Raw genomic sequence first — 55,191 nt, forward strand, 5'->3', positions numbered from 1 at the left:
TGAGATCGTACGCTCGCTTCCGGATAGCGCTCAATTAATAGTAGCGAATCCAGAGCCAAATTCAGATTTCATCGAAAGCCTTGGAGATCGCTCGGTAACTTATTGGAGGTCTTATAATTCCCCCTTGGACGAGTTTTCAAATGAACCAATGGTGCTTAACCTTCCAATTTCTGAGGTTGTTTAAGTTGTTTGTTTAGGGCTTGGTTGAACAAGGCTTGTGTGTCTCGTAGCCCATCGATTTAAGGCCCGTGGGTCTCAAGGCTGGGCAAAAACGAGTAGATTAAACGGTTCGGTATCCGATCACGTGATAAGTATGGGTGAGATTTTGAAAGAAATTAAAGTGTTTATGAATAAGGTTACATTGGTGGCGGTTGTCAACTTTGTGTTGTTCCTTGGCGGCGTTGTTTGCATCATTTTCGGATGTGTGGCTCTTGTCAGTGATGATTCAATGTCACGCGCTACTGCCGGCTTAGGAGCTGGACTGGTGTTAACGCTGGCAGCGACAATTGAACGATTTGAGTCTTTAAAGGGATTAGGTTTGGAAGCGAAAACCAGAGACTTGAAGCTGACCATCCAAGAGGCTAATGAGACGCTAATCCAGCTACGTCAACTAGCCGAAATTTCAGGAAAAACTTTGACGTCGCTTGTAGCAAAGATCGGTCGTGGAGGATCTGCGTTCTCGGTAAAGGAAAGCCATGAGCTTTCGCGGGAAATCCGGAGGAATCTGGCTGAATTGAAATCTGAAGAAAGCTCAATATTTCGAGCGTTGCGACCGTGGGTCCAAGGTCTTTGCAGTGAACTGGCCATTCGTTTAGCGATCGATTTTGCAAATGACTACCGTTCTGTCGAACAATCGGTAGCGGAGGAAATTGCCGGCATGCCCTTTACGCCAGATGTCCCTAATCCGGAACGCGATAAATTAATTGGGTTTCACGAATCCATCGAAAGGCATACCTATAACAGTTATGAGGCTGACAAGTGGCCAGCCGATAAAATTTTAACCAATCTACGGAATCATGTATCAAGGGCGCCGGGCGCAGACGACGAACTGAAGAAGAGGAATTTGACCTTGATTGATTCTTGGGCAGATGAGGTAGACTATTTATTAAAGTTTAGCGATTTGAAAACGCCGCAGTTGTGGGCAGAGAAGTTTTTGCAGTAATGCAGGCAACCTAGGTGGGGTAAATCCTCAAACACGATAATCAGTTCCGAGCTGGAATGAGCGTGCGCTTTGTCATCGTCTGTCATCGAACTCAGGCGGGGCAATTCCCAATGGTCAGTTGCGCAACGAGCCTGTCCTGGGCGACATGCATATCAACGAAAGCACAGCGTTGCGCTCGGCCGATTGACGACTCAAACGAGGGTCTTCAGCTCGGCTCCGCCGCGGTCGTGATGCCACCCTTACTGGATGCCTACGTCACTGGGGTGGTTCAGGATGGCAAGAACATCATTGGGGGTACCGGGTGCGCTCTTTGCGCAGTCGTGGTGGGGCAGGAGGGATGGCGACAAAGCGCCGCAAGGACGAAAAAACGATTCCAAAACTAAAACGGCGACCCTTGAAACGCGCGGCTCGTAGCCGTCTCATTTCTTGTTTGTTTTGGAATCGATTTTCACCTTAGCGCCGCATGAATTGGGCGCTTATGTTACGGTCTTGAAAACCGTCGATGGGCAACTATCCTAGAGTTCGAATCTCTACGCTTCCGCCATATTCAAAGCCCTGATTATTCAGGGCTTTTTGCGTTTCTGGGGCGTAGAAGCTACTGTGCAGGATTGGCCAGCAGCCGCTCGGTCGCCTCGTGTACACGGCGTCCAGCTTCAGCATTGACGCGTTCGGTCAGCACATTACTCACCTGTCGCAGCTGATTGACAGTGATGCCCACGTTCATGCTGATGCGAATATGTGCCTGTAGTTGCGGTTCGACACCCGTCAGCGCCGACAGCATCGCTACGGTAGCGAGTTCACGGCTTTGCCAGTCAAGATTGTCCCGCTCAAAGATGTCCCCGAAGAGGTGAGCGCGTAGATATTCATTGGCAACTGGCGCGAAATCGAACAGCGGCCCCTCGACAGGCTGGCCTGACAGCTTGGTTTGATTGGCTGTGCCGGCAGCGAGCAAAGCATCTCCCTTCGGGATGCTTTTCTCTGGCTCTTTACCGGGGGCATCCTGGATACCGCGCTCTTTCCGTGCCCCGACTACTTTCATCAACTCGCCCAGGGCATTCAGACTGCGCGGGAAGCCCGCATAGGCATAAAGTTGCAGCAGGATTTCCTTTGCGTCGCTGACGGTTATGCCGGTATCCAAACCCTGGTTCAGCGCACAGTTCAGCTGTGCGATGTCTCCGGCGGCAGCGAAAGCCGCGATCGGCAGAATGGCTTGCTGCCGCGCGTCCAGTATGTCCGAATGGCTGTGTGCGGCGGTTGACACCTGATTCACGTGTGAAGTCTCCTGCGCTGTTACGGTTTGGCTGCATGCAACGGCCAGACTCAAGACTGTAGCGATTGCGCTAGTACGCAAGCGGGCCGTCTGGCGCTCAACGACTGCTGTATTGCTTATCACTGACTTTCTCCATCCATGAGACATTCTTCCCGTTCAACGCGCCGGTCACCGCCAGGTGGGTCATCGCTGTACTCGGACTTGCACCGTGCCAGTGCTTGACGTCAGGAGGGCACCACACTACGTCGCCGGGCCGAATGACTTGCACTGGCTTTCCCCATTCCTGAGTGAGTCCAACCCCAGAAGTCACCATCAAACGCTGCCCTAGAGGGTGCGTATGCCACGCCGATCGAGCACCGGGTTCGAATGTCACCAGACCTCCGGACGCGTTTATGTCGTCATCCGTCGGCCATACCGTGCTCGATGCGAACCTGGCCCGTAAAAAAATCGGCTGAGCCGGTAGTGGAAGGTTGCTCCCCTGCACGGGTGATCTGCTGGGCGACAGCCATGTCGGCTTGCTGCTCTCCTGCCACGGCTCCGGCAGTTTGCAAGGCTGCGGCGCATACGGCGTACCTGAGTAATGAGGACATCGGGTTCCATCCTGTGGGTTCGAGGTTTCTGAAGGAGGGGTCAATCCCTCACGAGCGGGCCGGTCAGGTATTGCTCGTCGGTCACCGCTTCCATCCAATCGGTGTTCTTGCCATCGAGCGTCTCGGTAACCGCGAAGTGCGACATGGCGGTTTCCGCAGCGGCGCCATGCCAATGGCGCTTGCCGCATGCGCAAGTTACAACATCCCCAGCACGGATCTCGGTGCGGGGGCCGCCTTCACACTGCGTCCAACCTACACCGGTCAGTACGACCAACGTCTGACCCAGCGGGTGGGAGTGCCAATGCGTCCTTGCTGAAGGCTCGAAGGTCACGATCGCACCTGCTGCACGGCCAGGCGCGGCGGCTTGAAACATATAGTCGATGCGCACAGACCCGGTGAACCAGTTCTCTGGACCTTTGGCAGATGGCTTGCTGCCGCTTCGGATGATGGTTTGATCTGAGGTGCTCATGGAATCCGCTCTCGTTCGTTGGGACCTGGCCGAGAAATACTGGGCCATTGAAAAGCCGTGGAACCAATGTAGAGGCTTCATGGATACCCAACTAGGTGGCAAAATGTGAATACACTCATGCACTGGTGGATAAATGGCGGCTCCCGATCTCAACCATCTCGTCGCGCTGCTGACCGTGGCCCGCGAGCGGAGCTTTACAAAAGCAGCAGCGAAATTAGGCGTCTCTCAATCATCGCTCAGCAGAACCGTGGCCGCGTTGGAGACTCGACTGGGAATGTTGTTGCTGATGCGCACTACCAGGAGCGTTTCTCCCACTGAGGCGGGACAACGGCTTCTGGATTCGGTCGCGCCGAAGCTGGAGGAGATCGAAGCTGAGCTGATGGCTGTCGCCGAGCTGCGAGAGAAGGCAGTAGGAACGGTGCGCATATCTGCAACGGACTACGCAGTGAATCAGTACATTTGGCCAAAACTTCAAGGTGTCCTGGCCGAACATCCCGATCTGCAGATCGAGCTCATCAATGACTATGGGCTGTCGAACATTGTGGCGGAACGGTATGACATCGGTGTGCGCTTAGGCGATCAGGTTGAGAAAGACATGATCGCTGTGCGCGTCGCGCCCAATGAGACCCTCGCCGTTGTAGGTGCTCCGGCCTACTTGAAAACGAGGTCTGCTCCCAGGATACCGTCTGATCTCACTGCGCATAATTGCGTCAATCTACGGCTCCCCACCAAAGACGCGCTTATGTCCTGGGAACTTTGGAAGGGTAATGAGAGGCTCGAGGTGAAGGTGCGGGGTCAACTGGTATTCAACAACTCCTACCAGATGCTGGATGCAGCATTGAGGGGCTTCGGCCTGGCCTACCTTCCTCTCGCGCTCGTCCAGCCTCATGTAGACGCTGGCCGACTCAGCCTGGTGCTGGAGGATTGGTTCCCAACGGTGACCGGACACCATGCCTACTACGCCCATAGACGCCAGTCTTCGCTCGCGGTGCGCCTGGTTATTGAAGCGTTACGCGCGAGCTGATGTCAGCGCCGCGTACCACGGTGGGTACGTTCACTGCTTTCAGCGGAGAGTATTCAGCAGATCGCGCGCCCATCGAGCGCGCGGGCAAGCAGTCACTCACTCTCGCATCTTGCCATTGACCCGACTGGTTGCTGGCAAGGGGCAGGGCGCCGCCTTCTTCATTCCACAGTCTGTTCCGCAGCGGTGTCAACCGCGGGGGCCGGCACGCTCGGTTTTGCCTTCGCACGATTTCGTCGGTCCTGGCTGCGTTGCCGCGAAGCCTGCTGCTTCGCATGGATCGCCTGGGCGGCGGTCACAGTGCCAGCGGCTTGACCGTTCAAGTCCAGGCGCGGCGCGTTCTCCACCATGCTTGCCCAGTACCGAGCGCCCCGGCACCAGGTAGAGATGCCCAGCTTCAGCTGTTCGCGGGTTATGCCGAGCAGCTCCAGGTGTTGCTCGGCATCCTTGAAGATGCCCTCCTTGAGCGGAACCTTGGGGGCCGGATTGACAGGGAAGGCCAATGGAAAATGCTTCTGCAATGGCCAGATCGCTTCCACCGCCGGATCCTGCTCGCGAGGCTTCTTCTGGGGCGGGGACTTCCGCTTGGGGGGTACCGCGCGCTCGGTCTTTGTCTGCTCTTTTTCAGCCCGCAGGCGATCACGTAGTCCAGCTAGTTGTTCAAAACCCATCGTTCAATTCACTGCTTCGAGGTTGATTGCGTGGCACAAGGATATTCCATGTAGCGCCTGGAGGCAGCTTAAACAGGATGAATTGCCGATGGGGCGTGGATGCGCGATGGTCGCTTGTGCTTGAAAGCAGCGTGTCGCAGTCCCAAAGGGTTCCTGACATTTGCCGGAAGCATCGCTTGCCAGGCTTGCTGAAACGTTTCCCTGAGTCTATAAAAATGCAAAACTCCAAGAAAGGCTGTTGCCATGCTCCCCCTCAAACTCTTCGTTGCTCTCAGCGCCCTGTCCGCAGCCTCGCACGCCATGGCCTGGGATTACGTTCTGCTCGACACCCACAGAGCCGCCAAGGACTGGCAGATCACTAGCCAGCAACTCGGCGTAGAAACCGACAAGCCCTTCAGCGTCACCCTGCGCACCTTGCATGGAGGTCGGCAGGAGGGTGTCAGCATCATCGACATCGATAACGGGACGATGAAACTTTCGATAGTGCCGACTCGCGGAATGAACGTCTTGCAGGCCTCGGTCGGTAATGTGCGCATGGGCTGGGATTCTCCTGTCGAGGAAGTGGTCAATCCGTCCTTCATCGAACTCAATGGGCGCAATGGCCTGGGCTGGCTGGAAGGCTTCAACGAGCTGGTCGCCCGCTGCGGTTACGAATGGGTCGGCCACCCCGGCGTCGACAATGGCGAGCTGTTGACCCTGCACGGTCGGGCCGCCAATATCCCTGCGAGCAAAGTCACCCTGCACATCGATGAGAAACCACCGTACGCCATCACCTTGCGTGGCGAACTGAAAGAACAGGCGTTCAAGAAGGTCGACTTCTCTGTCGCGACCGAGGTTGTCACCGAACCCGGCAGCGTGGTGTTCGCCCTCAACGACACCCTCACCAACAACGGTGACGATCCGAAGGAATACCAGGCGCTGTATCACAGTAACTTCAGCACCCCGTTCCTGGAGCAGGGCGCTCGTTTCGCTGCGCCGGTGAAACAGGTGTCCCCATTCAATGACAAGGCCAGGGGCGATCTGCCCGATTGGCAAACCTACCGCGCACCCACCAAGGACTATGACGAAACGGTCTATAACGTGGTGCCGTATGCCGATGCCAAGGGCGATACGTTGACCGTATTGCATAACAAGGCTGGCAATCTGGGCGTTTCGGTCGGTTTCAATACTCACACACTGCCCGTGTTTTCCCTGTGGAAAAATACCGATACCCAGGGCCAGGGCTATGTCACGGGGCTGGAGCCAGGGACGAGTTTTTCCTACAACCGCCGTTACCAGCGGCCACTGAACCTGGTGCCCACAATCGGGCCGAAGGAACACAGGCAGTTCCACATCCGCTACAGCTTGTTGGCGGACAAGGTGGCTGTAGACAAGGCATTGACGCAGGTGAGCGAGATCCAGGGTGGGCGCGAAACCGAGGTGCGGCAGACGCCATTGGTTGATCTGACCAAGGGGTAAGACAGTTGCCCACTCTTTCTGCGATTAAAGATCAGTGACCAGCGTGCCCGCGATGCTTTCGGCAAATCCACTTCCGAAGACTTGGGCTGGTGTTGCAAAACCTGGGAGTCGCTCACCGTTCATTACCCGTCGCGCAGCTTCTACGGCTGCCGCGATGCAACCGGTATAGCCCGTAGCGCCATGAATCAGAAGTGTGCTCATTGCGCGTGCTGCCATTTCTTGTACACGAATTCGAGGCTGTAGCCGTCCGGATCCTGCACATTGGCGGCGTAATAATCGGGGTCATAGTGCAAACGGATGCCAGGTGGCCCATTGTCACTTCCACCGTTACTCATGGCAGCGGCATAGGCCGCGTCCACTGCAGCTTTGCTGTTCGCGACGAAACCTATGTGAGCGGCTCGCCGTTCGACGACGCCTTCACGCAGCCAGAAGAACATCCGACCGTTCGCACCAAAGCCCTTGAGATCCGGGTGGCCAGGGGGGCCATCCTTGCCGTCGTAGTTCAGGCGCGCAGTTATCCCAAGTGGCGTCAGGGCTGCGTCATAGAATTGGATTGAACGCTCGATATCGCTCACTGCAAGGAATATGTGGTCAAGCATGAGAAACTCTCCTTTGCTCAGATGTTGTAGCCGCCGGCGACTTCGATGTTCTGGGCGTTGATCCAGGCCGCTTCGTCAGACAACAGCATGCCGATGACGCGCGCCACATCCTCCGGCTCGCCCACCCGGCCCAACGCCGTTCGAGACGCCAGTAGCGCTTCGAGCTCATCGTTAAAACCACCCCGCCAGCTTGTTCAATGTGGGCTACCACCTGCCGTGCGGCATCCGGGTTGGTCTTGTAGGTAAGGATGACACCCATGCCGCGCCGGGCCAGATGCTGTGCAGTACTGGCGCCGATACCACGGCTGCCTCCGGTAATGACGATAACGCTCATGTCCTACTCCGCTTGCGATGAACCGAGTGCCCACAGTAATCAGGTCCCGGATCGCCGACGCTCCCATTGCTGCTTCAATCCTGCCTGTTTCTGCTTTTTGCTTGCACGGCATCGCTTGCAGCCCTCAGCATGCCTGCCATGAACAACCAACTTGATGAGCTACGCACTTTGGCCGCCAGAGCCGAAAACCGCCGCACCGAGACGGGAATTCCGCGTGTTGCCATGGTTCAGGGCAAAATTCCCGAGCATATGCTGGCTGCTGTCTATGACCCGATGATCAATTTGATCCTGCAAGGGAGTAAGTCGATGACCGTGGGGGATCGCACGCTTCGCTACGATCCCGCGACTTACTTTGTTATGTCCATCGACCTGCCTGCGGTAGGCACGGTGCACGCCGCTGAGTCAGGCGCCCCGTATCTGGCTGTGAGCCTGACCCTGGATCCGATGGTGTTGACGACCTTGCTCGCCGATCTGCCAAAACCGACCGGGCAATATGAACACTACCCAGGTTTTTCCGTGGCTGCCGTCACTTCAGAGCTGATGGACGCCTGGGTACGCATGCTGCGCCTGATGGACAAGCCAGAAGAGATAGCTGCCCTTGCCCCCGTCTATGAGCGCGAGATTCTGTACCGTGTGTTGCAAGGCCCGCACGGCTGGATGTTGCGGGAGATTGCCGCTCCGGATACTGCCTTGGCACGAGTGAGCCAGGCTATACAGTTCATTCGCCGCGACTTTGCAGAGTCCATCAGAGTGGAAGAGCTTGCGCAGCGAGCGGCCATGAGTGTTTCGGCGTTTCACCGGCATTTCAAGGCTGTCACCAACCTGAGCCCGTTGCAGTACCAAAAGCGCGTGCGTCTGCTCCAGGCCCGCACCCTGATGGTGGCCAATGCCAGAAGTGTGATGGCGGCTGCGCTCGGGGTTGGATATGAGAGCCCAACTCAGTTCAGCCGGGACTACGTGCGCCTGTTCGGCTTACCCCCGGCAAAGGACACAGCGCGAATCATAGGTGTGAACAGGGTCATTTGGAAAAATTCATGAAGCTTGCCGCCGCACAAATCTCGTCCTGCCAAGGGAAGGTTGAACAGAACATCGCCAAGCACATCACTGTCATTGAGCAGGCGGTAAGCTATGGAGCGGATGGTGTTTTCTTCCCTGAGCTGTCTCTGATCGCTTACGAGCCCTTGCTTGCTGATGGCCTGGCAATACTAATCGGCGATCCGAGGCTAGAGGTGTTTCAACAGCTGAGCGACCGCTTCGGGATATTGATTGCCGTAGGTGCTCCACTGCGAGTCGAGCAAGGCATCCAGATTGCCATGTTCGTGTTCCAGCCCGGATCGGAGCGGCTCGTCTATTCCAAGCAACTCCTGCACGCCGATGAGCTGCCCTTTTTCTCCCCAGGCAGTGACCAGCAAGTGTTCGCCTTCGCCAATGAAGTGCTGGTTCCGGCCATATGCTATGAGTCGTTGCAGGACAGTCACGCACAACAGGCGTCGGAAGTGGGGCCAACAATTTACTTTACCAGTGTTGCTAAATCTCCACGGGGAGTGGCAGCAGCGTACAGCCACTACCCGCAAATAGCCCGGCAATACTCAATGGCAGTCGTGATGGCAAACTGTGTGGGGCCAGCGGATGATTTCATCGGTGCTGGCCGTTCGGGGATCTGGAGCGCTGAAGGTAACCTGGTTGCCCAAGCTGGCGAATCCGAGGAAGCGCTGGTTATCTATGACTCGCTTACTGGCGAAGGTACGGTTTTACCCCTCTGATATCGAAATAGCGATGGCATGGGCCATGACCGTGTTCGCGGTAAAGTCGCTCCTGCAGGTGCCCCAGTGCATGTTGCTCCAGAGGAGCTGGATGAAGGCCTCAAGCGACTGGAGGACGTCCTTCGCCAAGCCCTGATCCCGACACTCAAACCTGCTCTCAGGCCCCATTGCGTGTCCGGGGCCGAGCGGCCAATTGCGAGCGGGGCGTCAAGCTGGCCAAGACAACCGCCACGATGAAGAGCGCCGGCACGTCACCTGCCAAGTGCCCCATTTGCCCCGGCTGGGTGACCGCCTGGACGGCCATGATCCCTCCGTGCACGGCGCTCGACCACACGGTGAACCAGATCAGGCTGAGGTTGGCCAATGGATCACGTGCGGCCAGGATCAAGAACACGCCAAGCGTGGCGTAGATGCCAACGATCATCATCGGGTAGTCCGAGTGACTGACGTGCCAGGCCCAGCCGGACGGCCAGAACAACATGAGTGGGTAGAGAGCGAGGCACGCGAGGCCAGCCAGAACCAGGACGACGCGCAAGTACCTGAGGCGATCGACTACGGTCATGGCGGACTCCTCTTTCAGACTTAACTCTAGATTGACCCCAGTGGGGGTGCTAACGCCTTTACGGACCTGGTGGATAAAATTCCTTGTTCAGTCATCTATTCCTGACCAGGCCGGGCTACAGTCGCGTGACCGCTGAGGGGGGGTTATACACCCTGGGCGGCCGAATGCGCTCAAGCTAGGTTATCGTGCATGTCTGGCCACTAGGTAGCTCGCAATGAAGACATCGATGGAGCGACTGGAAAGATGGTTGGAAGCCAATCTCCACATCGTCTGGTGGCGAGCCCCGAACCACACATGCCTCGAAGAGGCCAGGGCGCAACCCCGCTGCAGGCCGACGAACGCTGAGATTCTGTACAGTCCGAGCATCCAGGGAGAAGGACCCGGTGATGGCAAACTACGCAGCGATGGTCACGCTGGCTTGCTCCATGCTGTGTTTGGGACACTTCTTTTGGTACAGAGCCTAGACATCACCTGGATCTGCGGAGAGGTTCACTGAGTACTCCACGGCTTTATCAACGTAGCTCTGCGCATTGGCGCGCAGATTGGCCTGCTGTTCAGGCGTCAGGGTTCGAATCACTTTTGCGGGGGAACCCAAGACTAATGAGCCATCCGGGATTACCATTTTTTCAGTGACAAGCGCCTTTGCTCCGATCAAACAACCAGCACCAATCTGCGCACCGTTGAGGATGACGGCCTGGATACCGATCAATGTACCGTTCCCCACGTCGCAGCCATGAAGCATTGCCTGGTGGCCAATCGTGACCCCGCTTCCTACGGTGATCGGGAACCCTGGATCTGCGTGAAGCACCGCTCCGTCCTGGACGTTGGAGCCGTCTCCGATCGATATCAGCTCGTTATCCCCGCGAAGCACAGCGCTGAACCACACGCTTGAGTTTCGAGCCAGCTGTACATTGCCAATGACGGAGGCGTTCGGCGCCACCCAGCTCGATGGGTGAGCCTGGACGCAGCGGTCTCCTAGACGATATTTCATTGATCCTTCCTCTGTGCGGATAAGCACCTCGACGCAGCTTCTTTTCTGTCCAAGCCCCACGCCCGCAGCGCTTGATGCGCTGGTTCACTTCCGTGCAACGCCCGGATCACCGGGGAGGGGCAGGAGGTTCTAAAAGTTAGATGATATGTGATCACAAAATATTTCGACGCGCAATTCCTGCCGAGTGGCGTCAGGGAACTGGGATTTCTGACGGCTTCCTACGTCTTCCTGACCATCAAAAAAGAGTTGACATAGGTTATTTGTGATCACATATTTGGTCGACAAAAACGACAACCCAGGCCTCACTCCATGACTGATCGTCCTATCCCGTTGCCGACCCTTCGTCACGTTTCTCGAGACACTTTGCAGGATCAGGTCTACCGCCAGATTCGCGAAGCATTGATGAGCGGACGCTTCCAGCCTGGCCAGAAGCTGACCATCAGGGGTCTCGCCGAAGCGCTGGGTTCAAGTCCAATGCCAGTCCGCGAGGCGCTCCATCGACTGAGCGCTGAAAACGCGTTCGAAGTCACTGAAACCGCTCGACTCCGTGTTCCCATCATGACGCCCACGCGACTTCGGGAGATCCGTGATGCTCGCGTGGCGCTCGAAGGTTTGTTGGCCGAAAAAGCAGTGGTGCTACTCAAGGACGCTGACCTCGTAGACATCAATGACCTCTGCCGGCAAATGCAGCAGGCTGCCGACACCGTCGATGTGCCTCGATATCTGTGGACCAACTTCGCCTTCCACCGCCGTATTTACGCAGTCGCGCAAGCTGAGCTCACGGTCGCCGCCGTAGAAAACTTTTGGCTGCACATGGGGCCGTGCTTTGCCTTGGTCGCGCCTGACAAAGGGCACCTTCAGCGTTCAATGGAAGCGCATGACCGGATCGTTGCGTCTTTGACCGCCCGGGATGGAGCCGCCGCGCGGGCTGCGGTCACTGACGACATCATGCAGGCTGCTGATTCACTGATCCGCCTGCTCCTTGATAGCGGTCGTTCTCGGTCAACTTCGTCAGGAGTGAAGAAAGCATGAGTGTTCTCAATCGTTTGATACCCTACAGCGGTTTGCGTGTACTGATCTCGGGCGGTGCTGCCGGTATCGGTGAGGTACTTGCTGCGGCCTACATCGAGGCAGGAGCCAAGGTACATGTCTGTGACGTAAGCGAGTCTGCAATAGCGGCATTCCGTGATCGCTACCCAGGTAGCGTCGCCACCCTCGCCGATGTAGGTGATTCGGCGCAGATCGAAGCCGTCTTCAAGGTACAGCGCGAGCAGTTCGGCGGCCTTGATGTGCTTGTGAACAACGCAGGGATTGCCGGCCCGACGGCAGGTATCGATGCCATCACCGACGAGGACTGGCAACGGACGATCGACATCAACCTTACTGCCCAGTATCGCTTTGCGCACCACGCGGTGCCGTTCTTGAAAGAGTCACCCAATGCGCATCTGATCCACATCGCCTCCGTGGCTGGACGTCTGGGCTACGCCTGGCGCACACCTTACGCCGCGACCAAATGGGCCATCGTCGGGCTGATGAGGTCCCTGGCCTCGGAGCTCGGCGAAAGCGACATACGCGTCAACGCCTTGCTGCCAGGCATTGTTGAGGGCCCGCGCATGGATGGAGTGATTCGCGCCCGTGCCGAGCAGATGAACGTGCCAGAGTCCGAGATGCGTGAGGAGTACCTCAAGAAGATTTCGCTCAAACGAATGGTTACAGCAGAAGACGTCGCAGCGATGGCGCTTTTCCTGTGCTCACCGGCCGCACGCAATGTCACCGGGCAAGCCATCAGCGTCGATGGCAACGTCGAGTACCTCTAAGGCTCGCGGGTCGATTACAGACGCAGGCCGCAGGCATCTCCCGGGCCTGATTCTATCCAGAACTTTCTCACCAAGAACAAGAACGGAGAACACTCATGTCCAAGAAAAGACCAGTCATCATTACCTGTGCTGTCACCGGCGCAATTCACACACCATCGATGTCCCCACATTTGCCAATTACCCCCCAGGAAATCGCCGAAGCCGCGATTGGCGCTGCCGAAGCCGGCGCCGCTATCGTCCACCTGCATGCCCGTGATCCTATCGATGGGAGGCCGAGCCAAGATGTCGACCTGTTCCGTCAATTCCTGCCGCAGATCAAGGCTGAGAGTGATGTGGTCATCAACATCACTACCGGCGGTGCGCCAACAATGGGCGTTGAAGAGCGCCTGCAACCTGTGGCGCAGTTGCAGCCCGAGCTAGCCTCCCTGAACATGGGGTCAATGAATTTCGGGCTGTACGAAATGCTCGACCGGTTCACCGAGTTCAAGCACGACTGGGAGCGCCCGTATCTCGCAGAAAGCGATGACCGGATCTTCCGAAACACCTTCCGGGATATTGCTCACATCCTTAACGTCTGCGCTGAAAACCGTACCCGCTTCGAGATCGAATGTTACGACATTGGTCATCTCTATACCGCCGCCCACTTCCTGCAACGAGGCCTGCTCAAGGCACCGATTTTTATCCAGTCCGTGTTTGGCTTGCGCGGTGGTATTGGCGGTCATCCGGAAGACTTGGCACACATGCGTCGCACAGCTGATCGGTTGTTCGGCGATGCCTACGAATGGTCGATCCTCGGTGCTGGTCGTAATCAGATCCCGCTGGGGACGATGGGCTTGGCAATGGGCAGCAACGTCCGCGTTGGTCTTGAAGATTCACTGTGGGATGGGCCGGGCAAGCTTGCTGCGTCCAATGCCGATCAGGTCAAGAGAATCCGCACCGTCATTGAAGCCCTCGGCGGTCGCGTTGCGACACCGGATGAGGCTAGGGAAATGCTCAGCCTCAAGGGTAAAGACGAAGTCAATTTCTAAGTGATGCCAATCACTGCCAGTCAGCACAGGCCGTGCGTCTGTGCGCGACTCAGTCATCTCCCATAAGAACAAGATAGGGGTGAACTCATGCGTATCGAGATCGTCGTTGATGCAAAAACTACGCTGGGCGAAGGCCCTGTCTGGGATGAAGAGCAACAGCGTCTGTATTGGATAGACAGCTTCGACGGCCGAGTCTTTCGCTGCACCGAGGATGGACGCGAGCTACGCGCCTGGGACGTCGGCCAGAAAATCGGATCCATGGCCCTACGCCAAAGCGGCGACGCCGCGATAGTGGCCTTGGAAAACGGACTGCACAGCCTGGACCTTCCAACCGGCGAGATCGAATTCATCATCGATCCCGAACCAGGCTTGGCAAACAACCGCCTTAACGACGGTAAGGTCGACCGTCAGGGGCGGTTCGTCTTCGGCTCCATGGACACTCAAGAAGAGCAGGCAAGCGCGAAGCTTTATCGCCTGGACCCCGACATGAGCCTGCATACCTTGGACGAAGGCATCATCGTGTCCAACGGGCCGTGTTGGAGCCCAGATGGCGAAACATTGTACTTCGCCGACACCTGGGTTGGTGACATCTGGGCGTACGACTATGACAGCGCTACCGGTGCGGCAACAAACCGGCGTACGTTTGCCAGCGTCGATACCTCCGGTGGCGGAGCGGCAGATGGCTGCACCGTGGATGCAGAAGGCTGTCTATGGCAAGCGCTTGTGTATGCCGGAAAGCTCGTGCGGTACACGCCAGAGGGGCAGATCGATCGGGTGATCGATATGCCGGTGAAAAAGGTCACTAGCCTGGCCTTCGGTGGGCCTCGTCTTGACACACTATTCGTTACTTCCATGGCGAGACCTCCGCTGCCTCGTTTCCCCAGCGACGGACAGCAGCGCGGTGCGCTCTTTGCCGTCACCGGTCTGGGCGTGAAAGGCATAGGCGAGCGGCGCTTCGCTTCATAACGCTCCACTGGCCCGAACCGAGGGTTATGGACGATTGAATCCTTTCGTCAAGGCGTGTAACCCGCGCCTGGAGAATCCCATGCAAAATAATAAGAAAGCATCATTAGGCAAGATTCATCGCTATTCATGGGTGTCGTTGTTGGTGTGTTGGATGATCTGGATCCTCAATGCTTACGATCGCGAGATCGTCTTGCGGTTGGGGCCGACCATTTCCAAGCATTTCGATCTGTCGGCAGATCAGTGGGGCACGACTGCGACCGTTGTCATGCTCGCGCTGGCGGTGCTGGATATTCCTGGTTCGGTTTGGAGTGACCGCTACGGCGGGGGTTGGAAACGGGCCCGCTTCCAAGTCCCGCTAGTGCTCGGCTACACCTTCATTTCGTTCATGTCTGGCTTCAAGTTCCTGAGTGGGCATCTGGCGTCTTTCATCGCTTTGCGCGTGGGCGTCAACCTGGGAGCGGGCTGGGGTGAGCCGGTAGGGGTGAGTAATACAGCGGAATGGTGGCCAGTCGAACGTCGGGGGTTTGCCCTTGGCGCCCACCATACCGGTTACCCGATAGGCGCGCTGTTGAGCGGCATCGTTGCCAGCTTCGTGATCACCACTTTTGGTGAAGACAATTGGCGCTACGTGTTCTTCTTCGCGTTCGTGGTGGCGTTGCCGCTGATGATTTTCTGGTCGCGCTACTCGACGGCTGAGCGTATCACCGCGCTCTATGTTGACATCGCCGCTAAGGGAATGACTGCGCCCGACAGTACGCCATCGCCAAACATCAAGGGGCAAGCCTGGAAGATGTTCAAGGCCACGATCAGCGATCGCAATATTGCGCTGACTGCCGGCAACACCATGCTCACACAAGTGGTGTACATGGGCGTAAACATTGTCTTGCCTGCTTATCTCTACAACATTCTTCATCTCTCGCTGGCGGAGTCGGCAGCCATGAGTGTGGTGTTCGCCTTGACGGGCATCCTGGGTCAGTTGATCTGGCCGTCGCTGTCGGACATCATTGGTCGGCGCATCACACTGATCATCTGCGGGTTGTGGATGGCAGCCAGTGTTGGAGCCTTCTACTTCGCAAACACCATGATCATTATCGTGGTTGTGCAGTTGCTGTTCGGCCTCGTGGCCAATGCGGTCTGGCCAATCTACTATGCAGTCGCTTCCGATTCAGCTCAACCCGCAGCGACTTCAACTGCCAACGGCATCGTTACCACAGCGATGTTCATCGGCGGAGGCGTTGCCCCGGTGCTCATGGGGTTGATTATCAGCGCTGGCGGCGGCTGGGAAAGTCTGGGCGGATATACCGTGTGCTTCCTGGTCATGGCTGGCTGCGCACTCGGCGGAGCAATTCTCCAGCTGTTTTCCCATCGTCCGAAGACGTTCGTTGTTTTACCCCGAGTCTGACTGTTCTTGCCTCGGCGCTCACTGCGCCGACCTTACTCCTGACATGAGCAAGAGGTTCGTACCATGACAATTATAAAAACGCACGATCCGCATTCTGCACCCCGTGACGGGCAGACATTGAACAAGTTAATCTTCGCCAAACTTATGCCGTTGCTGATTGCTGCCTACATACTTAGTTTTCTCGACCGCACTAACATTGCTTTAGCCAAGCATCATCTTGATGTCGATCTGGGCATTTCGGCCGCTGCATATGGCTTGGGCGCAGGACTTTTCTTCCTGACGTATGCGCTGTCCGAGGTACCCAGCAATCTAATCATGCACAGGGTAGGTGCGCGATTCTGGATCGCTCGCATCATGGTCACTTGGGGCCTGCTTTCGGCGGCGATGGCTTTCGTCCAAGGCGAGACTTCGTTCTACGTGCTACGCCTGCTACTGGGCATTGCCGAGGCGGGTCTGTTCCCTGGCGTCATGCTTTACCTGACCTACTGGTTCGGACGGGAGCAACGCGCTCGTGCCACGGGTTATTTTCTACTGGGCGTGTGCCTTGCCAACATCATCGGCGGCCCATTGGGCGCGGCATTGATGCAACTGGATGGCGTGCTTGGCTGGCGCGGATGGCAGTGGATGTTCATGCTCGAGGGGTTGCCAGCGGTCTTCTTCGCCATTGTGGTCTGGAAGAAACTTCCGGATCGTCCAAGCAAGGCGCCTTGGTTGAGTGCGGCTGAAGCAGAGCAGATCGAACGCCAACTGGCGACCGAAGCAGAGGAAGGCGCTGGCCACGGTGGTCATGCGCTGAAGCAGTGCCTGACGCCTCAAATTCTACTGGCGATATTTGTTTACTTCTGCCACCAGATCACCGTTTATACAGTGATTTTTTTCCTCCCTGGGATCATTGGTAAATATGGGGAGATGAGTACTTTGCAGGTGGGACTACTGACATCCCTACCTTGGCTGGCTGCAGCGATTGGTGCAATTGCCTTGCCTCGTTTTGCCAGCACGCCTCAACGCTCAAGGCGAATCTTGGTGACCGGATTGCTAACGATGGCTGCTGGATTGACTATTGCATCGCTCGCCGGGCCTGCGATCAGCCTGCTGGGGTTCAGTATCGCGGCAGTAATGTTCTTCGTCGTACAGTCGATCATCTTTCTTTATCCCGCATCGCGTCTTAAAGGGGCGGCCTTGGCAGGCGGGCTAGGGTTCGTCAACAGTTGCGGACTTTTGGGTGGATTTGTTGGCCCTTCGGTCATGGGATTGATTGAGCAAAGCACGGGTAACGCTATGAACGGAATGAAAGTTATTGCCTGCGTGCTACTGGCTGCTGCGTTCGCGGCTACACGTTTGCGGCAGGGGCAAGAGGACAAAGCAGTGAAACCAAGCGTAAGTAGCGAACGTCAGCGAGCATAAGTTTGGCGTATCAGCTTAGCACTCCCACTGCATTGCATATGGAGCAATACAAGAAAGGGGGCAGGCCGTCATCGCTGAGAACCCGTGCAGTCCCAGCCATCCCAGGAGCAGGACCCGGTGACGGCAGGGAGGTACGCACTCAGCGATGCAGGTTGATGCTCGAGTTGTTCGGCTCCTTGGCTAACAAGGAACTAAACGGTTCTGACTGCCAACGCTTTTTGCCGCCGATACAGAATCGTCGTCGCTGTGAAGCCGCACACCGCAGCGAACATGAGCCAGTAGGCAGGTGATGCCTTGTCGCCCGTGGCCTGGACAAGCAACGTCGAGATTGCCGGGGTAAAACCTCCAAACACCGCGGTGGCCAAACTGAAGGCGAGTGAAAATCCGACTACCCGCACGTTCTGTGGCATGACTTCGGTCAGTGCTGCGACCATTGCGCCATTGTAAATGCCAAAGAAGAACGAGAAGTACAGCAGGACAGCGAGCAGTCGTTCGAAACTTGCCGCCTCTGCCAACCAGTGCATTGCGGGATAGGCAGTAAAGATGCACAGCAACGATATCGTGAGCAACAGTGGCCGACGGCCAATGCGGTCGGAGAGGGCGCCGCCGATAGGCAGCCAGATAAAGTTGCTGATGCCGACCAGCAGCGTGACCACCAGGCTGTCGGTGGCGCTCAGGTTCAGTACTGTCCTGCCAAACGTCGGGGTGTAGACCGTAATAAGATAGAACGTGGTGGTGGTCATGGACGCCAGCAAGCCGCCCGCCAGAACGGTGCGCCAGTTGTCACGCATCGAGCGAAAAACTTCGCGAGTTGTTGGACGATGGCTGCGCGCAGTGAAGGCAGCGGTTTCTTCCAGTGAGCGGCGAATAATGAAAATGAACGGGATGATCACGCAGCCAATGAAGAATGGAATACGCCATCCCCAATCGGCGATTTCAGCGGCTTGCATCGTGGCATTGATCGTGTAGCCCAACGCTGCCGCGACGACGATTGCCACCTGTTGGCTGGCCGATTGCCAACTGGTGTAGAAACCGGTGTGACCGGGGGTGGAAATTTCCGCCAGATACACGGAAACACCGCCCATTTCCGCGCCGGCGGAGAAGCCCTGTAGCAGCCTGCCCAACAACACCAGGATCGGTGCCGCCACGCCGATGGCGGCATAGCCCGGCACCAGGGCGATCAATACGGTACCGGCGGCCATGATCGACAGCGTCACGATCAGTCCCTTGCGACGGCCCACCTTGTCGATGTATGCCCCCAGCACAATGGCGCCTAACGGACGCATCAGGAATCCTGAGCCGAATACCGCGAAGGTCATCATCAGCGAGGCGAACTCACTGGTGGCTGGAAAGAAAGTCTGGGAGATGTAGGTCGCGTAGAACCCAAACAGGAAGAAGTCGAATTGCTCTAGAAAGTTACCGCTGGTGACCCGCAAGATGGCGCCAACTTTGGACCCCTTGGCTCGGGTTGTTGCCGTTGTCGTTTTCATCATGGCTACCGTTATGCTCACTATTGTTTTTGGAATGCGTGCTTGAACCGTCAGTCGCTGCCGGCGTTGATCGGGTTGGGTTGACGCTTCTCGATGGCGTGTTTGAGCAGCGCTGCGCTGCGGAATATTCCATGGGCAAATTTGCTGTAGGGCATGGTCAGGAAAAACGCCATGACCAGGCCGAGATGGATCGCCAACAACAAGCCCAAGGCGCTGGTTTCTCGGAATGCCAGTAGCGCCAGGCCGCTTGCGCTGACCAGAAACAGCAGCGCGATGAAGCCGCGATCCATGGGTTTCTGATGCTCATCGCCATGCGCAGGGCTGCGACGCAGGTTCAGCCAGAGAAGACCTGCCGGACCGATCAGCAGGCCAATGCCACCAGCAATACCCAACATCACCGGCAAGCTGAAGATCGGATAAGGCGCCGACCACTTCAGCAGATAGTGAAAGAGCGTGGCGACACTGGTTGCGGCGAAGCACAGCATGAAGCCGTAGAAGGTCAGGTGGTGGAATCGGCGTCGCCACAGGGTGAATCGATCGTCGGCATTGTTGCAGCCCTTGCCATGGCCGCCGTCCAGGTATTTGAGCTTCGCGACGTTGGCCGTCGCCTCCAATGCAGCGGACGTTTTCAATGGCAGTGGCGCGGCCACCGGTGAAACGTTGCGCCAGAAGCGCCGTACTCCCATGGTCAGGGCAAGGACCGCAAAGCCGAATACCGCGCCGAACATCAGCGCCAGGGTGTTATGCGGGAAAATCCTGTAGAAGTTGCCCCCAGGAATGGCCGTGAACAGGTTGCCCATGAGCATCAGGGTCAGGCATAAAAACAAGGCTAGTCCCGCGCCGGAAGCCAGCGCCAGGGTCAGGCCGTTGCGCTGGTACAACCTGCCCATCACTTGCGGCCAGGCATATTCGGCGTAAGTGTCCAAGCGCACTTTGGCCATGGCTTTGGGTATGTTGACGTCGAATTCGTGTGGGGCGGCGTACTGACAGGCGTGCAGGCACGCGCCGCAGTTATGGCACAAGTTCGCCAGGTAATGGATATCGGCTTGAGTGAATTCCAAGCGCCGGGTCATCGCCGGAAATACCGCGCAAAAGCCTTCGCAATAACGGCAGGCGTTGCAGATGGTCATCTGCCGCTGGACTTCACTTTCGACAAGATTCAGCACTGAGATCAACCCGCCCGACGCTTGGGGATCAAACATTTGCATGTCGAGACTCCGTGTTTGCAGATGAAGCGCCAAAGCCCACCGAAGCGGCCGCCTGCACACCGGCGATACGGCCAAACGCAGTACCGATGGCCATGCCGATGCCGGCGGTGTAGCCCTTGCCCAGAACATTGCCGGCCATCATTTCTCCAGCGACGAACAGGTTGGGGCTCGCTTTGCCGTTGAAATGCACGGCAGCGGTTTCGTCGGTGGCGAGGCCGAGGTAGGTGAACGTGACACCCGGTTTGAGCGGGTAGGCGTAGAAAGGTGGTTTTACCAATGGCCGCGCCCAATGGGTCTTGGCGGGCTGCAGTCCTTGGGTGTAACAGTCGTCCAACGCTGTGTGGTCGAACGTGCCGACGCGGCAGGCGCTGTTGTAGTCCTCGACAGTCTTGACGAATTTTTCTTGAGGCAGCTTCAACTGGCGGGCAAGGTCTTGCAGAGTATTGGCGGTGGTTCCGGGAAAGACCGGCGGCATGAAGCGGCCGATGGCTTGTTGGTCGATGATCGAATACGCCTGCTGACCGGGTTGTCCGGCTACCAGACGCCCCCAGATCGCATAACGTTTTGGCCAGAAATCCTCACCTTCGTCATAGAAACGTTCGCCATCACGATTGACCACCACACCAAGCGATACGCAGTCGATTCGGGTACAGATTCCGCCGTCGTAGAGCGGTGCGCGAGCATCAATCGCGACCATGTGTGCTTGCGTCGGATCGCCGATCGCATCTGCACCAAGGTCGAGCATGCGCCGTAGCAGAATGCCGGTGTTGAATCGGGTGCCCCGGATCAGGAAATTGTCCGATGGCCATTCGCCGCGTTCATTCTGACCCCAGGCTTCGCGCAGCCATTCACGGTTGGACTCGAAGCCCCCGGCCGCCAACACGCAGGCCCGTGCTTCAATACGTTCTGCGGGGAAACGTTGACCCTCTACCTCATGTTCGGCGACATGGGCGGCGACGAATTTCCCCTCGTCCAACTCGATGTCTGTTACTTGTGTGTTGTAACGAATTTTTACGCCCAGGCGCTCGGCGCTGCGAAAATATGCATTGACCAGCGCTTTGCCGCCGCCCATGAAAAATGCATTGGTCCGCGCCACGTGTAGCGCGCCGGACAGCGGTGGCTGGAAATGCACACCGTGTGAACGCATCCAATCGCGGCAAGAAGACGATGCCCGAATTGCAATGCGTGCAAGTTTCTCATCGGTGAGGCCACCGGTGACTTTCAACAGGTCTTGCCAGTATTCTTCTTCTGGATAGGCATCGATCAGCACGTCCTGCGGTTCGTCGTGCATGCACCGCAGGTTACGGGTGTGTTGGGAGTTGCCACCGCGCCAGATTTTCGGAGAGGCTTCCAGCAGCATCACGCTGGCGCCCGCTTCGCGCGCCATCAGAGCGGCGCACAAGGCAGCGTTGCCTCCCCCTATGATTAAGACATCGATCATCATCGCTCCTCGATTGGCAAGGAAGCGGGAACAAAGTGCTCCTTGCGGGTGGGGAGGACGATAGGGTGGCCAAGGAATGGCCGAAAGGCCGCATTTGACACGGGGTGTTTAGTTTTTCTAAAGGCTCTGCCTTCAGGAGAGAGTTTTGTGTCCGGGGTTGAAGGAGGATTACGCGTCTTCCCCCTCTATCCACGTCGCTCCAGGCCACTGTTTGTCGACGACCAACTGTCGCGCCACATCGACGATGACCAACCGCGTTGCCAGCGCCGCCGGAGAGAGTTCGTCGTCAGCCAGCGTCGCCAGGAGATTACGCCGTCCCACATGGGGATCGGCAATCCTGATCACTGTAAGTCCGGACCCGTCTTTCAATGCAGCGGCCGCCCCCGGTTGTATGGTTGCCGCATGACCCGCCCGAACGGCGTTCATCAAAACAGCGAGACCGTCGACTTCCATAATGACATTGGGTGTTAGCCCGACCCGTTCGAACGCGCTCATCAATGCCGAGCGCAATCCATGTTGCGCGCTGGGCATCACCAGCGGCAGGCCGCCGAGGTTGGCTAACTGCACATCGTCACCGGAAGGCGCTTGAGGCAGGCTGGGCGATGCAATGACAAACAGTTTTTCATCCAGCAGCGGAGTCACGCTCCAGCGTTTGCCCCCTTCGAGCTGGAACAGGACGGCCAAGTCAATTTGCCGTGCGTTGAGCTGCGCCGCCAAGTGGCCGGAAAGCATTTCGACCAGATGCAGTTGTATGTCCGGATAACGCGAACGCATGGCGTTGATCAACGGCAACGCGAGCACCGTTGCGGTAGTCGGTGGTAAGCCAACGCTGACATAACCGCTCATTCGCCCGCGATGGACGGCCATGATTGCGTTTTCGGCCTGGCGCAGCGTCAATTGGGCATGGTGTAAGAATGCAAATCCGGCGCTGGTCGGGGTGACTCCGGTGGAGGTTCGATTCAGGAGGCGAGTGCACAGTTCGCTTTCCAGCTTGGAGATTTGCTGACTGAGGGCTGACACACCAACTTCCAGTTCCAGTGCCGCACGTCCCAGGCTGCCAAGCTCAATGATTTTTACGAAATAGCGCAGTTGTCTCAGTTCCAATGTGACGGCTCCCCGCGAAGGTTATTCGCTACCTGAACGTCTGCCACGCAAGGTGCGAAGCCCGAAGAGGCAGCATTGTCGCAGGTTTGGATTGAGCGTTGAGCGCGTAGTGGGCCAATAGCCGTCGTTTGATCAATCCGGTCACTATGAAACAAAGAGGCTCGCCAATGTCGAGCCTCTTCATGCAGCTTATTTAGCTGGTGATAGCGGAGACTTGCGCCACACGACGGTTCTGTTTGCCCACCAGAAACACCAACAGCGAACCGGTAGCGGTCAACGCGCACAGCGGCATCAGCGCCATTGGAAAACTACCGGTCTGGTCACGCAGTACTCCGATGATGGAACTCATTGCGCCAGTGCCCAAGTGGGCAAAGGTGTTGATCGCTGCAATCCCGGTTGCCAAGGTCGCCGGCGGCAGGGTTTCGGAGCACAGTGCCCAGAACGGGCCCTTGATTGCGTAGTTACCCATCAATACGAGCGTCAGCAGTACCAGCGTGATGGTCAGTGAATCCGTGAACAACGTGGCTGCGAAACTCACCGCAGTAATGGCTAGCGGAATGGCGGTGGCCTTGATCCGTTCCCCGCTTTTGTCCGCACGCATTCCCCAGTAAATCATGAAGACTGCGGCGATGCCGAAAGGGATCATGTTCAACAGGCCGGTTTGCATGTTGGACAGGTGGAAGGATTTCAGAATCTGCGGCATCCACAATGAGAGGGTATTGCTGGTTGCCGAACTGCCCATGTAGATCACCGACAGCACCCAGATGTACTTATTGGTGAACACCGCCTTGAGCATGCCGCTCACGCTGTGAGGGTGTTTCTGCGCAGTGCTTTCGCGAGCAGCCCGTTCTTTGGTCAACTGTCCGCTCAGCCAATCCTGTTCCTGTTGAGTCAGCCATTTGGCTTCGCTCGGCCGATTAGGCAACACCTTCAAAGCCAGCAATCCCAGAATGATCGCAGGCAGTGCTTCAAGCATCAGCAGCCACTGCCAACCGGCGAAGTCTGCCACACCATCCATTTTCAACAGCAGAGCCGACAACGGCGAGCCGATGAAGTTGGACAGTGGAATAGCCACCATGAATATCGCAATGATTCGAGCCATGTACGCTTTGGGGATGCATTGCGAGAGGTAAAGGATGACGCCTGGAAAGAAGCCGGCTTCTGCCGCCCCGAGGAGGAAGCGGGAAACAGAATAGGAGATCGGGCCGACTGCAAATGACGAGCAGAAACCGACGATGCCCCACGTGATCATGATGCGCGCGATCCACCGGCGGGCACCGAAACGCTCCATGGCCATGTTGCTGGGCATTTCGCAAAGGACATAAGCAACGAAGAACAGCGTAGCGCCGAACCCGAAGGCACTGGCCGTCAGGCCGATGTCCTGGTTCATGGTCAGGGCGGCGAAACCAATATTGACTCGATCAATGTAGGCGATGAAATAACAGAGCACGAGAAAGGGAATCAGGCGAAACCCCAGTTTGCGCATTGTCGATTTTTCAATCTCATCATTTGATTGCTTGTTCATGGAAGCCGCTCTCTTGTAATTGGAATAGGCTGCTCTTCGGCAGAACCTCTCGATGCGGGGCGAGAGACATGACCGCAGATTTTCACCCCAAGCTTTCAGTAAGCTTTCGTTACAAATAAAGCGGATGAATGGTTCGGGTGCCTGGATAAATCCTGCCTACACGGTGCATAGGGAAAGGTGCATAGGGGGATGAGGAACCTGTGCCGAAGTCTTCCATGGCGAGCCGGACGCCAAGGTCCTTGAGTGCGCGCATGATGCAAGCGCACCCTCAGCGTCCTCAAGCATGACGCTTTCCGTGAGCTCAAGCTCCAGGCGCGCAGCCCGCAGGCCTGAGCGCGACTCGCAGAGCCAAGCGCTCATAGTGAGTAAGAGTCACGCTGAGGCTGAAGATGAGCTACGTGCCCAAGGAATGCCTGAGAGCGAGGTTCAGCGGCTTGTGCCGCACAAGGTGATTCCGGGTAATCGTCCCAGCAACACTTTGGTCATGGACGTGATCAACCCGAACCGACTGGGCGCCTTAGTCGCCCTCTATGAGCACAAGGTCTTCGTTCAAGGCGTCGTGTGGGGAATCGATTCGTTTGACCAGTGGGGCGTTGAGCTCGGCAAGGAGCTGGGGAAGAACGTCTATGAGCAATTGATGGGGCGGGAGTTGTCGTCAGCTGACGATGCTTCCACGGCAGGTTTGGTGGACTACTTCCGACGCCGTCATCGTGGCTGAAGTGAAGTAACGTTACGTGGCAGCTCGGCAAGTTGGTCTGGGCTGCTAACAGGCGTGCCCCTTTGAAGCAATGGACGCAGGGCCGGCCATTGTTCGTCGTAGCTCATGTGCTTAGGTTTCGGCTAATCCGCTGGATGTCCATCAGACCTGAGAGGGTCATTTCCCGCACATAAACCATCAGCTCTGAAGCCTGCTCACGAGCATGCTGGCAAGGAATGCCGGCTTCAACGCGAAACAGTGGGTGTGTCTGGTTTTCACCTTGCCTTTCTTGTAGGGCATTTCCCAAACATACTGCTGCCGCAGCGAGGGCGCAATTTTGGGGATCGACTTCCGACCGCAGCAACACTCCGCACATAACCTCAGCTCATCACTTCATCTCCCTAAATGTCGCTGTAGCCGAACTGGATGGCCCCGTAACCTTTTGCACAGAGCGGCACCGCTCGGTGCCTTCGACTGGAACGACCAGCCGATAACAAAAACAGGAGCCATCCAATGTCCGCATTCCAGTTCTCAGGTGTGAACCTGGCCATCACCACCCCGTTCGACGCGCAAGGCAAGATTGACTATGCACGGTGCGAAGCCTTGATCGAGCGTTATATCGCCGCCGGTGTGCATGGCTTCGTGCTCAGCTCTGGGACCGGGATGCATGTCTACCTCAGCAAGGAAGAGTCGAAGGAACTGGTGGCCTTCAGTGCCAAGGTCATCAACGGACGCGCCCGGGTCATTGCCCAGACGTCCGCGCTGATGGTGGAAGATGTTGTCGAGCGCACCCGTCATGCGAAAGAGTGTGGCGCCGATGGTGTGATGGTGCTCCCGCCGTTCTTCGAGGGGCCGACCGACGACCAGGGAATCCTTGATTTCTACGCGGCCGTGTCCGAAGCCGGACTGCCGATCATTGGCTACAACGTACCCCAGGCAGTGGGCGTCGAAGTCACGCCGGTGCTATTCAAGCGTCTCAGCGAGATCCCCAATTTCGTCTCGGTCAAGGACAGCAGCGGCGACCTTGCGGCCCAGGCATCGCTGATACGCACTGGCTTGCCCACTATGAACGGCGCCGATCCACTGGCTCCCTACGCGCTGTTCGCCGGTGCCGCCGGCCTGATCTGGGGCGGGGCAAACATGGCTCCGAAGACTTGCGTGGACTTGGTCAATGCCGCCGCCGAAGGTCAGTGGGATCAGGTTCGGCAGATCTGGACCGCATTGGCGCCAGTCATGTCGCTGATCTGGCAGGGCGACTACGTCCAGTCAGTCTACGCCGGTGCCGAGATCATGGGCTATTGCGCCGGCCATCCTCGACGTCCACTGGCGCGTTTGGCGGACGACAAGATCAGCCGCCTGCGCGAGGCGCTGGCGCCGCTGATCGAACGCGAATCCGTTCGCTAAGCAAGCGGGAGCATCGATCATGTTTGTCGCTTCGAAATTGCCCAGGAACAACGGCAGCTCCGGCTGGGTCGAGATGCTGCCGCGCCGCACGGGCCATCCAGCACTGGAGGCGGCGGTCACTGCCGATATCGTCATCATCGGCGGCGGCTTCGCCGGTTTGTCGGCGGCCTGGCAGCTCGTGCGCCTGGACCCGACCACCAAGGTTGTCATCCTCGAAGCCGGACTCGTCGGCGAGGGCGCTTCCGGACGCAACTCCGGTTTCATCATCGATCTGCCCCACGAAGTCTCGGCCGAGGGGCTGGGCGGCGGTTCGCTGGACCGGGCACGCCGCGATATCAAGCTGTACCGTACGGCGATCGACCTTGGCCGCGAGCTCGCCGAGCAGAATGGCTGGGGGCGGGAGGTCTTCGATCCCTGCGGGCGCTACAGCGTCGCTCGCGGCGTACAGGGTGATGAGCACATTCTGTCCTACGGCAAGCAACTGGATGCCCTGGGAGAGCCGTACACCCTGCTTGATACCCGGGAAATCGGCGAGGTCACCGGGAGTCCGGCCTACACCTCCGGAATGTTCATGCCGGGTACGGTGATGATCCAGCCAGCGGATTATGTGCGGCGCATGGCCGATGCTTTCAGCGAACCGGTGCGGATCCACGAGCGGACCCCCGCGCTGTCGTTCAAGAGTGTCGGCGGCTCCTGGGTAGTCAAGACGCCGAAGGGTTCGGTGACTGCGGGCAAGATCATTCTTGCCAATAATGGTCATGCGCAGAGCTTCGGCTTCTTCAAGCGGCAGCTCTTGCACGTGTTCACCTACGCCTCGCTGACCGAGCGGTTCGATCCGCGGCGCCTGCCCGGCAAGCGCACCTGGGCGGCAACTCCGGCGCTGCCTATGGGCACGACCGTTCGGCGTATCAGTGATGGTGACGCGGACCGCATCCTGGTGCGCTGGCGCTACACCTACAACCCAAGCCTGACCATCGGCGATGCCCAGGTGGACAGCGCCGGGCGGGTGCATGATGAGAAATTCATGACCCGTTTTCCAACCTTGAAGGGCCTGCGCATGGAGCACCGCTGGGGCGGGCCGATGGCCCTTACCTGGAACAGCGTGCCGCTGTTTGGCGAGATCGAGCCGGGGATCATCGCCGCCTGCGCCTGCAACGGGCTGGGCGCGTCCAAATCCAGCGCGGCGGGAATTGCCGCGGCAGATCTGGCGCTGGGAGTGTCCAGCGAACTGGTGAAGATCATGTCCGCTTACGACCAACCCAAGCAGCTGCCGCCACAGCCTTTCCTGACCATTGGCGCCAAGGCCAACATGAAGCTCAAGGAGATGCGCGCCGGAGACGAGTGACCCTCGCTGGACAATGAAAAAACCAAGGGCCTCTGCGAGGTCCTTGATTTTTGTATTTTCTGCAGGGCGGATGCTTCCGGATGACCCTGAATCTGCTGTACGTTGCCCATCGCACTGCCGCGTCATGATCTTTTGTTCAGGTATGGAAAAAGGAATTCATCCATGGTCAAGCATACGGAGCCCGATCAGTCGCTCCTGCAGATGCCCTCGTTGCGCGCCGTAAAGGCTTTCGTCGCCGCCGCGAAATATCAGAACTTCACCCGCGCCGCCGAATCGCTGTGTGTTACCCAGGCCGCGATCAGCCGGCAAATCCGCGAGCTGGAGGATTTTCTGGGTGCCGAACTGTTCGCTCGCAGCGGCCGTGCGGTGACCCTGACTGCGGCAGGCTCGATCTTCTTCGATGCGGTACACCTCTCGCTGTCGAACATATCCCAGGTGTCGGGGCGCATTCGTCGGCAGAAACACGGCAAGCGCGTGGTGACTATCTGCTGCACGCAGGCTTTCTCGGGCTTGTGGCTGACGCCGCGCCTGGGCGAGTTTTTTGCCAGTTACCCGGATATCGACCTCAACGTGGTTACAACCCAGAACTTCATGACCCTTGAGCCGGGGGTACAGCCCGACATCATCGTCAACAAGCTGTCGAAGATCCGCGAAGGCTACAGCTGTTTCCCGCTGACCTACGACGTGATCTATCCCGTGTGCAGTCCCGAGTATCTGCAGCGCCATCCCGAGGTGGCATCGCTGTCAGGCATCTGTAACACCGCGCTGCTCAATCTCAGTCCGTTCGGCCGCTCTCAGATTGCCGAGCATGTGGACTGGCACATGTGGTTCGAGTACCACGGCATCGACCTCAGCGCGCGGCCTTCGGGGGCCCAGTTGTTCAATTCCAACGACTATTGCTCACTGGTTCAACTGGCATTGAAGGGGCAGGGCGTCGGGCTGGGCTGGCACTACCTGGTCGACCCGCTGGTCAAGGAAGGGCTATTGGTGCGGCCGGTGAAAGAAGAGCTGGTGCACAAGGACAGCCAGCATTTCCTCAGCTTCAGCGAAGACAAGAAGAAAGACGACGCCTGCTGCCAGGTAAAGGACTGGATACTGGGGCAGTTCTGACGAAGTGACGATGAGGTCCGAGCCAAATCTCAAGTTGCGAGATCGATACGTTCAGTCCTCCTCGCCGGTGCCTAGAAGTGGCAACTTGGCGAGCATGCTCTTCAGTGCAAGTGCGTCCCAGGGCAAATGTTCTGCAATGCCGATGCCCACGACGTCGACTACCTTGACAACGTCTCCCAGCAGACGTACGACTTGCTCGATTGTCATCTTGCCTTGGGCGATCGAAGGATGGTGTGCCGTTGGAATTTTACCAAGTGACGCGTAAAACCCCTTCCTTCGAGGCGATTACCGTCGCTGCAGGTCGCTGTGGTTTTCAGCCCCAGGTCTTTCCGATTCGATACGTGTTGAGCCACTAGCCCAGCGAGGCTGCCTGCTGAAGGTTCAGCGAGCGTGTTTCCGGGGCCAGCATCCAGGAAAGCAGCAAGCCGAAGAAGGTGATGCCGGCTGCTATGTACATCGTCTGCGCGATGCCGATGGAGTCTAGCGAAATAGGCACGAGGTAGGTGCCCACCGCTGCGCCAATGCGAGAGATCGATGTGCCAACGCCGACCGCGAATGCGCGTATCTCTGTAGGGAAAATCTCGTTCGGATAGACCAGCGTCAGAACCTGAGCCCCGCCAATGAACAGCGCGTAGATGGCGAAGAACACCAGGATCCATATGCCTGCGCTGTTGTTGGCTGCCCCAAGGCACAGCAAGGACAGGCCTGAAACGGCAAAGCTGTAGAGCAGAAGGTTGCGGCGGCCGACGACATTGATCAGCCGGGTCGACACGATGCAGCCCGCAACGAAGAATAACGTGATCAGTATCGAGCCGATCGAGGCGCTGTCACCTCTCACGTCCATCGCCGCGAGCACTCTGGGCGCAAATGCATACACGGCGAACAGTGGGATGATGCAGCACGTCCAGAAGACGATGATGAACAGCATGCGCTTGGCGTAGCCCGAATACACGAGGCTCCAGATGTTGATCTTGTAGTTAGGGCTTTCTTCCGGGAGGTTGTTCAGGGAGAAGTCATTGCCGTAGACGCTCTTGATAACGTGTTCCGCTTCAGCATCACGGCCTTTGCTCAAAAGCCACCGTGGCGATTCCGGGGTGCCGATGCGGATGATGAACAGGGCCAGGCCAATGATGGCGGAGCTGGCCAGCACCCAACGCCAAGCCTCATCGCCGCCGTTGCGCAGTACGAGCTCACCTACGATGTAAGCCGCCGCAGCGCCTGCAAACCAGAGGATGGTTAACATCGCCAGGCGAGGACCGCGATACTTCCTGGGCATGAACTCCACGAGGAGCGAAGTGGCGACGGGGTACTCGATACCTACCGCGATGCCGATGACTAGCCGCAGAATAAAAATTGCTTCAGCGGATTCAGTCCAGAACTGAGCGATGGAGGCGAGAATAAAGAGGGTGGGGCCGACGAAGAATAGGCGCTTGCGGCCCAGGCGATCAGTCAGCAGGCCGCCGAGAAAACCGCCGAAGAAAATGCCGATCAACGCGGATGCGGCTATCAAGCCTTCCCAGAAGCTGCTCAATGAGAGCGATGCGGTGATGTGAGCCAACGCCACGCCGATGATACTGAGGACATAACCGTCTACGAAGGATCCTCCGCCTGAGCGGAGAGTCAGTAGCCTGTGAAACTTGCTTAGAGGTACATCTTCTACCGAGATATGAGGACTTGTCATTTTTGTCTCCTGATACGGGATTTTTGACTTTTGGCAGCGCGACGCCGCGACGCAGCGGATGCGTCGGGTTGAGACCCCTCCTGAAAATTCAGTGAGCGATGGTTGGTAATTGTTGTTGTTCTAAGGATCGGTGCGAGCACACGGCTGGTCAGATTTCATAGCGAAGCTCTTTCGAGGGTGGATGCCCGAAAAATGCGCTGTATGATTTGCTGAAATGGGTGCAGGAGACGAAGCCACAAGCGATGGAAACGTCAAATATCGAGGCGTTGGAGTTCTGTATGAGCCGGCGTGCTTCTGTGATCCTGAGCTGGAAATAGTACTTCTGTGGCGTCGTGTTCAATTGATCCCTGAAAAGTCTCTGGACCTGCCTTATCGACAGGTTGACGACTTGCGAAAGTTGATCCGGGCTCAGGGGCTCTTCAAGGTTTGACTCCATCAGGGATATCACCTCTCGCAGGGCTTTGCTCACGTTGGGCTGTTGCGGTTTTCGGAGCCTGCGGAACCTGCTTTGATCGGAGTCAAGAGTGTCCAGAACGGCGTCTGCAAGCTGGGGGCTGGCGCCGTAGCCAAGCCAACGGATCATCATCTCGAATGCGCCGTTCGGCGTAGCGGAAGTCATCCGGTTTCGATCACACACGAGAGATTCATGAGAGACGCTGGCATAGGGAGTGCGTTCAGCCAGTGCGGTGCGCTGCTCCGCATGAATGGCGCAGCGATAACCATCCAGCAGGCCCGCACCCGCGAGGTACCAGGCGCCATTCCAAAGGCCGCCCAGGGCGATGGGGAGCCTGGAGATGTTCTTGAGCAAGCTCGAAAGCCAATTCGGCATCGTCCTGGCCGTTCGCAAGCCGCCGCAGATGACCATCAGGTCAAGGTCGGACAGGCGAATATCGGTCAGTGGCGTATCGGGGCGGATGGGAAGGCCGAGGTCACTCATCACCTCGGCATGATCATGGCTGAACGTGTGGACCCGAACGGCGCCAGGGGAGATCAGGTTTGCAGTGACAAGGACATCCAGTGCTTGGGTAAAGCACGGCAACGAGAAGTTCTCGAGCAGGAGAAAACCTACACGTGACGTCTTTTGGGGGGAGCGCTCTTGAGTCATGAAACCCAGGTTGCGGTCGGCGAATGTGCGGCTAAATTCTCTTGTCATTGTTTTCATTGGGACACCCAGCAGCTCAAGCCCAATGCTTGACCAATTAATAATTAAGTAGCGGCGCTTTGGTAGTGACCGGTGGTTTGAATCATCAGGTTGAGCATCAATATATGACCGCCATGTGATCCCGGTCTAACGACATTTCCATCCCTGTTTGCATAACTTCGCGTTATCAGTTTGCCCAAAAAGGCGTGCGGGCATGGTGAAGCCTTGTCATAAAATAGGGTCTGAAGTAGAGAAATGTCTAGCAAAAATCACGGGGTCTCGTCCATAACCAAAAGTTATGCGCCAGGTAATTTTTGTACGAGGTAATTTTTTTGGGACTGAGTAGTATGAGGGTAGTCCTACGTAAAGCGTTCGGGGAGCTATTTTAAAAATGTTGCAGAGGCACGTTGATCCAGACACGCTATTGCTCAAGATGCCTTCGTTACGGGCGGTAAAAGCATTCGTGGTCGCTGCGAAATACGAGAGCTTTACCCGCGCTGCGGAGGCACTCTGCGTCTCGCAAGCGGCGATAAGCCGGCAGGTTCGCGAGCTGGAAACGTACTTGGATACTCCACTGTTCACCCGTGTGGGTCGCGCCGTTGAGTTGACCGCAGAAGGGACTGTGTTCTTCGATGCCGCGCAAATTTCGTTCGTGAACATAGCACAGGCTGCTGAGCGGTTTCGACATGCACCTTCCAGCAAGAATGTTCTTACGATCTCGTGCTCTCCCGCCTTTTCGGCGTTATGGTTCTCTAGCCATATCCAGGAATTCCGAATCAAGCATCCTGATATCGAGCTTAACCTGATAACGACTCAAAATTTTCAGGTCCGCGAGCCTGGTATCGAACCGGACATTGTAATTTCCAAGTTCTCACATGTCGGGGAAGGATATAAGGTTTACCCCCTTTGCCACGACGTGATTTATCCCGTGTGTTCTCCTGAATTCTTGAGCCGTAACCCTTGTATCGAAACATTGGAGGGGCTTCGCGATTCAGCGCTGCTGGACCTGAGCCCGTATGGTCGGTCAGGGGTTGCTGAGCATGTAGACTGGAACGTCTGGCTTGCGTTCCAGAACGTGGATATCGATGCGCGAGCTACAGAGAGCCCGCCAACTTTTCATGCTAATGATTACAACCTGATCATGAACATGGTCATGTCTCATCAAGGTGTCGCGCTGGGATGGAATCAGCTCGTGGGGGATATGGTCGAATCCGGTAAGTTGGTGAGGCCGGTTCGCGAGCAAGTAACGCTACAGAATAGTCTTCATTATCTGGCGTGTAAGGAAAGCAATAACAACGTGGAGGCGTGTGGGCGTGTGAGGGATTGGGTGACGTCCAAGTTCTCATAGTGGAAATCCAAGGCGGCAGTTCATAACCTGCCATTATTGATTTGCCTGTGGAAATGTAGCTTGAGTTGGTGTCGGGCGATGACTTACGCTTTGAGCAAGCTTGACGTCTGACTCATCTCTGCATCCGTGGTGGGCTTTAAATACTCGCTGAGCTCCGGTTATGGCTACCCACAAGAAGAATTTTCAGTCATTTGCACCCAGTGGCGACGACCTCTGGGGGAGGGAGGATAATAATGAACAGCAATGAATCCGTCGTTAGTCTGATCAAACAGCGCAAGCCTCGCCATGTGCTACCTCGTGAGCTCTATCTCGACCCTGAAGTCTACCGTCAGGATCTCGAACAGATCTGGCATAAAGATTGGATCTTCGCGGGACACAGTTTCGAAATTCCCAAGGCGGGTCAGTATTTCACCCTCCAGATCGGTGATTACCCGGTTGTCGTGGTCCGTGGCAAGGATGGTGAAGTACGGGCTTTCCACAATGCCTGCCGCCATCGTGGTGCCAAGGTGTGCGAGCACGCCACCGGCAAGGTGGCCAAGCTGGTATGCCCCTATCATAAATGGACGTTCGAGCTCGACGGTAACCTGATTTACGCAGGCAACATGGGTGCTGACTTTGATCGCACGAACTACGGGTTGAAGCCTGTTCATATCGAAGTTGTTCATACGTACATCTATGTGTGCGTAGCTGAAAAAGCTCCGGATTTTTCCAGCTTCCGGTCCGCCGTTGCTCCGTTCATCGCGCCCCACTTCCTCGAAAATGCCAAGGTGGCGTTCGAGTCGAACTTGATCGAGAAGGGCAACTGGAAGCTCGTGTTCGAAAACAACCGTGAGTGCTACCACTGCGACGGCACCCATCCCGAATTGCTCAACTCGTTCGTCGAGAATCTCTCGGTGCAAGGTGTAGGCGGGGAGGACGACCCTGAACTGGTGGCTCACTGGGACCGCTGTGAAGCCGCGGGCATGCCCAGCCGGTTGAACATGGATCCTCTGGGTCGTTTCCGGATGACGCGTATTCCGCTTTCCGCAGGCGCGGTAAGCTACACGATGGATGGTCAACCTGCCGTTGCCGGTCGATTGGACCAGAGCGGTGAACCTGATATCGGCGCGCTGTTGTACTTCAACTACCCATCGACCTGGAATCACTTCCTGGGCGACCATGCGTTGAGTTTCCGAGTGCTGCCCGTTGGGCCGGGTGAGACTCTCGTGACCACGAAGTGGCTCGTACCTGAATCAGCGGTAGAGGGCGTGGACTATGACCTCGATCGTCTTACCAAGGTCTGGCTTGCGACCAATGACCAGGATCGTCGCCTGGTTGAGGGGACCCACGCCGGCGTTTCTTCACCAAGCTACGAGCCAGGTCCCTTCTCGGAAAATGCCGAGAACGGTGTCTGCCAGTTTGACGACTGGTATTGCGCAACCATGCTGGAGCGCTTGACTGGCAGGCCTTCCTTGAAGTCTGTTGGATAGTCAGTCTTTTATCCCATGAAGCGCGCTGAAAAATGCTCCGTATAGCCTCAGGTGATGCATGCATAGCCTGAGGTTGAACCCATTGGGGCAAAACAGCGTGCAGCGTTCAAAATAGCCACCGATGCAGAGATTTCGCTGTGTCCACCCCAAGTAAAATCTGATTTCATGTGCTCGGGATCCGGCCCAGCCTAGCGGGTCAACGAGAACTGATCCGACGATTTGGCGAGCTCGCTAAAATCTTGTAGTGGAACCATTATGAAATTTCAGGAATCTGGCATGAAGCAGAAGGGATATCGTCGAATCATCCCCTCGATGACTGCTCTGCTGCAGTTCGAATCCGTGGCGCGGTTGAAGAGTTTCACCTTGGCTGGCCAAGAGTTGGGAGTATCCCAGGCTGCAGTCAGCAAGCAGATCAGGATTCTTGAAGAGAACGTCGGTGTCCAACTCTTCCAGCGGATGCACCGAAATATCTATCTGACCGAGTCTGGCGAAATTCTATTCGCGACTATCTCCGAATCACTGCAAAAAATTGCAAGTGGTTTTGATCAGCTGATTCAGGGCAGCGCCAAGGAAGAAATCGTTCTTTCGTCGACTGCCGCCATGTCCCTTTTTCGGATCATGCCGCGTTTGAACACGCTTGTGGAGGCGCTACCCCACTTCAGGCTGAGACTTGCTACGCAGATGTTCGTGGGCGATCTCAGGACACCGAATTTTGACATGGACATTCGTTTCGGAAATGGTCATTGGGACGACGGCGAGGCCACTCTGTTATTTGAGGAAGAGGTGTTTCCTGTCTGCTCTCCAGCGTGGTTGGCTCGTAACCCGATGCCAGCATCGTTGGAAGAGTTGAGCCTCGCAGGGTTGCTCGAAACCGATGCCACCTCCGAAGGCTGGGTGACTTGGCCTCGTTGGTTCAAGGAACATGGGCTGTCGTCCACCAAATTCAATATCAACTTGCGCTGTAGCCTGTATACGGATGCCATCCATGCCGCGATCAATGGTTATGGGGTTGCGTTGGGCTGGGGGCGTATGGTGGATCATTTCATTGATAGCGGCGAGCTTGTCAGGATCGAGCCCTTCGTGTTTCGGCCCAAGGATTGCTATTACGTTGTAGTCCCGAAAGGGCGAGTTGCATCGCCCAATGTGACGGCAGTCGTCCAGTGGCTTCAACGAAAAGCGGTACCACCGTCTACGCAAAAACTTGGTTGATAACGTCCATGAATCCACGCCTGAAGGTGGGGTGGTGAGGACGCCAGGGTCTCATGCAACCGAGGATGACGGGGAGTCGATCTAGATAGGGGAGGGCGGTGATCGTGGCCTGCTCAGGAGGGCTGCTTAGGAAGGAATCGAGTGGGTGTATCTGCAAGCCACAGCCCCCGTCCGTATTCTGAAAACCCCGCAAACTTATGTCTGCGGGGTCTTCTATGAGCGCAATAGCAGGGCAGGTTACTTTTTCGCCTCCAATTTCGGATCTGCCGAACGAATGATAAATGCCTGGGTGAGTTCCGGCAGATGCTGCAGGAGCCACTCGGCCATGGCGATTTCCTGGGGAAGAATCTTCTCGCACGCCGCTTTCGTTCCGCTATCACCAGCGGCTTCAGCTGCCGCAATCAGTACTGTGTAGGTAGCGATCTCGACATTTTCGAAGACATAACCGGCCATGGCACCTTTGATCACCTCATCGCTCATCAGCGAGCCGCCGACAGCTTGTCCAAAGGCCATCAGTTTTCCGGTGATGTCCTTCAACGTCGATGAACTGCCACCCAAGCGTGTCAGGCATTCCTCGACGAGCTTCTGCTGACCCAGCGTTTCGTCGATATGCTGGTCTATCCGCGCCTTGAGCTTTGGATAATGTTCCAGTCGCTCTGATTGAGCACGTAACATCTTCTCGGCCTGCTGCTCCATAGCATGGGCATCACGAAGCCAATCCAGTAGATTCTCTTGTGGGGTTGCCATGGCGGTGTCCTCGATAATTAAGGTCATCGATAGAAACCCGTTGCGCGCGTCGAGTTCGGATAATGCGACGAAGCGTTATAGCCGCTAACATCCTCCCCGGTTAAACCGGGGTTTCGGCTGCTGGCCACCTTACAGGTTGGGTGTTACCTGGGGCCGGGTACGACATACAGTCGAGAAAGCTGACCGCGTCCATCGGTCGCTTCATGTAGTAGCCCTGTCCTTCATCGCAGGTAAGCGAGCTCAACAGCTCCAACTGCTCGGCGGTTTCAATACCCTCGGCAGTAACCGTGAGCGACAAAGCATGTCCCAGTCCGACGATTGCCTTGACGATAGAGTGATCGCTCTCGGTCTCTCCAAGGCGACTGACGAAGCTCTTGTCTATCTTCAAGCCGTCAAACGGAAATGACCGCAGGTAGCTGAGGGATGAGTACCCTGTGCCGAAGTCGTCCATGGCGAGCCGGACTCCAAGGTCCTTGAGTGCGCGCATGATAACAAGCGCTCCCTCAGCGTCCTCGAGCATGACGCTTTCCGTGAGTTCAAGCTCCAGGCGCGCAGCCCGCAGGCCTGAGCGCGACAGCACGGCTCCCACACGCTCGATCAATTGCTCTGACTGGAAGTCCTTGGAGGACAGATTCACTGAAACAAACAGATCCTCGGGCCAATCGAGTGCGCTGGCGCATGCAGCGTGCAGCACCCAGTCACTCAGCGAGGTGATGAGCCCGGTCTGCTCGGCTATCGGGATGAACGTGTCCGGAGACACCAGGCCTCGATCCGGGTGTTGCCAGCGAACCAGTGCTTCCGCGCCTACGATGCGTCCATCGCAGAGACGATAACGAGGCTGGAAATGCAAGCGCAATTCGCCATTCTTGATGCCGTAGCGAAGATCGCTTTCCAGACGCCTGCGCTCTATGATCCGGGCATTCATGGCCCCTGCGTAGAATCGCCAGGTACCACGCCCGCTGGCTTTGGCTTCGTACAGCGCAATGTCTGAGTATCGAAGGAGTTCGGCCGCCTGTAACCCGTCGGTCGGGGACAGTGCGATCCCTATGCTCGCGCTTATATGAACGTCCTGCTCATCGAGTTGAATCGGTTGCTCGATGGCGTGGATCAATCTGAGGCAGAGAGTTTCGATTTCCGCATGCTGGATAGCCGAGGTGACGATTATGACAAATTCGTCCCCACCTATTCGTGCAACCAGATCTCCGCTGCGCACACAGTCTTTCAATCGCCGGGCAGTCTCAAGGAGGACACGATCGCCCAGTGCATGACCTAACAGGTCGTTTACCGGCTTGAACCGATCAAGGTCTATGCTCAGCATCACTAGCGGCTGTGTACTGGTCGCTGAAAATACCAGTCTTTCTTCAAGGAAGTCGCGCAGGCCCTTTCTGTTCGCGAGGCCCGTGAGCACATCATGCTCGGAGAGATACTCGATTCTCTTGCGGGCTTCGACCTCCTCAGTAATGTCCTTTGCAGTTCCGCGATAACCTCTCCCGTCCATGCTCTTGGCCGTGACGAGTATTATTCGCTTGGCTTTACAGTGATCCTGGCAAGTGACCTCGAACGACGCGTTCGCGCTTTTGCACTGCTGGCTAAGCCAGTCAAGAACCGGTCCATCCTCACTGACAAACAACTCATCAATTGCAACACCTAGCCAGCACTTGACTTGGAGACCGGTAATTATCTCGAAGCGGTCAGAGAGGTAGGTAAAGCGCCCTTCGCTGTCAACCTCCCATATCCAGTCGGAACTTGCCTCCGCAACGTCGCGAAACCGCGCTTCACTCACACCTAGTGCTTTCTGGCTACGCTCCACTTCTGCATGACTCATATCAAGCGAGATGGCAGCCGCCGTAGTTCGCCGCAAGACCATGAAGGTCATTGAATAGACGATGAGCCCGAGCACTCCAAGCAGCGGAAGGATGAATGCAAGCATGTCACGCCCCGGAGTCGGCGCGTCCCACATGACGCCCCCGGCACTACCGTCGTAGCCCAGCTTCAGCCCCGATTCGTTTGCGCTGGCGCTGACTACAAATCGCAGGTGGCTGATCCCAAAGTCATTACCCAGGGCTTCAAGGCGCCCACTGTCGAGCAGTTGCGCAAAGACAAGAACCGAAGCCTGGCCATCTTCGCGCGCGACCGTTGGGTCGGTTCCAGGCGTGATGGGCGCGGCAGCAACCACTACCAGGGTGCCGTTGACGTTGACGAAGGTGTTCACCGGCTTGCCTTGCGCTTCTCCCGCCCTGGCCGCCTCCAGAATATCTGCGACGGGTCGCGCAAGCCAATCTGAGGCGGCGACCGTGGAATGCTTCCCATCGATCACGGAATAGACTGTCTGGTCTGACTGCGCAATAACGAAAAGGCCGTTGATGCCGAAATCCGAAAACAGCGTGGTTCCGAGATTCTCCTTCGCAAACGCCCAGTCGGTATCAACCTTGGAGTGAAGATTCTTGTAAGTATCCCCCCAGAAGGCGTAGTCCCGAGTGGTCAATACAAGATGCTCAGACAGCGATTCAATGGCCTTGGCAGCGAGGAATTCAGTCTTCTTCCCCTCTGAGCGGTCAAGGTCGAGAGCAAAGTAGACCGATACAGCGCTCGCAATCAGAAGAATCAGCGTCAAAAACCCCGTAGGCACCAGGAGCGAGGCCCTGGCCAAACTAGCGCTAGACGTCTCGCGCTTTGGCTTGAATTCATGAGACGCGGTCGGAGTCATTATGGCAGCCTGAAAATTGTGGTTTGGCGCCTGTTTATCGGCTGGCAGAGAGACGGCTTTAACTGAGCGTGAAAAATGATCTTACTACCCAATTTACTGAACCTTGAAAGCGGTGCGCCTTCCAAATCACATCACTTGGAGGATCCATCATGCAGCCAAAAACCGAAGGACTTGAAGAGCAGGGCCCTAGCGGCGTCCCTTTCATCAACGATCCGGAAAAGCCGTCGTCGCCGCCTTTGAATGACGCTGATGCCACTGATGCGGCAGAGGCGGAGGAGGACATCGAGGACGATGGGGAGTCGATCTAGATAGGGGCAGGGCAGTGATTGTTACCTGCCAACTGAGCTCAGCTGTCGATGGCTGGCAACGGAAGGGAGCTGGCGCCGAAAGGCGCCTTTAATCGGTTGATCACCGGTTGCGAAGAGTGTCCAGCGCCGGTGACCACACATCATGGTCGCATCGGTGGCACGAGATAGAATCTTGGGCCTCATGGTAGGTCGGGAAGCCGCAACTCGCGCAGCAATACAAGCCCGCACTGGGGGGTGATGCATATTCAGGCCGGTGCTCGTCAGGCAGCACCGACAGCCCGGGGCGGGTGTCCTCGGGACCATAAAAATACAAGCTGACGTCGCCATCAGTTTCCAACAGGCCGAGTCGAACCTGACCCAGGTGTTCCACGCCCTGCTGTCGCATCTCCATGAACAGCTCATTCGATGAGATATTCAAATTGCGCAGCGAGTGGATTTCGTACATCCCATCCTTCACCACTGTTATTGGCAATCCATCGATCCAGGCTTCGCACGCCTTGCTTCGCGTCATGAGGTAGACAGTGCCGCGGTAAAGCAGCAGGAGCGTGAGGAACACGAGGGCCACGGGGAGCAGTGGCACGTCTTCGTAGAAAGTGACATCGCCTGCGGCAGAGCCAAGCGTAAGAATGACTACGAGTTCAAAGCGGGAGAGCTGTTTGATTCCGCGACGACCGCTGAACTTGAGGAAGAAGAACACGGCTGCGAAGGCTGCAAATACCCTGAAGGCGACCTCCAGGAGAAAGGTCAACGGAAACTCGCCCAACAACATCCGTTGCAGATCAAACGAGACCATTCGTTTCCCCCATCCTGTGGCAATCCCTTGAATCATGAGTTGACCGCCTAGGTCAATCCTAGTTCATGAATGGACGACGTTGACTCAGGCCTCGTCTGCGGAGGCGTTGGGATGAGCTTGTCGACGCTACTTCATGAACGGGCATTGCCAGCATCAGATCGTTGCAGGTCCACCGAAACCACCGATACACCTCCCTCCATTGAAGCCTTGCTTCTCCAGACCCCGGAATGCCCGGTCTGCGCCCTGACCGTCGCGCAACAGACGGTGCTGCTCCATCCCAAACCTGCCGGGCGGGTGATGACCTTGGCTGCCATGCATGAGATTGAAAATGTTCACAGTCTGGTAGAGATGGCGCTGAGTCGGGTGCGGGCGGTGCACTGATCCGAAACTGAGTTGGATTCTTCGCTGGTGACCCAGCCTAGAGGCTTAGCGCAAGCCTGAGGTCGCTGCCGTACCTCTGGCTTCAGCCGCGAAGAGGCTGGCGCGGTATCTGGCACTGGCTTCGCCGGTGTTCGCGGCTACATCCGCTCTTGATCTGTGCGACTTGCCAGCGAAATAGCCGTTCCTGCAACAGAAGCTCTGAAGCACAGCAGGCTTGCACTGAGCCATAGCGTCGCCACTCCAAGAATGCTGTCCAAAACGCTTGGTGATACTTTCTTTAGTATGACTATGAGATTATCCCGCAAACGGCTCCCTGCTACCGCTGGAGCCCGCTGGCGGGCGCTCACGAACGTCGAGCAGCCGCTTCCTACCGCGACAGCCTGGATTCACCGATGCAACAGAATTCCCCAGAAGAAATCATCCGCAATGCGTTGCAACGGTCTCACGCCAGGCTTCGGAAACAGCACGAGCTTGTTGTGGGGTTCGGAGTGGCTTCCCTCCGGATTTCGAGCCTGCATGAGTTACTGACACAGGCGTGCTCCACCGTTGCCCAAGGCATGGAAACCCGGTTCGCCAAGGTGCTCACGCCGGTATCGGATGCGGACGAGTTCGTCCTTTCCCACGGGGTAGGCTGGGACAATTCCGATATCGGACACGCGCGGGTAGGTAATGATGAAGCCAGCCCGGCGGGCTATGCCATCGCCACCAATCGCCCGGTACTCTCAAACCATCTCGGTAAGGAAAATCGTTTCAGAACGCCCTCGCTGCTCAAGAAATATGGCATCGAGCGCGCTATCAACGTTCCGATTCGCGGGGTGTCGACGCCCTTTGGTGTGTTGGAAGCAGACAGCGGCGACGGTGAGGACTTCATCGAGAGTGACCTGGTATTCATGGAGGGCATCTCGAACGTCATCGCCATGTCGGTCGAAAGAATGTCAGCGGACGCCGAGGGTGAAAGACCGAACCTGTACTCGGAGAGTGTGCTTAATGCCAGTCCGGATTGCGTGAAGATCCTCGCAAGAAGCGGCGAGGTCGAGTTCATGAACGAGGCGGGCATGTGCCTGATGCATATCGGTGAACTTGCGCATGTGCAGGGTCAGCCGTGGTCGCAGCTATGGCCTGATGAATCGCGCAACGCGGTGCTGGACGCAATAGAGAAAGTGAGGGCAGGAGAATCAACCCGCTTCGAAGGGTTCTGCCCCACGGCTTCAGGGCAGCCAAAATGGTGGGACGTTACCGCGGCGCCAATCTTTGGCAACGAAGGTGAAGTGGACAGGATCATTGCTGTCTCCAGGGATATCACTGAGCGTCACCTGCATGAGGTCAAGCTGGTGACCTTGATCGATGCCCAGCACAGTCGATTGAACGAAAGCGACTTCCACCTGGAGGAGATCCACCATCGGGTGAAGAACAGCTTGCACCTGGTGAACACATTATTGCTCCTGCAAGCCAACCTGGCTGCCGACGATGCGGTCAAGCTCCAGCTGCAGACGGCCGCAGGCCGAGTCGTGACCATCGCCAGCGTACATGAGCGCCTTTATCAAGATGCGGAAAACCAGCAGGTATCCGCATCGGACTACCTTGCCTCACTGCTGGGTGATCTGGGCAAGGCCATTGCTGACCGGGAAATTCTCCTGGAGGCTGACCCCTTCATTCTGCCGCCCGAGCGAATGGCCCCGCTTGGCCTGGTGATTTCCGAGCTGATCACCAACTCGTTGAAGTACGGCAAAGGTACTATCAGCGTCAGTGTGAAGGAAGCGGTCGATCATGCGCTTATCACGGTCTCCGACCAGGGGGATGGCTTCCCTGAGTCGTATCCCAAGCCTACCGGCACTGGCCTGGGTATGAGGTTGGTGAAAAGCTACTCCGGCTATGGGAACGCGGCGGTCACCGTGGGTGAAGCCTTGGAGAAAAGCACTATTCGAGTACGGTTCAAACTCTAGGGGCTGCGTTCCAGTCGAGGTGACTGAATAACCGCAGCTCGTCCCGCATTCAAGTTTTACACCGTGTGTGACTCCTGATCAGGCCTTGATATCCGCGGCGGCGCCAGGGACAAGAATGACCTTGCGGCAGTCATCTTGCTTCTGATCAAACATCTTGTACCCCTTGGCCGCATCTTCCAGGGCCATACGGTGGGTGATGATCGTCTCCGGCCGCAGCCGCCCGGCCTCGATATGCTCAAGCAGCTCGGGCAGATACTTGTGCACGTGGGTCTGGCCCATCTTGAAGGTCAGGCCTTTGTCGAACGCGTCGCCGAACATGAAGGCATGAATGAAGCCGGCGTAGACGCCCGGTACGCTCACGATACCGCCGCGGCGCACGGCAGCGATGGCCTGGCGCAGGGCCTTGCCGCTGCTTCCTTCGAGCTTGAGGGTAGTCAGCACTGTTTCGGTGGTGCTGCCCTTGGCTTCGAAACCGACCGCATCGATCACCGCGTCGACACCGCGCATACCCGGCGTCTGGCGGATGATGCTATCCGCAGGGTCGTCGTCCTTCTCGAAGTTGATCGGGATCACACCGTAGGCGTCGCGGGCGTAGGCCAGTCGATAATCGTTGTCGTCGACCATGAAGATGGTCTGGGCGCCCAGCATCTGCGCGCACGCGGCGCTCAGCAGGCCAACGGGCCCGGCGCCGTAGATCGCCAAGCTCGAACCCTGCCCGACTTCCGCATTGATGACGGCCTGCCAGGCAGTGGGCAGGATGTCGGAAAGGAACAGCACTTTCTCATCCGGCAGGGCCGTGGGCACCTTGAATGCGCCAACATTGGCCTGAGGCACGCGGACATAGTCAGCCTGGCCCCCGGGAATGCCACCATACAGGTGGCTAAAGCCGAACAACGCCGCGCCTGGTGGTATCGCTTTCTTGTTGATGATTGCGCCGCGTCCCGTGTTGGTGGTTTCGCAAGCCGCAAAGAGGTCGTGCTGGCAGAAGAAGCAGCTGCCGCAGGCGATCACGAAGGGGATCACCACCCGGTCCCCGCGCTTGAGGTGGGTGACGGCGCTGCCAGTGTCTTCGACCACGCCCATGAATTCATGGCCGAAGATATCGCCATGCTCCGTCGCGGGGATCTTGCCCCGGTAGAGATGGAGATCCGAAACCCTCAGGATGATGTCGTCCGTGGCCTGAATAGTCGGGTCAGGGACAGTATCAACCCTGACATCGTTTGCACCGTGGTAGGTCAATGCTCTCATGATGATGGACTCCTGCAGAGGCGTGATTGTCGAGAGGCCTGTGCAGGTAAAGCCAAAAGATGCAGCAAAGTTCAGGCGGAGGGGGTGAGTGGCATGAAGCTCGCAGCGACCCTCCTTGGCCGGATGACTGTCGCAAGGCAAGCGACGGCGCTAAACGCAGCCATCGCTCCCGTAGTGCCAACAGGCCAATATGCCTCAGGCGGTCAGCGTACTGTTGTCGATAACGAACCGGTACTTCACATCGCCCTTGAGCATCCGCTCATAGCTGGCGTTGATTTCGTCTGCACGCACCATTTCAATTTCGGAAACGATGTTGTGCTCGGCACAGAAATCCAGCATCTCCTGAGTCTCGGCGATGCCGCCAATCATGGAACCTGCCAGCGAGCGCCGCTTCATGATGAAGTTGAAGACATTCGGAGTCGGATGCGGTGTCGCGGGCGCGCCGACCAGGGCCATGGTGCCGTCACGCTTGAGCAGGACGAGCAGTGCGTCGAGGTCATGGGGGGCCGCCACGGTATTCAGAATCAGGTCGAAGCTCTTGGTATGAGCCGCCATTTCGTCTGCATTGCGCGACACCACGACCTCGTCGGCACCCAGTTCCCTGGCAGCTTCGCGCTTGGATTCGGAGGTGGTGAAAGCAACGACGTGCGCACCCATGGCATGGGCCAGCTTGATGCCCATGTGGCCCAGGCCGCCGATGCCGACGACCCCGACTTTCTTCCCAGGACCCACCTTCCAGTGGCGAAGCGGAGAGTACGTCGTGATACCCGCGCACAGCAGGGGCGCCACTGCGGCCAGCTGCTGTTCAGGGTGGCGGATCCGCAACACATAGCGTTCATGCACCACGATCTCTTGCGAGTAGCCACCGAGCGTCCAGCCTGGCTCGTCAGGGGTAGGGAAGTTGTAGGTCCCGATCATGCCATCGCAATAGTTTTCCAGCCCTTCTTCACAATCCTGGCAATGCTTGCAGCTGTCCACGATACAACCGACACCTACCAGATCACCAATGGCGAAGTCACTGACATGCGACCCCACTGCAGCCACCCGACCCACGATCTCGTGCCCGGGTACGCATGGAAATTGCGTGCCTGCCCACTCGGCCCGGACCTGATGGAGGTCCGAGTGGCAGATGCCGCAGTAGGCGATATCGATCTGCACGTCATGCGCACCCGTGGCGCGACGCTTGATGTCCATCGGCTCAAGGGGCTTGTCGCCCGCATGGGCACCGTAGGCTTTTATCGACATGGGATTCTCCGCTGCTGAGATGTGTGAAGCCATTTTCCACGCCCTCCCATCGGGTGGGATAGCGTATATCGGTCGGTTGCTTGCCTGATCCTGCAAGCTCGTGCCGGACCCTCGACGGCGCCCGGCACTGCGCCGCAGCTCGGCTATATCGCATTTCGGAGGAAGGCCGGACTGGCGTCCGTACTCGCGGCTGTATCGGGAGGGACTTTGCCTCGATTCAGTCTCCGCCCTTCATCCGCCTGGCCACCAGATAGAGCCCCAGTCCGGCCAGCGCAGTGGCCGCGCCGATGTAGCCGGTGCTGGTCCAGCCGTACCCCGAGGCAATTGCCATGCCGCCAAACCAAGGACCAAGCGCATTGGCCAGGTTGAACGCCGCATGGTTCGACGCGGCTGCCAGGCTCGGGGCCTCGTGGGCGATGTCCATCAAACGGATCTGCAGGGGGGCGGCCAGTGCGATCATGGTGCCGACCAGGCCGATGCTCAGCAGGATTCCCCACTGCGAACTGGCAGCGAAGGGGAAGAGCGCGAGCACTGCTATCGACCACACCAGCACCAGTCCTACCGCACGGAACTGCAGCCGGTCGAACAGCTTGCCGCCGGCAATGTTGCCGATGATCCCGCCCACACCGAACGCCGCCAGGGCGACTGGAATCCACTGCGGTGATGCCTTGGTGACCTCGAGGATGGTCGGGGCCAGGTAGCTGAATACGCAGAACATGCCGGCGAAACCGATGGAGGCGATGGCGAGCGCCATCCACACCTGCGGCAGGCGAAACGCCTGCAGCTCCTTGCGCGGATCGCTGCGCGCCTCATCGTGGCGTTGCGGAACGAAGCGCCATACGAGCCCTATGGTGCACAGTGCGATCGCGCCTACCAGGACAAATGCGGACCGCCAGCCGAAGAACTGGCCCAGGTAGGTCGCCACCGGGTTGCCCAGGAGCATGGCCAGGGTAAGGCCCATCATCACCCGTGCCACGGCGCCGGCTCGCTGGTTGGTCGGCACCATGCTCGAGGCAACCACCGCGGCGATACCGAAATACGCACCATGGGGAAGCCCGCTGATGAACCGGAATGCGATCAGGCCTGAGTAAGACGGGGCGAATGCGGTCGCCAGGTTGCCGAGGGCATACAGCGCCATCAACAGCAGAAGCATGTGCTTGCGCAGGAGCTTCGCGCCCAGGATCGCCAGCGTCGGCGCACCGACCATCACGCCCAGGGCATAGGCACTGATGGCGTGGCCTACCTGAGGCTCGCTCAACTGCAGGTTGGTGGCGATATCGGGCATCAGGCCCATGATGGCGAATTCGCCAGTGCCAATGGCAAAGCTACCCAACGCCATGGCGGCTTCCATCTTGACGACAGCGCTCTTCGGGACGGCGAGCGGTGGCGCTTCATGAATAGACATCAGATTCCTTTTTCGAAACACGCTGAAACGTTAAAGGCGCGATCTTAGTCAATTGACAGTGATGGCGTCGAGCGCGAGAGGGCATCAGCCGAGGGACGGGGCCTGTTATAGCCGCCCGCATAGTGGCAATCTGGTCCGCCATGAGCTATTACCCATTAACCGGCATTGGGCCGGAGTGAGGTGCTGTTATGAAGAGTCTGTTAGTCGACCATTGGTGGGCAAAGATTCCGGAAACGGGCAGTTACGGCCTGGCAGCAGCAAGAGAGAAGCTTTTGGCGATTGAGGCGATCGAGCAGAGAATCTCTCAAACTGACGGGCCGGACGCGGCGGATCACGTCCTGGCCCATGGGGCCATCAAGCATGCCTTGAAGCGTTGTATCGAATTCCACGAGGGGGCGCCTGGGCTGACCATCCAGGACTTGTACATCAATTATGGATTTGCGACACAAAAGGCTCTCGCCGCAGAAAGGGCAATCGATCTGGAGCTCGATAACATCGATTTTTGAAGCGGTCCTGCGGGAACTCCACGAGGGCGGGCGATGAAGCTGTAGAGTTCCACCATCACCAGCCCTGGACCCGGCAAGTCTGCAGTTCTGTTCTGATAAAAGCTGTGCGCTCAAAAAGCTTGTGTCCAAGTATCCGCACCGATCATCCGATACCCCTCCGATTCTGCCCCCGACCATTGCCAAGCGCCACAGTTCCGCTACTGTTGCTGTGCGGACAAGATCAACAAGACAAAAGTCGTAGGAGGGTCTGAATGAGAATTCGTGGGGACCGTTTCTGGTCATGGGCAGATCCAACACTTCACCATCGTACGCACGATGAAACTTTCGACGATGGCACGCATATCGATGTCCAGGTGCGCCTGTCGCGTACGGGGGCGACGCAGATGTTCATCGGCGTGTATGCCGCATCCGGCATGGCATTGCACGAGGAGGCTCATGACACCCGTCCCGGGGAGTCCATGACCCGCGCGCTGGCCTGGGGTGTTGGGCGGGCGAGGAAGATCGCCGGTGAGTGTGTGCCGCATGTCCCGCGGCGTGTGCCTGCCATGGCTACTCAGCTCAGGTGTACCAGCTAGGTTCTGACTCGCGGAAGGCCGACGATTGAACCTCCTGCGTCGGCCTTGGATCGAAGCACTACAGCCAGTTGCGGAGATCCGACATGAACAAAGACACAGGCAGCACGCCGTCCCAGCACACGCAGGGCGAGGTTGAGCGCGATAACGATGCGCTCAGGCCCGATCCCCAGTCGCCCAATGATCAGAAGACCACGGCGCAGCGCACGGCAAAACAGGAAGGCACGACCGAGGACGGCAAGAAGCTGCCGGAATGATCGTGCCCCGGCCTTGATCCCTTGTATCATCCTGAAGCCAGTTCACCACGGGCACCCATGCAGGTGCCCAGCGCTCGGATGACCGACATGAATACTCCCGTTTTTCGCCAGGCCACCCCCCAGGACGCGGCCCGCTGCTTCGAAATCGAAACCACCGCCTATGAAGGCGACGAAGCGGCGACGCTCGAAAAGATCGCCACGCGCATTGCCCTGTACCCGGAAGGTTTCCTGGTGATGGAGCTGGATGGCAGGGTCATTGGTTTCATCAATTGCGGCTGCGCGCATGAGGTGGTGATGTCTGACGAGGCCTTCAAGGAACTCGTAGGCCACGACCCGCTGGCCCCGAACGTGGTCATCATGTCGGTGGTAATCGACCCGGCACAGCAAGGCCGCGGTCTGGCGTTGATGATGATGGATCGGTTCGTGGTGCAGATGCGCGAGGCGGGCAAGCGTAGCATTCACCTGATGTGCAAGGAGCGGCATGTGGGGCTTTACGAACGCATGGGCTATCGCTACGTCAGGCCTTCCACCTCGGACCACGGCGGCATGGCGTGGGATGAGATGGTGATGGAGTTCTGATCAGCCAATCATCTGATCTGCTTTTTTCCCTCCAATCTGAATCTGTTTACATATCAGCCGCCACTCGACAATACCGCCGGAGCCCAGCCTTCAGCGGCGTGCGCTGGGCCTTGTATGCCTGCCGTGCCGCCATTGCTGAATGAGGTCATCATGATCAAGCTTGCTGCTTTCCTGGGTGGTTTTCTGTTGCTTACGATTCTGATCGGGCTTCTGGGTACCATCCCGCCAAGCTGAAAACCGCACCTCCCGTCAGGTCCGTGGCGCCCGCTCCGGACCCCAACCCCTCTGCGTCGGCTATCGTGACCGATCGGTCATGTTCATTGACCAACGGTCCGCGCTGATGGCCCTCAAGTCACAGTCGCTCGTGTAACCTCCGCCGCCTTTTACCCCCCCGGCCACACGTCGTGCTGGCCATTTGCCGTGGAGTTGAGCTATACATGGAATGCAAGAAGGGCACTACAGCGATGCTGGAGTGGCGTAGCCGTTTTCTGAGCGAAGGTGTTCTGCAAGAAGAGGATTATGACCAGGCGCTGCGCAGCGCCGAGGCTCTGGAGCATTCGGGTGTGATCAATGCCAGGCAGTGGATCGAGCTGGTCCGTCAGGCCAATGCGGCGCTGTTGCGTCTGCCCTGACGCTGCTGTATTGCAGTGGAAAAACTGTCCACAAAAATCGTGGGTAGGTCTGTGGATAAATCGCTGCAAGCCAGACGAGCGGCGGGCTTTGTTAAATTGTGTAGAAATTGTACAACTCTGTTCGGGCCAGGCTGGGACGCTATGAGCACGCCTTCAGCCGAACCTGCGCTGCGCGCCCGCCAGCACCACTCGGTTGCGGCCTTGCGCCTTGGCCTGGTAAAGGGCCTGGTCGGCTTGCGCCAACAGGCTGTCGAGCGAACTGAGGTTGCCATGGGCTTCGCAACCGCCCAAGCCGATGCTCACAGTGATACGTGCGACTTGACCGCGTTGTTCCACGTAAAGCTCTTGCACGGCGCGGCGCAGTCGCTCGGCGGTGAATCTGCCTTGCTCGGGGGACTGGCCGGGCAGGACCACGACGAACTCTTCGCCCCCCAGTCGTGCGAACAATTCGCCGTCGTGCAGGTGGTCGCGGACAGTCTGGGCAAAGAGCCTGAGTACCTGGTCACCCTGGGCATGACCATACCGGTCGTTGATGGCCTTGAAGTGATCGATGTCCATCATCAGCACTGACAGAGGCAGTGGCTGGGCGTGCTGCTGCCGGGCCTGAAGCAGCGCATTGGCCTGCAGGGTAAAGGCACTGCGGCTCAGCGCGCTGGTCAGGTGATCGGTGTCGGCTCGATGCCTGAGCTGGCGCAGGAGGCTGCGGTTAGCCTGGCTGACACAGGCCACTACCAGGGGGCCCAGCACCAGCATGGCGATACCCATGCGCGCGGACATCAGCGCCGTGATGCCTTGCCCTGACTGCGGGATGTTGAAATGCATGAGGTGCTGCGCCACCGCGACGATCAGTGCACTGCCGGCCAGCAGCGTCAGCAGGGCGACCAGAAATGGCGAATAGGTCAAGGCACACCAGAGAAGGGCGGCGATCGGGAAAGCAATGGCTCCCGGGCCGCCGAGAGCAATGCTCAGCGATAGTGAGACCAAGAGCACCAGGAGAGGGGCGAGGCGTATCGGCTGGCTGCTACCACGCAACAAGGCACTGGGGGACGGTGCGGTAAGCATCGCCGGGAGGATCAGGATACTCGTGGAGAACTGTTCGCTGAACCAGGCCAGCCACGTGGCGCGCAGCGACTGCTCGAACCAGGGTGCGGCCATGACGCAGGCCAGGCTGGCGGCTACTGTCGCACCCGCCGCGCAGGCGCCGAACAAGCACAGGACGCCGTGGGGCGTGCGCAGGCGCCGGTGGGCGCGGGGCAGGCGGATCAATAGTTGCCGCACGGTAATGATCACGCTGAGGTTGCACAGGTTGAGCCACAGTGCAGGCTGCCATTGGCTGCCGCAGGCAAGGTCTGCACCTGTCATCGCCAGGTAGATCGATATGAAGCCGAGCGGAGTGGCCTGGCGCGGATAGCGTAGCAGCACACCGGCGATTACCGCGTTGACCGGCCAGAACAGCGACAGCGACTCGATCGGACGTGCCAGGATGCCGGCCAGTGTCAGTCCGAAGGTCAAGCTCGCCAGTAGCATCAATGGCGCCAGTCGGGAGTAGGCGGGCTTTACCATGAAGGTTTGGCCGGCAAGCAGAGACGGGATCCACGACATCTTCCGGAACCTGGATTTTTGGATCCAACCAGTGTGGTAAAGATGCCTACTGATGTCAATTGGATATTATCGAGGCTGTGCGCGGCATCTCGCAAGCCCATGAAAAACCCCGCCGAAGCGGGGTTCTTGTTATCTGTGGCGGTGACGGCGCTTGTGCTTCTTCTTGCTGCCGTCGTTGTCACCCAGGTGATTGCCTATCGCACCCCCTGCGGCGCCTCCCAGGCCTGCGCCGATGGTCGAGCCGCTCGAGCCGCCCATCTTGCCGCCGAGCAGCGAGCCGCCGGCCGAACCCAGGCCGCCACCAATGGCTGCCTCGGTACGATTGCCCTTGCGGGCGCCGACGGCGCTACCCGCGGCGCCGCCGACGCCTGCGCCGATTGCTGCGCCCGCGCTGCCACCCATTTGCTGGCCGACAACGTTACCCAGAACGCCTCCAAGTCCGCCGCCAATGGCAGCAGTACCGTCACCGGCCAGTGCGCTCTGGCACAGCAACAGGCCCAGCGCGAAACAAGGCAGAGTCAAACGCATGGTATGAACCTCGAAAAAATCAGTCAGGGAACAGGGCGCCGCGCGAGTGGCGGCTGGCCCGGGGGGAAATCAGCGGTAGCTGCGGCCTTGATAGCGGCGATCGTCGTCACGGTCATGACGGCGGTCGTGCTTGTGACGGTGGTCGTCACGATAGCCGCCGTCACGGTCATGGTAATGGTGGCTATGGCAGCCGGTAAGCAACAGCACGGTGGCTACCAGCGAAATGCTTGCAAGACGGGTCAGCACAATATAGGTCCTTGATCAGCAAGGGTTTCCTTGGTAACACTTCAGACCGGCAATTCTCCATTTTGTTTCCATGCAGGCAAAATTTTACCGTCTCTGAAGGACAGTAATTGATTCGCTGGTGTCAGCAGGGTGGCGCACGGCCATGCGCCGAGCCCTGCCGCAGATAGTTTACTTGGCCGGCTTGATGTCGAGGATTACTCCATTGGTAATCTGAACCAACACGTAGTGGTCGCCCATTTTTACCCAGTGGCTTTCCTTCTTGGGCTCGGGCAGGCCCTTGGCTTTCCAGCCGGCGAACGCCGCATCATCGCGTTTGTATTGATCGGGTACCTTGTCACCGACCTCTACTTCGCGGTTGCGAGTTTCCGGTTCCTGGATGCTCTCCTCGGATGGCTGGGCCGCGATGGCCGGCACAGACAGGTAGGACAGGCTGGTGCCCAGGATCAGGGCGGACAGTAGCGAGCGAGAGTTCATGCAGGTTTCCTTCTGAATGCGTGTGTTATTGCGACCTGCGGGGGCACTCAGGAATTCAATTTGTCGGCGCAGCAGTGCTAGAGTCCGCTTCTTTGATTTCGAGGATTCATCATGCGAGTTGTCCTGGGGTTGTCTGCAGCGATGCTGCTGGCCGGTTGTGCGTCGTCGACCATGGAAGCGGCACGTGGCCACGCGCCGACCGCGCAGCTGGATTCACAGAAAGCCCAGGAAATCGTCGCCCAGTGCCTGCAGTTCAGCTGGCAGGACGAGGCGGTGTTCGGGGTCGATGCCAGTGGCTACCTGGAGCCGCGCAAGCAGGGCGGCTTCACCGTCTATACCCGCGACGCCGAGTCGTTCGCCGACATCTACACACAAGCCGGGGGCACGCGTGTCGATTACTACGCCCAGAAAAACGACAGCGTTGCTCTGCGCCGCAAGGCTGCTGCGGCGACCTGCCTGTAGCGGCTCCGTGCTGGATCAGGACAGGAAGCCACCGTCCACATTGAGCGCCACGCCTGTAGTGTAAGTTGACGCGTCGCTCGCCAGGTACAGCACCGCGCCGGCCATTTCCTTCGGGTCGGCGACGCGCTTGAGCGGGATCTGCTGCAGGGCGACGTTGAGGATGGCATCGTTTTTCACCAGCGCCGAGGCAAACCGGGTATCGGTCAGCCCCGGCAACAGGGCGTTGCAGCGGATACCAAACTGGGCGCATTCCTTGGCGAAAACCTTGGTCATGTTGATCACCGCCGCTTTGGTGACCGAGTAGATGCCCTGGAAATGCCCGGGCGACACGCCATTGATCGACGCTACGTTGATGATGCTGCCGCCGCCCGTTTCCCGCATCAGCTTGCCAGCTTCGACTGACATGAAGAAATACCCGCGGATGTTCACATCCACCGTCTTCTGGAAGGCGCCAGGATCGGTATCCAGGACGTTGCAGAACTGCGGGTTCGTCGCGGCATTGTTGACCAGGATGTCCAAACGCCCGAACTGTTCGCGGATGGCGGCAAATGCCTGGGCGATCTGCTCCATTTCACCGATATGGCAAGCCACCGCCGTGGCCTTCCCACCTGCGGCGACAATGGCCTCGGCGACCTGCTGGCAACCTTCGAGCTTGCGGCTGGAGACGATCACATGGGCCCCTTGCTGGGCGAGCAGGTGCGCAATCGCCTCACCAATACCGCGGCTGGCACCGGACACAAAGGCAATCTTGCCGTCGAGGTCGAACAGTTGGGTCTTGGGCATGGTGTTTTCCTGTTTGGGTGTCGTCAGAGGCTGGACTTGGCGATGACCTGCAGGCTCATCTGCTCCAGCAGCGCGTTCATGTGGATGAACTGGGCAAAGCGCTTGTCCTGGGTCTGGCCATGGTAGAAACGGTAGTAAATCTGCTGCACGATCCCGGCCAGACGAAACAGGCCGTAGGTGTAATAGAAGTCGAAGTTGTCGATGGCGAGCCCTGCGCGCTCGGCGTAATAGTCGACAAACTGGCGCCGGGTGAGCATGCCGGGGGCGTTGCTCGGCTGGCGGCGCATCAGTTGCACCGGAGCCGGGTCGCCCGCCTCGATCCAGTAGGCGAGGCTGTTGCCCAGGTCCATCAACGGGTCGCCGATCGTGGCCATTTCCCAGTCCAGCACGCCGATGATCTGCATGGGGTTGCTGGCGTCCAGGATCACATTGTCGAACCGGTAGTCGTTATGCACGATGGCCGGACGCGGATGGTCTCCGGGCATCTTCTCGTGCAGCCAGGCGGTCACCTTTTCCCAGCGTGGCGCGTCCGGGGTCAGGGCCTTGGCGTAGCGGGCGGTCCAGCCTTCGATCTGGCGCTGCACATAGCCCTCGGGTCTGCCCAGGTCCGCCAGGCCGCAAGCGCTGTAGTCGACCTGGTGCAGTTGCACCAGGCGGTCGATGAAACTCTTGCACAGGGCCTCGGTGCGGCTGGCGTCCAGCCCCAGCCCAGGCGGCAGGTCTGCGCGAAGGATGATGCCCTGGACCCGCTCCATGACATAGAACTCGCCGCCGATCAGCGACTCGTCGGTGCAATGCGCATAGGCTTTGGGGCAGAAGGGAAAGCCTGCGTTGAGCTGGTTGAGGATGCGGTATTCGCGGCCCATGTCGTGGGCGGACTTCGCCTTGTGGCCAAAGGGCGGTCTGCGTAGCACCAGCTCCTGGCCGGGATACTGGATCAGGTACGTGAGGTTGGAGGCGCCTCCAGGGAACTGGCTGATCACCGGCGCGCCGGACAGGCCAGGGATCCGGGCCTTGAGATAGGTGTCGATGACTGCTTTATCGAGTTCTTCGCCGGGGCGTACCTGGGTGGACTGGTCGGTGAGCGTCATGCATCTGCCTTATTGTCGTAGGTCAGTGACTAGTGGCTAATCTAATTCTCGGGCGGGACCGGAACAAGCGTCCCAATGCCTTATTGGCGCGGGTGTTACCCATCGATCAACGCTCCTGATGCGTGCGTTCACGCGTTCAAAAAAAAGACCGAAGCGCATCACGCTTCGGTCTTTCTTCCTGGCTGGGTCCCCAGTACTCAGGCTGGGAACAGCTCGCTGAGCTTCATCGACAGCATCATGTCGCCCTCGACTCGCAGCTTGCCGCCCATGAAGGCCTGCATACCGTCGGTCTCGCCGCTGACCAGGCCCTTGAGGGTCTCGCTGTCCATCACCAGGGTGCAGTTGGCATCGGGGTTTTCGCCTTCCTGCAAGTCGCAGGTGCCGTCCTTGATGATCAGCGCGTAGTGCTTGTCTTCGTCGGTGATGTTGAAACCGAACACCAGGTCCAGGCCAGCGGCGGCGGCAGGGTTGAACTTGGCTTGCATCGCTTCGACAGCTTTTGCTACATCGCTCATGGTGTGTTCCTTATCTAGTGGTGGTGACGGCCGCCAATGGGCCGTCATGGGCCGGGCCTATCGATAGGTGACAAGCTCCGGCGCCCTCAGCAGCTGCACATGGGCTTGGCTGTTGAAGGAAGCCAGGGCCACGTCGCGGCCGCGGTACTTGAGCTGGCTCAGCGACGTGTTGATGATCTGCCAGTTGAGCGCGAAGGCTTGGCTGGGTGAAATCCGGGTAACCAGGTGGAGCATGGCGGCGATGGTGCCGCCCGAAGTGAAGATGGCGATGTTCTCGCCACTGCCGGCCTGCCCCAGCACCCGTTGCAGGCCCGCATCGACGCGGGCGATGAACGCCTGCCAGCTCTCCAGGCCGTCACTGGGATGCTCGCCATCATGCCAGCGCTGCACCATCAGGGCGAACAGGCGCTGGAACTCGCTGCGGTTCTGCAAGACATTGCCCAGCACATGCGGCGCCTCTGGCTCCTCTGGCAGCAGGCCTGGCAGCA

The 55,191-nt window shown here is 57.9% G+C and carries 55 protein-coding genes and 5 pseudogenes (2 of these 60 only partly in view); 28 read left to right on the forward strand and 32 right to left on the reverse strand.

The window, feature by feature from the left end; translation table 11 throughout:
- Together AC0ZZU_RS10650 and AC0ZZU_RS10655 are read left to right on the forward strand one after the other, a co-directional pair.
- Positions 1-184: the final stretch of a hypothetical protein gene (locus tag AC0ZZU_RS10650; RefSeq protein ID WP_476340548.1), read on the forward strand. It extends 797 nt beyond the left edge of the window; the window shows 184 of its 981 coding nt (coding positions 798-981); its start codon lies beyond the left edge, outside the window; the stop codon is at positions 182-184.
- Between the two features lie 129 nt (positions 185-313).
- Positions 314-1,162, forward strand: a complete 849-nt coding sequence (locus AC0ZZU_RS10655; protein ID WP_476340549.1) for a hypothetical protein — start codon at positions 314-316, stop codon at positions 1,160-1,162.
- 595 nt (positions 1,163-1,757) lie between these two features.
- Here the strand turns inward: AC0ZZU_RS10655 and AC0ZZU_RS10660 are convergent.
- From AC0ZZU_RS10660 to AC0ZZU_RS10670, 3 genes are all read right to left on the reverse strand, one after another.
- Entirely contained in the window at positions 1,758-2,432 is a 675-nt protein-coding gene (locus tag AC0ZZU_RS10660) for a carboxymuconolactone decarboxylase family protein (protein ID WP_476340550.1), read from the reverse strand.
- A gap of 97 nt (positions 2,433-2,529) precedes the next feature.
- Positions 2,530-2,916 (reverse strand): (R)-mandelonitrile lyase, encoded by a 387-nt coding sequence (locus tag AC0ZZU_RS10665; protein ID WP_476340551.1) that lies wholly within the window; start codon positions 2,914-2,916, stop codon positions 2,530-2,532.
- 146 nt (positions 2,917-3,062) lie between these two features.
- On the reverse strand, positions 3,063-3,491 hold the full coding sequence (locus AC0ZZU_RS10670; RefSeq protein ID WP_476340552.1) for a (R)-mandelonitrile lyase: 429 nt from the start codon (positions 3,489-3,491) through the stop codon (positions 3,063-3,065).
- 133 nt (positions 3,492-3,624) lie between these two features.
- Between AC0ZZU_RS10670 and AC0ZZU_RS10675 the strand changes: the two genes are divergently transcribed.
- Positions 3,625-4,515, forward strand: a complete 891-nt coding sequence (locus tag AC0ZZU_RS10675) for a LysR family transcriptional regulator (protein ID WP_476340553.1) — start codon at positions 3,625-3,627, stop codon at positions 4,513-4,515.
- 158 nt (positions 4,516-4,673) lie between these two features.
- Here the strand turns inward: AC0ZZU_RS10675 and AC0ZZU_RS10680 are convergent, their stop codons facing one another.
- Positions 4,674-5,183, reverse strand: a complete 510-nt coding sequence (locus AC0ZZU_RS10680) for a ProQ/FinO family protein (protein WP_476340555.1) — start codon at positions 5,181-5,183, stop codon at positions 4,674-4,676.
- A 243-nt stretch (positions 5,184-5,426) separates the two neighbouring features.
- Between AC0ZZU_RS10680 and AC0ZZU_RS10685 the strand changes: the two genes are divergently transcribed.
- Complete coding sequence (locus AC0ZZU_RS10685) at positions 5,427-6,641, forward strand: aldose 1-epimerase family protein (protein WP_476340557.1); 1,215 nt, start codon at positions 5,427-5,429, stop codon at positions 6,639-6,641.
- Positions 6,642-6,838: 197 nt separating this feature from the next.
- On the opposite strand, the gene AC0ZZU_RS10690 is transcribed toward AC0ZZU_RS10685, so the two are convergent.
- From AC0ZZU_RS10690 to AC0ZZU_RS10700, 3 genes and pseudogenes are all read right to left on the reverse strand, one after another.
- Complete coding sequence (locus AC0ZZU_RS10690; protein WP_476340559.1) at positions 6,839-7,240, reverse strand: VOC family protein; 402 nt, start codon at positions 7,238-7,240, stop codon at positions 6,839-6,841.
- A 17-nt stretch (positions 7,241-7,257) separates the two neighbouring features.
- Positions 7,258-7,434: pseudogene (locus AC0ZZU_RS10695) on the reverse strand (SDR family oxidoreductase); the annotation flags it as partial.
- A gap of 38 nt (positions 7,435-7,472) precedes the next feature.
- A pseudogene (locus AC0ZZU_RS10700) lies at positions 7,473-7,574 on the reverse strand (SDR family NAD(P)-dependent oxidoreductase); the annotation flags it as partial.
- A gap of 138 nt (positions 7,575-7,712) precedes the next feature.
- On the opposite strand from AC0ZZU_RS10700, the gene AC0ZZU_RS10705 reads away from it, so the two are divergent.
- Both AC0ZZU_RS10705 and AC0ZZU_RS10710 read left to right on the forward strand, forming a co-directional pair.
- Positions 7,713-8,612, forward strand: a complete 900-nt coding sequence (locus AC0ZZU_RS10705) for an AraC family transcriptional regulator (RefSeq protein ID WP_476340561.1) — start codon at positions 7,713-7,715, stop codon at positions 8,610-8,612.
- Positions 8,609-9,337 carry a carbon-nitrogen hydrolase family protein gene (locus tag AC0ZZU_RS10710; RefSeq protein WP_476340562.1) on the forward strand — a complete coding sequence of 243 codons (729 nt, stop codon included), beginning with the start codon at positions 8,609-8,611 and terminating at the stop codon, positions 9,335-9,337. Before AC0ZZU_RS10705 ends, AC0ZZU_RS10710 begins: the two co-directional genes overlap by 4 nt.
- Positions 9,338-9,494: 157 nt before the next feature.
- On the opposite strand, the gene AC0ZZU_RS10715 is transcribed toward AC0ZZU_RS10710, so the two are convergent.
- Entirely contained in the window at positions 9,495-9,899 is a 405-nt protein-coding gene (locus AC0ZZU_RS10715) for a DUF6632 domain-containing protein (protein WP_476340563.1), read from the reverse strand.
- A gap of 460 nt (positions 9,900-10,359) precedes the next feature.
- Positions 10,360-10,890, reverse strand: a complete 531-nt coding sequence (locus AC0ZZU_RS10720; RefSeq protein ID WP_476340564.1) for a gamma carbonic anhydrase family protein — start codon at positions 10,888-10,890, stop codon at positions 10,360-10,362.
- 309 nt (positions 10,891-11,199) lie between these two features.
- On the opposite strand from AC0ZZU_RS10720, the gene AC0ZZU_RS10725 reads away from it, so the two are divergent.
- The 6 genes from AC0ZZU_RS10725 to AC0ZZU_RS10750 all read left to right on the forward strand — a co-directional run bounded on the left by AC0ZZU_RS10725 (position 11,200) and on the right by AC0ZZU_RS10750 (position 17,507).
- Entirely contained in the window at positions 11,200-11,922 is a 723-nt protein-coding gene (locus AC0ZZU_RS10725) for a GntR family transcriptional regulator (RefSeq protein WP_476340565.1), read from the forward strand.
- Positions 11,919-12,707, forward strand: a complete 789-nt coding sequence (locus AC0ZZU_RS10730; RefSeq protein ID WP_476340567.1) for an SDR family oxidoreductase — start codon at positions 11,919-11,921, stop codon at positions 12,705-12,707. The genes AC0ZZU_RS10725 and AC0ZZU_RS10730 overlap by 4 nt, the downstream gene beginning before the upstream one ends.
- Positions 12,708-12,802: 95 nt before the next feature.
- A complete protein-coding gene (gene kce / locus AC0ZZU_RS10735; protein ID WP_476340569.1) occupies positions 12,803-13,735 on the forward strand; it encodes a 3,5-dioxohexanoate:acetyl-CoA acetone transferase in 933 nt (310 codons plus the stop codon).
- Between the two features lie 87 nt (positions 13,736-13,822).
- On the forward strand, positions 13,823-14,701 hold the full coding sequence (locus tag AC0ZZU_RS10740) for an SMP-30/gluconolactonase/LRE family protein (protein ID WP_476340570.1): 879 nt from the start codon (positions 13,823-13,825) through the stop codon (positions 14,699-14,701).
- A gap of 79 nt (positions 14,702-14,780) precedes the next feature.
- Positions 14,781-16,103 carry an MFS transporter gene (locus AC0ZZU_RS10745; RefSeq protein ID WP_476340572.1) on the forward strand — a complete coding sequence of 441 codons (1,323 nt, stop codon included), beginning with the start codon at positions 14,781-14,783 and terminating at the stop codon, positions 16,101-16,103.
- 63 nt (positions 16,104-16,166) lie between these two features.
- Positions 16,167-17,507: an MFS transporter gene (locus AC0ZZU_RS10750; protein ID WP_476340574.1), complete on the forward strand. Its 1,341-nt coding sequence runs from the start codon at positions 16,167-16,169 to the stop codon at positions 17,505-17,507.
- A 191-nt stretch (positions 17,508-17,698) separates the two neighbouring features.
- Here AC0ZZU_RS10750 and tcuC read toward each other — a convergent pair whose 3' ends face one another.
- The 5 genes from tcuC to AC0ZZU_RS10775 form a co-directional block, all read right to left on the reverse strand.
- A complete protein-coding gene (tcuC, locus tag AC0ZZU_RS10755; RefSeq protein ID WP_476340576.1) occupies positions 17,699-19,000 on the reverse strand; it encodes a tricarballylate/proton symporter TcuC in 1,302 nt (433 codons plus the stop codon).
- Between the two features lie 47 nt (positions 19,001-19,047).
- The gene (tcuB, locus tag AC0ZZU_RS10760) at positions 19,048-20,205 is read right to left on the reverse strand and encodes a tricarballylate utilization 4Fe-4S protein TcuB (protein ID WP_476340738.1); all 1,158 of its coding nucleotides are present in this window, start codon (positions 20,203-20,205) and stop codon (positions 19,048-19,050) included.
- Entirely contained in the window at positions 20,192-21,646 is a 1,455-nt protein-coding gene (gene tcuA, locus AC0ZZU_RS10765; RefSeq protein ID WP_476340577.1) for an FAD-dependent tricarballylate dehydrogenase TcuA, read from the reverse strand. The genes tcuB and tcuA overlap by 14 nt, the downstream gene beginning before the upstream one ends.
- Positions 21,647-21,814: 168 nt before the next feature.
- Positions 21,815-22,750: a LysR family transcriptional regulator gene (locus AC0ZZU_RS10770; protein ID WP_476340578.1), complete on the reverse strand. Its 936-nt coding sequence runs from the start codon at positions 22,748-22,750 to the stop codon at positions 21,815-21,817.
- A gap of 193 nt (positions 22,751-22,943) precedes the next feature.
- On the reverse strand, positions 22,944-24,275 hold the full coding sequence (locus AC0ZZU_RS10775) for an MFS transporter (RefSeq protein WP_476340580.1): 1,332 nt from the start codon (positions 24,273-24,275) through the stop codon (positions 22,944-22,946).
- A gap of 340 nt (positions 24,276-24,615) precedes the next feature.
- On the opposite strand from AC0ZZU_RS10775, the pseudogene AC0ZZU_RS10780 reads away from it, so the two are divergent.
- Positions 24,616-24,993 (forward strand): annotated as a pseudogene (locus AC0ZZU_RS10780) (glucose-6-phosphate isomerase); the annotation flags it as partial.
- A gap of 136 nt (positions 24,994-25,129) precedes the next feature.
- On the opposite strand, the pseudogene AC0ZZU_RS10785 reads toward AC0ZZU_RS10780, so the two are convergent.
- Positions 25,130-25,279, reverse strand: a pseudogene (locus AC0ZZU_RS10785) (DUF3077 domain-containing protein); the annotation flags it as partial.
- Between the two features lie 206 nt (positions 25,280-25,485).
- Between AC0ZZU_RS10785 and AC0ZZU_RS10790 the strand changes: the two are divergent.
- From AC0ZZU_RS10790 to AC0ZZU_RS10800, 3 genes are all read left to right on the forward strand, one after another.
- Complete coding sequence (locus AC0ZZU_RS10790) at positions 25,486-26,376, forward strand: dihydrodipicolinate synthase family protein (RefSeq protein ID WP_476340582.1); 891 nt, start codon at positions 25,486-25,488, stop codon at positions 26,374-26,376.
- A 19-nt stretch (positions 26,377-26,395) separates the two neighbouring features.
- The gene (locus AC0ZZU_RS10795; RefSeq protein WP_476340583.1) at positions 26,396-27,721 is read left to right on the forward strand and encodes an NAD(P)/FAD-dependent oxidoreductase; all 1,326 of its coding nucleotides are present in this window, start codon (positions 26,396-26,398) and stop codon (positions 27,719-27,721) included.
- A 162-nt stretch (positions 27,722-27,883) separates the two neighbouring features.
- The gene (locus tag AC0ZZU_RS10800) at positions 27,884-28,831 is read left to right on the forward strand and encodes a LysR family transcriptional regulator (protein ID WP_476340584.1); all 948 of its coding nucleotides are present in this window, start codon (positions 27,884-27,886) and stop codon (positions 28,829-28,831) included.
- Between the two features lie 51 nt (positions 28,832-28,882).
- Here the strand turns inward: AC0ZZU_RS10800 and AC0ZZU_RS10805 are convergent.
- The 3 genes and pseudogenes from AC0ZZU_RS10805 to AC0ZZU_RS10815 all read right to left on the reverse strand — a co-directional run.
- Positions 28,883-29,053 (reverse strand): annotated as a pseudogene (locus tag AC0ZZU_RS10805) (arginase family protein); the annotation flags it as partial.
- 130 nt (positions 29,054-29,183) lie between these two features.
- Positions 29,184-30,512 carry an MFS transporter gene (locus tag AC0ZZU_RS10810; protein ID WP_476340585.1) on the reverse strand — a complete coding sequence of 443 codons (1,329 nt, stop codon included), beginning with the start codon at positions 30,510-30,512 and terminating at the stop codon, positions 29,184-29,186.
- A gap of 148 nt (positions 30,513-30,660) precedes the next feature.
- Positions 30,661-31,674, reverse strand: a complete 1,014-nt coding sequence (locus AC0ZZU_RS10815; protein WP_476340586.1) for a GlxA family transcriptional regulator — start codon at positions 31,672-31,674, stop codon at positions 30,661-30,663.
- 373 nt (positions 31,675-32,047) lie between these two features.
- Between AC0ZZU_RS10815 and AC0ZZU_RS10820 the strand changes: the two genes are divergently transcribed.
- The 3 genes from AC0ZZU_RS10820 (at position 32,048) to AC0ZZU_RS10830 (ending at position 35,679) form a co-directional block, all read left to right on the forward strand.
- Positions 32,048-33,001 (forward strand): LysR family transcriptional regulator, encoded by a 954-nt coding sequence (locus AC0ZZU_RS10820; protein ID WP_476340739.1) that lies wholly within the window; start codon positions 32,048-32,050, stop codon positions 32,999-33,001.
- Between the two features lie 233 nt (positions 33,002-33,234).
- Entirely contained in the window at positions 33,235-34,470 is a 1,236-nt protein-coding gene (locus AC0ZZU_RS10825) for an aromatic ring-hydroxylating oxygenase subunit alpha (RefSeq protein ID WP_476340588.1), read from the forward strand.
- A gap of 255 nt (positions 34,471-34,725) precedes the next feature.
- A complete protein-coding gene (locus tag AC0ZZU_RS10830) occupies positions 34,726-35,679 on the forward strand; it encodes a LysR substrate-binding domain-containing protein (RefSeq protein ID WP_476340590.1) in 954 nt (317 codons plus the stop codon).
- Positions 35,680-35,916: 237 nt separating this feature from the next.
- Here the strand turns inward: AC0ZZU_RS10830 and AC0ZZU_RS10835 are convergent, their stop codons facing one another.
- Positions 35,917-36,426 carry a ferritin-like domain-containing protein gene (locus AC0ZZU_RS10835; protein WP_476340741.1) on the reverse strand — a complete coding sequence of 170 codons (510 nt, stop codon included), beginning with the start codon at positions 36,424-36,426 and terminating at the stop codon, positions 35,917-35,919.
- A 100-nt stretch (positions 36,427-36,526) separates the two neighbouring features.
- The gene (locus tag AC0ZZU_RS10840) at positions 36,527-39,040 is read right to left on the reverse strand and encodes a bifunctional diguanylate cyclase/phosphodiesterase (protein WP_476340592.1); all 2,514 of its coding nucleotides are present in this window, start codon (positions 39,038-39,040) and stop codon (positions 36,527-36,529) included.
- Positions 39,041-39,282: 242 nt separating this feature from the next.
- Between AC0ZZU_RS10840 and AC0ZZU_RS10845 the strand changes: the two genes are divergently transcribed.
- Entirely contained in the window at positions 39,283-39,441 is a 159-nt protein-coding gene (locus AC0ZZU_RS10845; protein ID WP_476340593.1) for a hypothetical protein, read from the forward strand.
- A 100-nt stretch (positions 39,442-39,541) separates the two neighbouring features.
- On the opposite strand, the gene AC0ZZU_RS10850 is transcribed toward AC0ZZU_RS10845, so the two are convergent.
- Positions 39,542-40,234, reverse strand: coding sequence for a DUF421 domain-containing protein (locus AC0ZZU_RS10850; RefSeq protein ID WP_476340742.1), 693 nt, complete (start codon positions 40,232-40,234; stop codon positions 39,542-39,544).
- Between the two features lie 111 nt (positions 40,235-40,345).
- Here AC0ZZU_RS10850 and AC0ZZU_RS10855 point away from each other — a divergent pair, with 111 nt between their 5' ends.
- Positions 40,346-40,615, forward strand: a complete 270-nt coding sequence (locus tag AC0ZZU_RS10855) for a hypothetical protein (protein ID WP_476340594.1) — start codon at positions 40,346-40,348, stop codon at positions 40,613-40,615.
- Between the two features lie 392 nt (positions 40,616-41,007).
- Positions 41,008-42,558: a sensor histidine kinase gene (locus AC0ZZU_RS10860; protein ID WP_476340596.1), complete on the forward strand. Its 1,551-nt coding sequence runs from the start codon at positions 41,008-41,010 to the stop codon at positions 42,556-42,558.
- Positions 42,559-42,636: 78 nt separating this feature from the next.
- On the opposite strand, the gene AC0ZZU_RS10865 is transcribed toward AC0ZZU_RS10860, so the two are convergent.
- From AC0ZZU_RS10865 to AC0ZZU_RS10875, 3 genes are all read right to left on the reverse strand, one after another.
- Positions 42,637-43,806, reverse strand: coding sequence for a zinc-dependent alcohol dehydrogenase (locus AC0ZZU_RS10865; protein WP_476340597.1), 1,170 nt, complete (start codon positions 43,804-43,806; stop codon positions 42,637-42,639).
- Positions 43,807-44,001: 195 nt separating this feature from the next.
- Positions 44,002-45,051: an NAD(P)-dependent alcohol dehydrogenase gene (locus tag AC0ZZU_RS10870; RefSeq protein WP_476340599.1), complete on the reverse strand. Its 1,050-nt coding sequence runs from the start codon at positions 45,049-45,051 to the stop codon at positions 44,002-44,004.
- A 217-nt stretch (positions 45,052-45,268) separates the two neighbouring features.
- Positions 45,269-46,456, reverse strand: coding sequence for an MFS transporter (locus AC0ZZU_RS10875; protein ID WP_476340601.1), 1,188 nt, complete (start codon positions 46,454-46,456; stop codon positions 45,269-45,271).
- 188 nt (positions 46,457-46,644) lie between these two features.
- Between AC0ZZU_RS10875 and AC0ZZU_RS10880 the strand changes: the two genes are divergently transcribed.
- The 5 genes from AC0ZZU_RS10880 to AC0ZZU_RS10900 all read left to right on the forward strand — a co-directional run bounded on the left by AC0ZZU_RS10880 (position 46,645) and on the right by AC0ZZU_RS10900 (position 49,002).
- Positions 46,645-46,962 carry a hypothetical protein gene (locus AC0ZZU_RS10880; RefSeq protein WP_476340602.1) on the forward strand — a complete coding sequence of 106 codons (318 nt, stop codon included), beginning with the start codon at positions 46,645-46,647 and terminating at the stop codon, positions 46,960-46,962.
- A gap of 251 nt (positions 46,963-47,213) precedes the next feature.
- Positions 47,214-47,537, forward strand: coding sequence for a hypothetical protein (locus AC0ZZU_RS10885; RefSeq protein ID WP_476340604.1), 324 nt, complete (start codon positions 47,214-47,216; stop codon positions 47,535-47,537).
- Between the two features lie 83 nt (positions 47,538-47,620).
- Entirely contained in the window at positions 47,621-47,791 is a 171-nt protein-coding gene (locus AC0ZZU_RS10890; protein ID WP_476340605.1) for a hypothetical protein, read from the forward strand.
- Positions 47,792-47,878: 87 nt separating this feature from the next.
- A complete protein-coding gene (locus AC0ZZU_RS10895) occupies positions 47,879-48,370 on the forward strand; it encodes a GNAT family N-acetyltransferase (RefSeq protein ID WP_476340606.1) in 492 nt (163 codons plus the stop codon).
- Positions 48,371-48,807: 437 nt separating this feature from the next.
- The gene (locus AC0ZZU_RS10900) at positions 48,808-49,002 is read left to right on the forward strand and encodes a hypothetical protein (protein WP_476340608.1); all 195 of its coding nucleotides are present in this window, start codon (positions 48,808-48,810) and stop codon (positions 49,000-49,002) included.
- A gap of 153 nt (positions 49,003-49,155) precedes the next feature.
- On the opposite strand, the gene AC0ZZU_RS10905 is transcribed toward AC0ZZU_RS10900, so the two are convergent.
- From AC0ZZU_RS10905 to AC0ZZU_RS10920, 4 genes are all read right to left on the reverse strand, one after another.
- Complete coding sequence (locus AC0ZZU_RS10905; RefSeq protein WP_476340743.1) at positions 49,156-50,565, reverse strand: GGDEF domain-containing protein; 1,410 nt, start codon at positions 50,563-50,565, stop codon at positions 49,156-49,158.
- A 168-nt stretch (positions 50,566-50,733) separates the two neighbouring features.
- On the reverse strand, positions 50,734-51,132 hold the full coding sequence (locus tag AC0ZZU_RS10910; RefSeq protein WP_476340609.1) for a glycine zipper domain-containing protein: 399 nt from the start codon (positions 51,130-51,132) through the stop codon (positions 50,734-50,736).
- A 69-nt stretch (positions 51,133-51,201) separates the two neighbouring features.
- Complete coding sequence (locus AC0ZZU_RS10915) at positions 51,202-51,378, reverse strand: hypothetical protein (protein ID WP_476340745.1); 177 nt, start codon at positions 51,376-51,378, stop codon at positions 51,202-51,204.
- A gap of 168 nt (positions 51,379-51,546) precedes the next feature.
- On the reverse strand, positions 51,547-51,852 hold the full coding sequence (locus tag AC0ZZU_RS10920) for an RcnB family protein (RefSeq protein WP_158460720.1): 306 nt from the start codon (positions 51,850-51,852) through the stop codon (positions 51,547-51,549).
- 111 nt (positions 51,853-51,963) lie between these two features.
- Between AC0ZZU_RS10920 and AC0ZZU_RS10925 the strand changes: the two genes are divergently transcribed.
- On the forward strand, positions 51,964-52,314 hold the full coding sequence (locus AC0ZZU_RS10925) for a hypothetical protein (RefSeq protein ID WP_476340610.1): 351 nt from the start codon (positions 51,964-51,966) through the stop codon (positions 52,312-52,314).
- Between the two features lie 15 nt (positions 52,315-52,329).
- Here AC0ZZU_RS10925 and AC0ZZU_RS10930 read toward each other — a convergent pair whose 3' ends face one another.
- From AC0ZZU_RS10930 to AC0ZZU_RS10945, 4 genes are all read right to left on the reverse strand, one after another.
- Positions 52,330-53,097: an SDR family oxidoreductase gene (locus AC0ZZU_RS10930; protein ID WP_476340611.1), complete on the reverse strand. Its 768-nt coding sequence runs from the start codon at positions 53,095-53,097 to the stop codon at positions 52,330-52,332.
- A 23-nt stretch (positions 53,098-53,120) separates the two neighbouring features.
- The gene (locus AC0ZZU_RS10935) at positions 53,121-54,188 is read right to left on the reverse strand and encodes a phosphotransferase family protein (RefSeq protein WP_476340613.1); all 1,068 of its coding nucleotides are present in this window, start codon (positions 54,186-54,188) and stop codon (positions 53,121-53,123) included.
- Positions 54,189-54,385: 197 nt separating this feature from the next.
- Positions 54,386-54,703: an SCP2 sterol-binding domain-containing protein gene (locus tag AC0ZZU_RS10940; protein WP_158460716.1), complete on the reverse strand. Its 318-nt coding sequence runs from the start codon at positions 54,701-54,703 to the stop codon at positions 54,386-54,388.
- Between the two features lie 57 nt (positions 54,704-54,760).
- Positions 54,761-55,191 carry the 3' portion of a histidine phosphatase family protein gene (locus AC0ZZU_RS10945; RefSeq protein WP_476340615.1) on the reverse strand. Its footprint extends 280 nt past the window's final position, so 431 of the gene's 711 nt are visible here — the last part of the coding sequence; its start codon lies off the right edge, out of view; it ends in the stop codon at positions 54,761-54,763.

This window comes from Pseudomonas sp. JE3303 (genome assembly GCF_056312565.1).

Coding starts and splice junctions, on each gene's coding strand:
- AC0ZZU_RS10655 (WP_476340549.1), top strand. CDS start 314: ATGGGTGAGATTTTGAAAGAAATTAAAGTGTTTATGAATAAGGTTACA.
- AC0ZZU_RS10670 (WP_476340552.1), bottom strand. CDS start 3,491: ATGAGCACCTCAGATCAAACCATCATCCGAAGCGGCAGCAAGCCATCT.
- AC0ZZU_RS10675 (WP_476340553.1), top strand. CDS start 3,625: ATGGCGGCTCCCGATCTCAACCATCTCGTCGCGCTGCTGACCGTGGCC.
- AC0ZZU_RS10680 (WP_476340555.1), bottom strand. CDS start 5,183: ATGGGTTTTGAACAACTAGCTGGACTACGTGATCGCCTGCGGGCTGAA.
- AC0ZZU_RS10685 (WP_476340557.1), top strand. CDS start 5,427: ATGCTCCCCCTCAAACTCTTCGTTGCTCTCAGCGCCCTGTCCGCAGCC.
- AC0ZZU_RS10690 (WP_476340559.1), bottom strand. CDS start 7,240: ATGCTTGACCACATATTCCTTGCAGTGAGCGATATCGAGCGTTCAATC.
- AC0ZZU_RS10705 (WP_476340561.1), top strand. CDS start 7,713: ATGAACAACCAACTTGATGAGCTACGCACTTTGGCCGCCAGAGCCGAA.
- AC0ZZU_RS10710 (WP_476340562.1), top strand. CDS start 8,609: ATGAAGCTTGCCGCCGCACAAATCTCGTCCTGCCAAGGGAAGGTTGAA.
- AC0ZZU_RS10715 (WP_476340563.1), bottom strand. CDS start 9,899: ATGACCGTAGTCGATCGCCTCAGGTACTTGCGCGTCGTCCTGGTTCTG.
- AC0ZZU_RS10720 (WP_476340564.1), bottom strand. CDS start 10,890: ATGAAATATCGTCTAGGAGACCGCTGCGTCCAGGCTCACCCATCGAGC.
- AC0ZZU_RS10725 (WP_476340565.1), top strand. CDS start 11,200: ATGACTGATCGTCCTATCCCGTTGCCGACCCTTCGTCACGTTTCTCGA.
- AC0ZZU_RS10730 (WP_476340567.1), top strand. CDS start 11,919: ATGAGTGTTCTCAATCGTTTGATACCCTACAGCGGTTTGCGTGTACTG.
- kce (WP_476340569.1), top strand. CDS start 12,803: ATGTCCAAGAAAAGACCAGTCATCATTACCTGTGCTGTCACCGGCGCA.
- AC0ZZU_RS10740 (WP_476340570.1), top strand. CDS start 13,823: ATGCGTATCGAGATCGTCGTTGATGCAAAAACTACGCTGGGCGAAGGC.
- AC0ZZU_RS10745 (WP_476340572.1), top strand. CDS start 14,781: ATGCAAAATAATAAGAAAGCATCATTAGGCAAGATTCATCGCTATTCA.
- AC0ZZU_RS10750 (WP_476340574.1), top strand. CDS start 16,167: ATGACAATTATAAAAACGCACGATCCGCATTCTGCACCCCGTGACGGG.
- tcuC (WP_476340576.1), bottom strand. CDS start 19,000: ATGATGAAAACGACAACGGCAACAACCCGAGCCAAGGGGTCCAAAGTT.
- tcuB (WP_476340738.1), bottom strand. CDS start 20,205: ATGCAAATGTTTGATCCCCAAGCGTCGGGCGGGTTGATCTCAGTGCTG.
- tcuA (WP_476340577.1), bottom strand. CDS start 21,646: ATGATCGATGTCTTAATCATAGGGGGAGGCAACGCTGCCTTGTGCGCC.
- AC0ZZU_RS10775 (WP_476340580.1), bottom strand. CDS start 24,275: ATGAACAAGCAATCAAATGATGAGATTGAAAAATCGACAATGCGCAAA.
- AC0ZZU_RS10790 (WP_476340582.1), top strand. CDS start 25,486: ATGTCCGCATTCCAGTTCTCAGGTGTGAACCTGGCCATCACCACCCCG.
- AC0ZZU_RS10795 (WP_476340583.1), top strand. CDS start 26,396: ATGTTTGTCGCTTCGAAATTGCCCAGGAACAACGGCAGCTCCGGCTGG.
- AC0ZZU_RS10800 (WP_476340584.1), top strand. CDS start 27,884: ATGGTCAAGCATACGGAGCCCGATCAGTCGCTCCTGCAGATGCCCTCG.
- AC0ZZU_RS10810 (WP_476340585.1), bottom strand. CDS start 30,512: ATGACAAGTCCTCATATCTCGGTAGAAGATGTACCTCTAAGCAAGTTT.
- AC0ZZU_RS10815 (WP_476340586.1), bottom strand. CDS start 31,674: ATGAAAACAATGACAAGAGAATTTAGCCGCACATTCGCCGACCGCAAC.
- AC0ZZU_RS10825 (WP_476340588.1), top strand. CDS start 33,235: ATGAACAGCAATGAATCCGTCGTTAGTCTGATCAAACAGCGCAAGCCT.
- AC0ZZU_RS10830 (WP_476340590.1), top strand. CDS start 34,726: ATGAAATTTCAGGAATCTGGCATGAAGCAGAAGGGATATCGTCGAATC.
- AC0ZZU_RS10835 (WP_476340741.1), bottom strand. CDS start 36,426: ATGGCAACCCCACAAGAGAATCTACTGGATTGGCTTCGTGATGCCCAT.
- AC0ZZU_RS10845 (WP_476340593.1), top strand. CDS start 39,283: ATGCAGCCAAAAACCGAAGGACTTGAAGAGCAGGGCCCTAGCGGCGTC.
- AC0ZZU_RS10850 (WP_476340742.1), bottom strand. CDS start 40,234: ATGGTCTCGTTTGATCTGCAACGGATGTTGTTGGGCGAGTTTCCGTTG.
- AC0ZZU_RS10855 (WP_476340594.1), top strand. CDS start 40,346: ATGAGCTTGTCGACGCTACTTCATGAACGGGCATTGCCAGCATCAGAT.
- AC0ZZU_RS10860 (WP_476340596.1), top strand. CDS start 41,008: ATGCAACAGAATTCCCCAGAAGAAATCATCCGCAATGCGTTGCAACGG.
- AC0ZZU_RS10865 (WP_476340597.1), bottom strand. CDS start 43,806: ATGAGAGCATTGACCTACCACGGTGCAAACGATGTCAGGGTTGATACT.
- AC0ZZU_RS10870 (WP_476340599.1), bottom strand. CDS start 45,051: ATGTCGATAAAAGCCTACGGTGCCCATGCGGGCGACAAGCCCCTTGAG.
- AC0ZZU_RS10875 (WP_476340601.1), bottom strand. CDS start 46,456: ATGTCTATTCATGAAGCGCCACCGCTCGCCGTCCCGAAGAGCGCTGTC.
- AC0ZZU_RS10880 (WP_476340602.1), top strand. CDS start 46,645: ATGAAGAGTCTGTTAGTCGACCATTGGTGGGCAAAGATTCCGGAAACG.
- AC0ZZU_RS10885 (WP_476340604.1), top strand. CDS start 47,214: ATGAGAATTCGTGGGGACCGTTTCTGGTCATGGGCAGATCCAACACTT.
- AC0ZZU_RS10890 (WP_476340605.1), top strand. CDS start 47,621: ATGAACAAAGACACAGGCAGCACGCCGTCCCAGCACACGCAGGGCGAG.
- AC0ZZU_RS10895 (WP_476340606.1), top strand. CDS start 47,879: ATGAATACTCCCGTTTTTCGCCAGGCCACCCCCCAGGACGCGGCCCGC.
- AC0ZZU_RS10900 (WP_476340608.1), top strand. CDS start 48,808: ATGGAATGCAAGAAGGGCACTACAGCGATGCTGGAGTGGCGTAGCCGT.
- AC0ZZU_RS10905 (WP_476340743.1), bottom strand. CDS start 50,565: ATGGTAAAGCCCGCCTACTCCCGACTGGCGCCATTGATGCTACTGGCG.
- AC0ZZU_RS10910 (WP_476340609.1), bottom strand. CDS start 51,132: ATGCGTTTGACTCTGCCTTGTTTCGCGCTGGGCCTGTTGCTGTGCCAG.
- AC0ZZU_RS10920 (WP_158460720.1), bottom strand. CDS start 51,852: ATGAACTCTCGCTCGCTACTGTCCGCCCTGATCCTGGGCACCAGCCTG.
- AC0ZZU_RS10925 (WP_476340610.1), top strand. CDS start 51,964: ATGCGAGTTGTCCTGGGGTTGTCTGCAGCGATGCTGCTGGCCGGTTGT.
- AC0ZZU_RS10930 (WP_476340611.1), bottom strand. CDS start 53,097: ATGCCCAAGACCCAACTGTTCGACCTCGACGGCAAGATTGCCTTTGTG.
- AC0ZZU_RS10935 (WP_476340613.1), bottom strand. CDS start 54,188: ATGACGCTCACCGACCAGTCCACCCAGGTACGCCCCGGCGAAGAACTC.
- AC0ZZU_RS10940 (WP_158460716.1), bottom strand. CDS start 54,703: ATGAGCGATGTAGCAAAAGCTGTCGAAGCGATGCAAGCCAAGTTCAAC.